Raw genomic sequence first — 57,671 nt, 5'->3', positions numbered from 1 at the left:
TGGGCCCGTCGAGTTCGCCGGTGATCTGGATGGGCGCCACCGTGGGCGCCTGGTTGAAGAACGTGCGCCGCGTCGCCCACAGGGCGCCTTCGAGGTGGTACTTGGCCGCCCCGTTGATGGGAAGCGACCTGATCCAGCCCTCCGATGAGCGCGTCCAATTCGAGATCGACGCGCCGACGACCTCACTCCAGGTATCGGGCCCGGTGTGCCGCGCAGGCACCGGCGGGCGCGGCGGCTCTGGCGTCACCTCGTCGTCGATGTGCGACGCCCTTGTGGCGGCGGCCGCAACGGCGTCGGGGTCGTCGGCGGATTCGGGCTCGTCGATGGGTACTTCGTCGATCGCGTCGGTGTCGGTGGCCGCCGGAGGCTCGGCGTCACCGGAAGCGTCGGTCTCCTCCGCCGCTTCTTCGTCGTCGAGGTCCTCGGCGTCAGTGGCGATCTCGTCGACGTCGTCGGGGTCTGTGTCGTCCTCGGCGTCCTGCACCTCGTCGTCCGCGTCTGCAGCCTCGGTGGCCGATCCTGCCGAGGTCCCCGAGTCTGCTGAGGCGGTGTCGTCCGCGCCTGTGCTGTCGGCAGACCGCGCATCGTCACCGACCGCACTCGACGACTGCGCGCTCGGTTCCGCGGTCTCCGCGCCGGCCACACCGGTCGGGCCGAGCAACGCGAAACCCATCAATCCCGCTCCGACCCCGGCCGACGCCGCGCCCAGCTGCAGCCACCGCCGCACCGGCAGACCCTCCGACCGCCGAGCCCGCCGCCGCGCGCTGTCCCCCACCGCCACAATTGACCCCTCCGTTAGTTGCTCGGGGAAACATATACCGGGCGTGTCGGGGCGGCGAGCACATTCGCTGGAAACGCTGCGCTTATCGGACAGCCCGTCAACCGCTGTTCACCTTCTGATTGCCGACTGATAGCCCGGCTCCCGTAACTTTCCGCGCGTTCCGGCCGCTCAGCCCGCGGCCGTCTTCAGGGAAGGACCATGCCTGCTATGGCGCTTGTGCCGTTGAACCTCATCGTCAGCCATGACGGAAAGTCGAAGCGTCAGCATCTGACGTGCCTCTACAAGTGCGGTGACGCCTGCTCCAAGCCGGTGCCCAACAAGAGCGACAACGCGTACTTCGGGGACATCGTCAAGCAGGTGTCGCGGCGGTCGGTACTGCAGGCGACCGGCGTGACCGTGCTGGCCGTCGGCGCCGGATCCGTGCTGGCCGCCTGCGGCAGCAATGACCAACCTGCGGCCACCCCCACCTCGTCGGAGGCCCCGGCCGGTGAGACCCCGGCCGGTATGCAGTTCGCCTCGGTGGCCCCCAACAGCGAGGACGCCGTCGTCATCCCCGAGGGGTACGAGCAGGCCGTGGTGATCAGCTGGGGCGACCCGGTCATCGAGGGCGCCCCGGCATTCGACGTCACCAAGCAGACCGGCGCCGCCCAACGCGGTCAGTTCGGCTTCAACAACGACTTCGCCGGCCTCCTGCCGATCCCCGGACAGCAGAACCGCTTCCTGCTGGTGACCAACTTCGAGTACGTCGACCCGATCTTCATGTTCCCCGGCTACAACGCCGACGCCCCCACCCGCGAGCAGTTCGACGTCGAGATCGCCGCCGTCGGCATGGGCGTGCTCGAGGTGGAGCGCACCCCGCAGGGCCTCAAGCCGGTCATGGGCCGCTACAACCGGCGCATCACCGCCGACTCCCCGATGACGCTGACCGGCCCCGCCGCGGGCAGCGACTTCGTCAAGACCGCCGCCGACCCGGACGGTCGCACCGTCGCGGGCACCTTCGCCAACTGCGCCGGCGGCGTGACGCCCTGGGGCACGGTGCTTTCCGGCGAGGAGAACTTCCAGGACTACTTCGGGGCCGCCGAGGGTGCGCCCGCACCGAACCCGGTCGACGCCGACCGACTCGACCGCTACGGCGTCTCCCTCGAGCCGACCGCGCTCAAATGGGAGACGTTCGACCCGCGCTTCGACCTGGTGGCCACGCCCAACGAACCCAACCGGTTCGGCTACGTCGTCGAGCTCAACCCGTGGGACCCGAACTCGACGCCGGTCAAGCACAGCGCGATGGGCCGGCTCAAGCACGAGGGCGCCAACATCTACATCACCGACGACGGCACCGTGGTCTCCTACACCGGCGACGACGAACGCTTCGACTACATGTACAAGTTCGTCTCGAGCAAGAAGATGCGCCCCGGTACCGATCCGGCGGCGATGGCGCACAACATGACCCTGCTCGACGAGGGGACGCTGTACGTCGCAAAGCTGTCCAGCGACATCCCGGCCAACGAGATCGACGGTTCGGGCGACCTGCCGCCTCAGGGCAGGTTCGCCGGGACCGGCACGTGGCTGCCGCTGCTGCGGTCCGGCCCGAGCGGGCAGGCCGAGTCGCTGGTCGACGGCATCACCCCCCAGGAGGTCGCGGTCTTCACCCGGATGGCCGCCGACAAGGCCGGCGCCACCAAGATGGACCGCCCCGAGGACTTCGAGGCCAACCCCAAGACCGGCAAGGTCTACGTCGCGCTGACCAACAACACCAAGCGCGGTGCGGACGGCGAGCCCGCCCCCGACGCGGCCAACCCCCGCAACGACAACAAGAGCGGTCAGGTCCTGGAGATCACCGACAACCACGCCGGCACGGACTTCACCTGGGAGCTGCTGCTGGTGTGCGGTGACCCCGCGGCCGCCGACACCTACTTCGCCGGCTTCGACAAGACCAAGGTCAGCCCGATCTCCTGCCCGGACAACCTCGCGTTCGACAGCCACGGCAACCTGTGGATCTCCACCGACGGCAACGCGCTGGATTCCAACGACGGGCTGTTCGCCGTCGCGCTCGACGGCCCGAACCGCGGTGAGACCAAGCAGTTCCTCACCGTGCCGCTCGGCGCCGAAACCTGCGGGCCCGTCATCACCGACGATCTGGTCACGGTCTGTGTGCAGCATCCGGGTGAGAACGACGACAACAGCATCGACAACCCGCTGTCGCGCTGGCCCGAGGGCGGTAACGGCACCGCGCGCCCGTCGGTGGTCGCGGTGTGGAAGACCGACGGCAACATCGGCGTCTAGTCCAGTTCTCCGCGAGCAGACGCAGACTCGCCCGCACAGGGCGGAATCGGGGCGAGTTTGCGTCTGCTCGCGAGGGGATAAACGCACCCATGACCTCTGGGACCCACCCCATCCGCATCGGCGTCCAACTGCAGCCCCAGCACTCGCCGGAGTACCGCCACATCCGTGACGCGGTGCGCCGCTGCGAGGACATGGGCGTCGACATCGCGTTCAACTGGGATCACTTCTTCCCGCTCTACGGCGACCCCGACGGCGCGCACTACGAATGCTGGACGATGCTCGCCGCGTGGGCCGAGCAGACCTCGCGCATCGAGATCGGCGCGCTGGTGACGTGCAACTCCTACCGCAACCCCGAACTGCTCGCCGACATGGCGCGCACCGTCGACCACATCAGCGACGGCCGGCTGATCCTGGGCATCGGGTCGGGCTGGAAGCAGAAGGACTACGACGAGTACGGCTACGACTTCGGCACCGCCGGAAGCCGACTCGACGACCTGGCCCAGGCGCTGCCCCGCATCAAAACCCGGCTCGCCAAGCTGAACCCGGCGCCCACCCGCGAGATCCCGATCCTGATCGGCGGGCAGGGTGAGCGCAAAACCCTGCGCATGGTCGCCGAGTACGCCGACATCTGGCACGGCTTCACCGACCGCAGCACCTACCCGGGCAAAGCCGAGGTGCTCGACCGGCACTGCGCGGACGTCGGCCGGGACCCGTCCGCGGTCGAGCGCTCGTCCGGCGTACCGGAGAGCGGTGAGAAGGCCATGCTGGCCGAAGCCGATGCGCTCGTCGACCTCGGCGTCAGCTTGCTCACCATCGGCGTCAACGGCCCGGACTACGACCTGTCCGCGGCCGAGGCGCTGTGCCGCTGGCGCGACAGCAGATAGCCACCCGTACCCCGGGCCCACATGAGACACTGGCGCATCGCTCACCGGCCCGGGGGACGGAGTCAGCGGATGCCGAAGCACTACGGCGTCAAGGAGAAAGACCAGGTCGTCGCGCACGTGATCGGCCTCGTGCTGACCGGCAAGCTGCGCACCGGGGACCGCATCGACCGCAACGAGATCGCCGCGGCGCTGGGCATCAGCCGCGTTCCGGTCCAGGAAGCCATGGTCGATCTCGAGTACATCGGCATCGTGTCCACCCGCTACCACCGGGGCGCCTTCGTCGAGCGGTTCGACGAGGCCGCGCTGCGCGAACACCACGAGCTGTACGGCACGCTGACCGGGATGGCCGCGGCCCGCGCCGCCGCGGCGCCCACCCCCGGTCTGCTGACCGACCTCGACGCCGCCGTCCACACCATGCGCGCCGCCCGCGACGTCAAAGGGTTCCGAGAGGCGTGCTGGACGTTCCGCAACGCCGTCAACGACGGGCACGCCGGGCCCCGGCTGCACGCCGCGATCCGCGCGTCGGAAACCGTGGTGGCCTCGGACTTCTGGTTGACCCAACCGCGGCTCAAAGCCCAGTTCGGACCCTCCTACCCGCAGGAACTCGCCGCCATCCGCGACGGCGACCCCGCGGCGGCCCGCGCCGCCTGCCTGGCCCGCTCCGAGCTGATGGCGACGCTCATGGTCGGTGAGCTGACCCGCCGCGGCGTGCTGGGCTCGCTGCGCTCCCCCTGACCCGAACGATTCACTCCGGTGGCGGCGGTGGTTAGGTTCGGAACCATGAATGTCGGACGCCTGGCCGCCCTGCTCGCGACGATCCTGATGGTCGCGGGCCTGGGGTGCGCCGCCCCGGCCGCCGCCCAGGTCGACCAGTGCGCCCCGCCGGGCGTGCAGAGCGCCAGCGCGCTGCCGACCAACCTCGGCGCCGCCGCGACCGGACCGGAGGCCGACCGCTACACCACCCCGACGGTGCGGCCGCTCGACAGCATCGACGTCAACACCCTGGGACTCGCGACCCCCGGGGTGCTGACCGTCGGCACGCTGTCGGACGCCCCGCCCAGCATCTGCATCGACTCCGCCGGCCAGTTCACCGGCTTCGACAACGAACTGCTGCGCGCGATCGCCGACAAGCTCGGGCTGCAGGTCAACTTCGTGGGCACGGAGTTCTCCGGGCTGCTCGCCCAGACCGCCGCGCGCCGCTTCGACGTCGGCTCCTCGTCGATCACCACCACCGACGCCCGCCGCCAGACCGTCGGGTTCACCAACGGCTACGACTTCGGGTACTTCTCGCTGGTCGTGCCCAGCGGGTCGCCGATCACCAGCTTCGACCAGCTCGCGCCCGGCCAGCGCATCGGCGTGGTTCAGGGCACCGTGCAGGAGGCCTACGTCGTCGACACCCTGCGGCTGCAGCCGGTGATCTTCCCCGACTACAACACCGTCTACGCCAGCCTCAAGACCCGCCAGATCGACGCCTGGGTCGCGCCGTCGGCGCAGGCCGAAGGCACCGTGCAGGCCGGCGACCCGGCGCAGATCATCGAGAACACGTTCAGCCTCGACAACTTCATCGCCTACGCCGTCGCCAAGGAGAACCAGCCGCTGATCGACGCGCTGAACTCCGGGCTGGACGCGGTGATCGCCGACGGCACCTGGGCCCGGCTGTACTCCGACTGGGTGCCGCGGGCGCTGCCCCCGGGCTGGAAGCCCGGCTCCAAAGCCGCGCCGATGCCCGAGCTGCCCGACTTCGACGCGATCGCCGCGCAGCGCGACGAACCCGCCGCGACCGCCGCCGCGCCGAAGTCGACGCTGTCGCAGCTCGCCGACTCGTTCCTGGACTGGGAGCTCTACAAGCAGGCGATTCCCGACCTGCTCAAGACCGGGCTGCCCAACACCCTGATCCTCACCGTCAGCGCCGCGGTGATCGGTCTGGTGCTCGGCATGGGCCTGGCCGTCGCCGGCATCTCCCGGTCGCGGCTGCTGCGCTGGCCCGCCCGGGTCTACACCGACATCTTCCGCGGCCTGCCCGAGGTGGTGATCATCCTGCTGATCGGGTTGGGGGTCGGACCCGTCGTGGGCGGCCTGACCGGCAACAACCCGTTCCCGCTGGGCATCGCGGCGCTGGGCCTGATGGCCGCGGCCTACGTCGGGGAGATCTTCCGCTCCGGCATCCAGAGCGTGGAGGCCGGTCAGCTGGAGGCGTCGCGGGCGCTGGGGTTCAGCTATTCCTCGTCGATGCGGCTGGTGGTGATCCCACAGGGGGTGCGGCGGGTGCTGCCCGCGCTGATGAACCAATTCATCTCGCTGTTGAAGGCCTCGTCGCTGGTGTACTTCCTGGGCCTGATCGCCGACCAGCGCGAGCTGTTCCAGGTGGGCCGCGATCTCAACGCGCAGACCGGCAACCTGTCCCCGCTGGTGGCGGCCGGGCTGTTCTACCTCGCGCTGACCATCCCGCTGACGCATCTGGTCAACTACGTCGACGCCCGGCTGCGCCGGGGCCGGCGCCCCACCGAAGAGGAACCACCCGTCACACCCGCCACGACGCAGGAGATGATCTGATGGCCGACCCGGTATCGCTGACCGGCCGCGACCTGCACCTGGCGTTCGGGCCCAACAAGGTGCTGCGCGGCGTCGACATCGACGTCCCCGCCGGAACCACCACCGCGGTGATCGGTCCGTCGGGCTCGGGCAAGTCGACGCTGCTGCGCACGCTCAACCGGCTCTACGAACCCGACCGCGGCGACATCCTGCTCGACGGCCGGTCGGTGCTCACCGACAACCCCGACACGCTGCGCCAGCGGATCGGCATGGTGTTCCAGCAGTTCAACCTGTTCCCGCACCGCAGCGTGCTCGACAACGTCACGCTGGCGCCGCGCAAACTCAAGCGGATGCCCGCCGAGCAGGCGCGCGAACTCGCGCTGGCGCAACTCGACAGGGTCGGGCTGCGCCACAAGGCCGAGGTCCGGCCCGGCACGCTGTCGGGCGGTCAACAGCAGCGCGTCGCGATCGCGCGGGCGCTGGCGATGGCGCCGCAGCTGATGTTCTTCGACGAGGCCACCTCGGCGCTGGACCCCGAACTGGTCAAGGGCATCCTCGCGCTGATGGCCGAGCTGGCCGGCGAGGGGATGACGATGGTGGTGGTCACCCACGAGATGGGGTTCGCCCGGTCCACCGCCGACTCGGTGGTGTTCATGGACCACGGTCAGGTCGTCGAGTCGGGTCCGCCGCAGCGGCTGTTCGACGCGGCCGAAACCGACCGTCTCCAGCGGTTCCTGTCCCAGGTGCTCTAGGAATTTAACGTCCATTCGCATATTGACAGGCTCCGACAGGTTAGACTGGCGAACTATGATGCAGACCGAGACACAGGTCGCTGAACTCGCGGGGGAGCTGCAGCGGGTTCTGTCGAAAGTGTTCTCCGTGCTGCGGCGGGGCGATGCCAACCGGGGCACCGAGGGTGGTGATCTGACGCTCGCCCAGCTGTCGATTCTGCTGACGCTGCTGGACAGCGGGCCGATGCGGATGACCGAGCTCGCCGCCCATGAACGGGTCCGCACACCCACCACCACCGTCGCGATCCGGCGGCTCGAGAAGCTCGGGCTGGTCAAGCGCTCGCGGGACCCCTCGGATCTGCGGGCCGTGCTGGTGGAGGTGACGCCGGAGGGGCTGGTGCAGCACCGGGAAGCGCTGGCCACCCGCCGCGCCCACCTGGGCGCGCTGCTGTCCAAGCTCACCGACGAGGAGCTCGACACGCTCGCCAAGGCGCTGGCGCCGCTCGAACGGCTCGCCGACCAGCACGAGGACTAGGCGTCAGCCGAGCCAGTCGAGCACCGCAGCCGCGGTCCACGACTGCTGCATGCTGCCCAGCGGTTCCCCGGTGAACGGCTCGTAGTATTCGGCGAAGGTGCCGTCGCTGGCCTGGCGCAGCCCCTCGTGGCGCAGCACCCGGGCGCGTTCGGCCCAGCCGCGGCGGGCGAAGCACCAGGCGAACAACCACGTCAGCACCGGCCACACCGGCCCCCGCCAGTACTCGCGCGCCCGGAAGTCCCGCGACACCGGCGACGTCGACGGGATGCAGGCGTACTTGAGGTCCGGGTGACCGCAGAACCGCGGACCCTCCAGCAGCCGCAGCAGCGCCCGCTCCCGGTCGTGGGAGAGGCCGCCGCACAGCAGCGGCGCGAACTGCGCCACCGTCTCGGTGGCCACCCACCGGTCCGCGCGAACGTCGAAATCCTTTGCCGCGCCGATGCGTTGGTCAGTGGTCTCGATGACGCCGGCCCGGAACCGCTCGGCCCAGCCGTACAGATCCCGCACGTCGGCGTGCGGGCGCTTGTAGTCCTCGCCGATCTCGGCGAGCACCTGACAGGCCACCGAGAAGACCGCCGAGACGAAGACGTCCTCCACCGCGAAGCTCATCACCTTCGGCAGCAGGTCGTCGTCGTAGCGGACCGACTTCATCTCCTCGAGCAGCCACAGGTACCGGTCGTACTCGTGGTCGGACGGGCGTTGGCTCGCGTCGGTGATGATCGCGTTGTCCTCGCGCTGGTACTCGGGCACCGCACCGGGAATCACGTTGGCGTAGGCGGCATCCCAGCGCGGTGAGTTGTCCATTCCGGACTCCCACCCGTGGTAGAGCGTGATCCGGCCGCGGCCCTGTTGATCGCGGCTCTCGGCGAGCCAGCGGTGCCAGCGCACCAGATCCGCCCAGCGGCGGTCCAGGAACGCCTCGGCCACCGCGCGCGTCGAGCGGCCCCGGGTGCGGGCGTGGTCGAGGATGCGCTGCACCGCGATCGCGTGCACCGGCGGCTGCGTGATGCCCGACGTGTGCCGGGTCCGGGGCGCCTGTTCGGCCAGCGCGGAACAGGCCCAGCGCGCCGGGCCGGGAAAGTATCCGTCGACCCCGTTGGCGAACACGATGTGCGGGATCATGCCGTTGCGCCACTGCGCCGACAGCAGCGTGTCGAGTTCCACGACCGCGCGTTCGACGCTCAGCGGCGCCAGCCCGATCGCCACGAACGCCGCGTCCCAGCTCCACATGTGCGGGTAGAGCAGCGGCGCCGCGGTGGTCATGGTGCCCAGATCGTTACCCCGCAGCAGATAGGCGGCGCGGGCCGCGAGCTGCGTGGGCGCGAAGCTGGGATCGACGGGCATCAGGTCCATCATGCGACCTCCGCGCGCCGCGCGCAGGTCGGTAGGGTGACGGGCATGCCGACCGCGATGATCACCGGGGCCAGCCGTGGGCTCGGCGCCGCCATCGCCACCGCCCTGGCGCCCACCCACACGGTGTTCCTCGCCGGCCGCCCGTCGGCCGCACTCGACGAGGTCGCGCAGCGGCTGGGCGCCACCACCTGGGAGATCGACTTCGACGACCCCGACGCGATCCCGGCCGCCGTCGAGCCGATCGTCGAACTCGACGTGCTCGTGCACAACGCCGGCGTCGCGTACCCCGGCCGGGTCGCCGAATCCAGCGTCGAGGAGTGGCGAGCGACCATGAACGTCAACGTGATCGGCGCCGTCGCCCTCACCCTGGCGCTGCTGCCCGCACTGCGCGCGGCCGGTGGTCAGGTGGTGTTCATCAACTCCGGCTCCGGCATCAAGGCCTCCCCCGGACTGGCGTCGTACTCGGCGAGCAAGTTCGCGCTGCGCGGCTTCGCCGACTCGCTGCGCAACGACGAGCCGGGCCTGCGGGTCACCTCTGTGCATCCCGGCCGGATCGCGACCGAGATGCAGCAGGACCTCGTCGCCTACGAGGGGCGCGACTACGACCCGGCGAACTTCCTGAGTGTCGAGACCGTCGCGAAGGTGACCGCCGACGCGGTCCACGCACCCGCGGACGCGCACGTGCACGAAGTCGTCGTCCGGCCGAGGTGACCGGTGGACGACTCCGCGCCTGAGATCCGCATCGGTGATCGTGAGCGGGCGGCCACCGACGCGCACCTGCGTCAGGCGCTCGACGACGGCGTGCTGACGCTCGCCGAGTACGACGAGCGGACCGCGTTGTGTTGGCAGGCGCGCACCCGGGCCGACCTCGACACGCTGACCCGCGACCTCCCGGCGCTGCGGCCCGCGGCCGATGTGGCGACCGTCCCGGACGAGGAGCGCAGACCGTGGAGCCGGCACCTCGGCGGCACGGTCGGCACGGTGCTGCTGATCGGCGGGCTGTACCTGGGCAGCCAGGTGCTGGGCGCCGACGACGGTGTCTCGGTGTTCGGCAATCGCACCGTCACGGTGTCCCCCGGTTCCGATCGCGTCGAGGTGGGCATGCTGTTCGGCTCGACCGAGGTGGTGGTGCCCGACGGCGTGCGGGTGCGCACCGAGGGCGCCGTGCTGTTCGGCTCGACGAACTGCGAGTCAGCCTGCCGGGCAAGCGGACCCGAGGTGGTGGTCGACGTCAACGGCGCGTTCGGCAGCGTCAACATCGTCACCGCCGCCGAGCGGTGACTTCGCCACTAGACGACCAGGTTGACCAGCTTGCCGGGCACCACGATGACCTTGCGCGGCGCCGTGCCGGCCAGAAACGCCTGCACCTTCTCGTCGGCCAGGGCGGCCGACTCGAGCGTGTCCTTGGCAGCGTCCGCCGCGACCGTGATGCGGCTGCGCACCTTGCCGTTGACCTGCACCGGGTACTCGACGGTGTCGGTCACCAGGTACTGCGGGTCGGCCACCGGGAACGGTCCGTGCGCCAGCGACGTCTCGTGTCCCAGCCGCCGCCATAGCTCCTCGGCCAGGTGCGGCGCCAGCGGTGCGAGCATCAGCACCAGCGGCTCGACCGCCGCGCGGGCGGTCACGCCCTCCTTGGTGAGGTGGTTGGTGTACTCGATCAGCTTGGCGGCCGCGGTATTGTTGCGCAGCGCCGCATAGTCTTCCGCCACGCCCGCGATGGTCCGGTGCAACACCCGCAGCGTCTCGGTCTCGAGCGCCTCGTGGTTGTTCAGCCGCACCGCGCCGGTCTGCTCGTCGACCACCAGCCGCCACACCCGCTGCAGGAACCGGTGCGCGCCGACGACGTCCTTGGTGGCCCAGGGCCGCGACGCCTCGAGCGGACCCATCGACATCTCGTACACCCGCAGCGTGTCGGCGCCGTAGTTGTCGCAGATCTCGTCGGGCGACACCGAGTTCTTCAGGCTCTTGCCGATCTTGCCGAACTCCTGGTTGACCTCCACCTCGCCGTCGGGCCCGGGCCAGTAGAACTTGCCCTCGCGCTCAACGACTTCCGCGGCGGGCACATAGCTCCCGCGCGCGTCGGTGTAGGCGAACGCCTGGATGTACCCCTGGTTGACCAGACGCCGGTACGGCTCACGGGAACTGACGTGGCCGAGGTCGTAGAGCACCTTGTGCCAGAACCGCGAGTACAGCAGGTGCAGCACCGCGTGCTCGACACCGCCGACGTAGAGGTCCACGCCACCCGGATCGTCCTGGCCGTGCTCGGCCGGGCGCGGACCCATCCAGTACGCCTCGTTCTCTTTGGCGCACAACGCCTCCTTGTTGTGCGGATCGGTGTAGCGCAGCTCATACCAGGAGCTACCCGCCCACTGCGGCATCACGTTGGTGTCGCGGGTGTAGGACTGCAGACCGTCGCCGAGATCCAGCTCGACGTGCACCCAGTCGGTCGCCTTGTTCAGCGGTGGGTTCGGCTCGCTGTCCGCGTCGTCCGGATCGAACAGGACCGGCGAATAGTCCGGCACGTCAGGCAATTCCACCGGCAGCGCCGACTCGGGCAGCGGGTGTGGCCTACCGTCGGCGTCGTACACGATCGGGAACGGCTCACCCCAGTAGCGCTGCCGGGCGAACAGCCAGTCACGCAGCTTGTACTCGACGCGGGCCCGGCCCCGGCCGTCGGTCACCAGCCGCTCGGTGATGGCCTCCTTCGCGGCGGCGACATCCAGGCCGTCGAGGAAACCGGAGTTCACCAGCGGGCCGTCCCCGGCGTAGGCCGCCTCCGCGACGTCGCCGCCGGCGATCACCTCCACGACCGGCAGCCCGAACTCACCGGCGAACTCCCAGTCGCGCTGATCGTGTCCGGGCACCGCCATGATCGCGCCGGTGCCGTAGCCGATCAGCACGTAGTCGGCGATGAACACCGGAATGCCCTGGCCGTTCACCGGGTTCGTCGCATGCGCGCCGAGGAAGACACCGGTCTTGGTCTTGTTCTCCTGGCGTTCGAGGTCCGACTTGGCGGCGATCGAGGCGCGGTACGCGGTGACCGCCTCGGCAGGGGTCGCCGCACCGAACGTCCACCGCGCATCGGTGCCCTCGGGCCACTGCGCCGCGGTCAACGCGTCGACCAGCGGATGCTCGGGCGCCAGCACCATGTAGGTGGCGCCGAACAGCGTGTCGGGCCGGGTGGTGAACACCTCGATGTCCCCGGCGGCCGTCCCGAACAACACGCTCGCGCCGGTGGAACGGCCGATCCAGTTGCGCTGCATGGACTTGACCTTGTCCGGCCAGTCCAGCACGTCGAGGTCCTCGAGCAGCCGGTCGGAGTAGGCCGTGATACGCATCATCCACTGCTGCAACCGTTTCCGGAACACCGGGAAGTTGCCGCGATCACTGCGCCCGTCGGCGGTGACCTCCTCGTTGGCCAGCACCGTGCCCAGACCCGGGCACCAGTTGACCACCGAGTCCGCGCGGTAGACCAGCCGGTGACCGTCGATGACATCGGCGCGTTCGCCGGCCGACAGCTGCGACCACTGCCTGCCGTCGTCGAGGGAGCGGGTGCCTGCCTCGAACTCGGCGACCAGTTCGCTGATCGGCCGGGCCCGATTGGCGTCCCGGTCGAACCAGGCGTTGTAGATCTGCAGGAAGATCCACTGCGTCCACTTGTAGAAGTCGACATCGGTGGTGGAGAAACTGCGCCGCGCGTCGTGTCCCAGCCCCAGCCGCCCGAGCTGGCGGCGGAAGTTGACGATGTTGGCCTCGGTCCTGGTGCGCGGATGCGTGCCGGTCTGGATCGCGTATTGCTCGGCGGGCAGACCGAAGGCGTCGAAACCCAACGCGTGCAGGACGTTCCGGCCCGTCATCCGGTAGTAGCGGGCGTAGACGTCGGTGGCGATGTACCCGAGCGGGTGCCCGACGTGCAGTCCCTCCCCCGACGGGTAGGGGAACATGTCCTGGACGAACATCTTGTCCGCGGGCACCGCGCCGTCCGCCGGCGCCAGCTCGCCGACCGGATTGGGCACGTTGAACGTGCCGTCGGCGGCCCAGGTCTGCTGCCAGGCGTGCTCGATCCGCCCGGCGAGTTCCGCGGTGTAGCGGTGCTGCGGGGCGTCGGCCTCGGCGGCCCGGTCGGGCTGCGTGGTCGGGGATTCGGTCACCTCACCAGGGTATAAGGAGGCCCTACGCACAGCTCGGGGCCCATGTCACCCCGCCGCCGGACACGTCTTGGTATCGGTTCCGTCGCGGGGACGTCAGAGGTTGGTCCCAAGTCGGTTCCGGCGCTGGTGGCTAACCGCCCGCCCCGGATACGTTCGGCGCGTGACTCGAGGGCGACCCGCCCCTCGAGCATTCGAGAAGGAAGGCGTCGATGATCGAGATCGCCCGCCGCCGGCGGGTTCTGGCACTGATGGTGGCCGCGGGGACGGCCGGTGTGATGGGCCTGTCGAGTGCGACCGCCGTTGCCCAGCCCGCGTTCCCGCAACCGCCGGTGCCGGTACCCAACCCGGTGACCCAGTCGGTGGCCGCCGTCCCGGAGTCGGCCGTCGTCCCGGGTAGCACCGGTGCGCTCACCCCCGGCGCGGTGGCCACCCCGGCCGCCGCCGCGGTGACCGCGCCACCCGCCCCCAGCATCCTGCCCGCGTCGTCGGGCACGCTGGCCGAGTTCTTCGCGGCGAAGAACGTGGCGATGCAACCGCAGGCGGCACGCGATTTCAAGGCGCTCAACATCACGCTCCCGATGCCGCCCGGCTGGGCCTACATCCCCGACCCGAACGTGCCCGAGGCGTTCGCGGTGATCGCCGACCGGGTCGGCGGCGACGGGCTCTACTCGTCCAACGCGCAGCTCAAGGTGTACAAACTGCTCGGCGACTTCAACCCTGACGAAGCCATCAGCCACGGCTTCATCGACAGTCAGATGCTGCCGGCGTGGCGGTCCACCGACGCGTCGCTGGCTCCCTACGACGGTATGCCGTCCTCGCTGATCGAAGGCACCTTCCGGGAGAACCAGCTGACGCTGAACACCTCCCGCCGGCACCTCATCGCCCAGTCCGGCGCCGACCGCTACCTGGTGTCGCTGGCGGTGACCACGACCGTCGACCAGGCCGTCGCGGCCGCCAACGCCACCGACGCGATCGTCACCGGCTTCAAGGTGAAGTCACCCACCGCGCAGGCGCCGGTGCCGCCACCGCCGCCCCCGGCTCCGCTGCCCGGGGTACCGCCGATGCCGAACCTCGCGCCGCTGCCGCAGCCACTCGGGCTGCCCTGATGACGACGTCCCCCGGGCGATGCCTGGCGCCCGGGGGGCGCCCCAGCTTTGGTCCACCGCGCGCGGCTCGTATCCTTGCATCCCATGGTTGTCGCTGCGGTGCTGTGCCTGTGTGCCGCCGTCGCGGTCGGCGTCGGCGGGTTGTGGCTGCTGACGCGGCCGCGCTCCGCTGATCCGCTGCGCCAGGTGTTGCGCGCGGTGGCCCCCACCCAGTTGGCGGCCGCGGTCATGCTGGCCGCCGGCGGGGTGGTCGCGCTGTCGGCGCCCCGGTCGACCGCGGTCCTCGCGGTGATCGCCTGCGCGGTCGGCGCCGTCGCCACCGTCGGCGCCGGATGCTGGCAGAGCGCGAAGGTGGTGGCTCAGGGTCAGGCCCGAACCGAGGCCGCCGAACCCGCGGCCGACGGCTGCGCGGGCAGCTGCGCCAGCTGCGTGCTGTCGTGCCGCTGACGTCAGTTGCGGCTGATGTCGATCGGGTGCGTCGCCAGCAGCGACAGCGGTAGGGGCTGACGGCGCAGCACCCGCGCCCACAGGTCGGTCCGCGATTCGACCATCACGTCGGATGGCAACGCCGACAACACGATCCAGTCGTCGCGCTCGATCTCGCCCTCGAGCTGACCGATCGTCCAGCCGGAGTAGCCGGCGTAGATCCGAACTCCTTCCAGCACGGGCGCGAGCTCGTCGGGATCGGCGTCGAGATCGACCATCACCATGCGGCCCTGCACATGGCGCAGGCCGGGCACCCCGGTGGCCTCGACACCGGTGCGCAGCGTGGCCAGGCACAGCGCCGCATCGCGTTTGACCGGACCGCCGATGAACATCGTCTTCGGTTTGGCGGCCAGCTTCGCCCACTGCGGCAGCACGTTGTACACAGCGGTGTCGCTGGGGCGGTTGAGGACCACGCCGAGCGTGCCGCCGTCGTTGTGCTCCACCACGTAGATGACGCTGCGCCGGAACGTCGGCTCCAGCAGGTCGGTGTTGGCGAGCAGCAGCGTTCCCGCGCGTACGCGCTGTGCTGCCGGGGCGATGAAGTCCTCCGGATCGTCTGACTGCGCCACGAGTCCATCATGGCACCGGGGTCCGGCCGATGTGGCGAACGGGCGGCGACCACCCCGATATTTGTACTGTGGACGGGGTGCCCGGCACCTCGCTCGCCTCGACGGCGACGCCGTTTCGACCCTCTCCCCGTGACAGGACGTGATCTTCCGTGGTTGACGCTCGCGCGCCACGCGCGGTGTGGCGGTCGACGCGCGCCCTTCCCGAGTTCCGGCGGCTGCTCGAATTGCGCGCCGTCAGCCAGTTCGGCGACGGGCTGTTCCAGGCGGGGCTGGCCGGCGCCATCCTGTTCAACCCCGAACGGGAAGTCGAGCCGTGGGCGATCGCCGGTTCGTTCGCGGTGCTGTTCCTGCCGTACTCGTTGCTCGGCCCGTTCGCCGGTGCCCTGCTCGACCGCTGGGACCGCCGACTCGTCTTGATCGCCGCCAACCTGGGCCGCCTGCTGCTGGTCCTCGGCGTCGCCGCGCTACTCGCCACCCGCACCGCCGACCTGCCGATCCTGTTCGGCGCGCTGATCGTCAACGGGTTCACCCGGTTCGTCTCGTCCGGCCTGTCCGCGGCGCTCCCCCACGTCGTCCCGCGCGAGCAGGTGGTGGCGATGAACTCGGTGGCCGCGGCGACCGGGGCGGTGGCGGCATTCGCCGGCGCGAACTTCATGCTGCTGCCCCGCTGGGCGTTCGGCGCCGACGACACCGGCGCCTCGGTGATCATCCTCCTCGCCGCGGTCCCGGTGGCGCTGGCGCTGTGGCTGTCGGTGCGCTTCGGCCGCCACGTGCTCGGCCCCGACGACAGCGTGCGGGCCATCCACGGATCGGTCGCCTATGCGGTCGCCACCGGGTGGGTGCACGGCGCCCGAACGGTGCTCGCCGTCCGGACCGTGGCCGCCACGCTGTCCGGGCTGGCCGCCCACCGGGTGGTGTTCGGCATCAACACGTTGATGGTGCTGGTGATGGTCCGCCACACCGAGACCGACACCGTGGCCGGCCTGGGTACCGCGGTGCTGTTCATCGCCTCCACCGGCTCGGGGTCGTTCCTGGCCACGGTCGCCACGCCGGCGCTGATCGCGCGCTGGGGCCGCTACCGCACCGCCAACGGCGCCCTCGCCGCCGCGGTGCTGATCCAGCTCGCCGGCGTGACCCTGCTGCTGCCAGTGATGGTGGTGTGCGGTTTCCTGCTCGGCGCGGCGGGGCAGATCGTGAAGCTGTGCGCCGACACCGCGATGCAGATCGACGTCGACGATGCGCTGCGCGGCCACGTCTTCACCGTGCAGGACGCGTTGTTCTGGATCGCGTTCGTCGGCGCCATCGCCGCGGCGGCGCTCGTCATCCCCGCCGGCGGCCATGCGCCCGGTCTGGCCGCCGCCGGGGTGGCCGTCTACCTCGTCGGATTGGCGCTGCACGCGTGGATCGGCAAGCAGGCGCGACCCGCGCCGCTAGGGTGACCGCTGTGGCAGCCGCCGACGCCCTCGTGGCCGACCTCCGCGCTGAAAGCGACGACCTGGACGCGCTGGTCGCCGACCTGCCCGCACCGCGGTGGTCGGCCGAGACACCCGCTGCGGGCTGGACGATCGCCCACCAGATCGCGCACCTACTGTGGACCGACCGCGTCGCGCTGCTGTCGGTGACCGACGAGGCGGGCTTCAACGAGGTGCTCGGCGCGGCCGCCACCGACCCGACCGGGTTCGTCGACAAAGGCGCCGCCGACGTGGCCACCATGGCGCCGGACGAGCTGCTGGCCGACTGGCGACGCACCCGCGGCCGGTTGCACGATGCGCTGCTGACAGTGACGGACGGCCGCAAGCTGCCCTGGTTCGGTCCGCCGATGAGCGCCGCGTCGATGGCCACCGCACGACTGATGGAGACGTGGGCGCACGGGCTCGACGTCGCCGACACGCTGGGGGTGCGCCGAGCGCCGACCGACCGGCTGCGCGCCATCGCCCACATCGGGGTCCGCACCCGCGACTTCGCGTTCGCCGTGCACGACCGGCCTGCGCCGACGGAACCGTTTCACGTGGAACTGACCGCACCCGACGGGTCGACGTGGACGTGGGGGCCGGCAGAGGCCGCGCAACGTGTGACCGGGTCGGCCGAACACTTCTGCTTCCTGGTGACCCAGCGCCGGGCCCTGGCCGACCTCGACGTCACCGCGGTGGGTCCGCAGGCCCAGGAGTGGCTGACCATCGCGCAGGCGTTCGCGGGGCCGCCCGGTCAGGGACGAGGCTGACGGCTAGTCGCGTTTGCCGTTCCCGTTCCCGTTGCCCTTGTTGCCGTTGCCGTTGCCCTTGTTGCCGTTGCCCCTGCCCTCGTCGCCCTTCTTCTCCTCGCCCCAGTCCTGCTGCGGGACCAGTTGCGCCGGCTGCTCCACCGGCGGCGGCGGCGGTGGCGGCGGGGGCGGGGGTGGTGGCGCCACCGGGGTACTGGTGCTGACCGGCTGCGGCGCGGGTGTGGTGGAGAACGGGTCCATCGCGAGTGCGAGCGCGGCGATCGCGAACGCCGCCAGGACCGCCGCCGCTCCGGCCACCTTGGGCCTGCGGCCGGAGAATCGCCGCGGTGGGGGCGGCGGCAGGTAGGTCATCGCGGGCGGCAGCGGGGCGGCGAGCACCCGGGTGGCCGGCCGCGGTGTGGGCGCGCTACCGGACAGCGCGCCCGGATCGCCGGACAGCGCCGCGCGCATCTGCCTCGCACTGGCGAACCGCACCCCGGGGTCGCGGGCCATGGCCCGGGCGACGACCTCGGCCAGGACCGGATCGACGTCGTTGCGGTACGCGGTGACCGGCGGCGGTGGCTGGTCCATGATCGCCCGCGCCAGCGCGGCCGGATTGTCCTGCGGGAAGGCGCGACGCGCGAGCAGCGCCTCATAGGCCATCAGACCGACAGCGTAGAGATCGTCGGCCACCGAGGCGGGCGCCCCGGCCACCCGCTCCGGGCTCATGTACGCCATCGTGCCGATGATCTGCCCGGTCGTCGTGTGCGCGGCGCCGCCGGTCTTGGCGATGCCGAAGTCGGCGACCTTGAGGCTGTCGCCGCTCGTCGAGAGCAGGATGTTGCCCGGTTTGATGTCGCGGTGCAGAACCCCGGCGGCGTGCGCGGCCTCCAGTGCGCCCAGGACGTCCCCGAGCATGGCGCGCACCTGCGCCGGGGCCATCGGACCCTCGGCGATGATGTCGCCGAGCGTGCGGCCCGGCAGGCGTTCCATCACGATGAACGGCGTGCCGTCGTGTTCGCCGTAATCGTGCACGGACACGATGTTGGGGTGCGACAGCGCCGCCGCCGACCGGGCCTCGTCCTCGAAGCGGCGCCGGACGTCCGGTTGCGCCTGCAGCGCCGGGTGCAGCAGTTTGATCGCGACCGCACGGTCCAGGCGCGTGTCCCACCCGTCGCGGACCTCGGCCATCCCGCCGCAGCCCAACAGGTCACGCACCTCGTAGCGGCCGGCGAGCACCTCGTGGCCGGTCATAGGCGTTGCGTAGCCCCGTTCCCGTCGGCGTAAACCCGACGGCGGCACCTCCTAGAGGTCGGCGGCGGCGTCGGCGCGGCCGTCGCCGTCGGCGTCGGTGAGCCGGACGTCCCACCGGCCGTCCCCGTCGGTGTCGACGTACGCGGCGTCACCGCCGAGCGCGCGGTCGGCGAGCCCGTCGCCGTCGGCGTCGACCAGCGTGTCGTCGACCTGACCGTCGGCGTCGAGGTCGACCAGCGGCCCGCCGGTCTGCTCGACACCGTCGAGCCCGAACCACCGCACCTGCCCGGCCCGGTCGACCGTGAGCAGCCACGTGCCCGATCCGTCATCGGTGAACCGCGCCTCGGCCCGGTCGTCGTCGTCCAGATCGCGGGCCGCCACATCGGCGATGCCGTCGCCGTCGGTGTCGGCCAGCGCGTCGTCGATCCGCCCGTCGGCGTCGAGGTCCAGCCCGACCGCGTCGAAGACCCCGTCACCGTCGGTGTCGACATCCGGTTCGGCGGTCCACATCGTCGCCGCACCCGTCGTATCCCCGAGGCAGTAGTCCACACCGGTTCAGACGCCGGGCTGCGTCCGTGCGTTCCACCACCTCAGCAGTTCCTCCTTCGCCTCGTCGTGCGAGAGCGGGCCGCGGTCGAGCCGCAGCTCCTTGAGGTGGCGCCAGGCCTGCCCCACCTCGGGGCCCGCCGGGATGCCGAGGATCGCCATGATCTCGTTGCCGTCGAGATCGGGGCGGACCCGTTGCAGATCCTCCTGCGCGGCCAGTTCGGCGATGCGGTGCTCGAGGTCGTCGTAGTTGGCCTGCAGCCGCGCGGCGCGGCGCTTGTTGCGGGTCGTGCAGTCGGCGCGGACGAGCTTGTGCAACCGGGTCAGCAGCGGACCGGCGTCGGTGACGTAGCGGCGCACCGCCGAATCGGTCCACCGGCCGTCCCCGTACCCGTGGAACCGTAGGTGCAGATAGACCAGCTGCGAGACGTCGTCGACCATCTGCTTGGAGTATTTGAGCGCCCGCATGCGTTTGCGGGTCATCTTCGCGCCGACCACCTCGTGGTGGTGGAAACTCACGCCGCCGTCGGGTTCATGGCGACGGGTGGCGGGCTTGCCGATGTCGTGCAGCAGCGCCGCCCACCGCAGCACCAGGTCCGGGCCCTCGTTCTCCAGGTCGATCGCCTGGCGCAGCACCGTGAGCGAGTGCTGGTAGACGTCCTTGTGCTGGTGGTGTTCGTCGATGGCCATCCGCATACCGCCGACCTCCGGCAGCACGACATCGCCCAGGCCGGTGTGCACCATCAGGTCGATCCCGGCCACCGGATCGGCGCCCAGCAGCAGCTTGTCCAGTTCCGCGGCGATCCGCTCGGCGGTGATGCGCGACAGCTGCGGCGCCATCTCGACCATCGCCTCGAGCACCCGCGGCGCCACGGTGAACCGCAGCTGACTCACGAAGCGCGCGGCCCGCAGCATCCGCAGCGGATCGTCGCCGAACGACACCTGCGGCGCCGACGGGGTGTCGAGCACGCCCGCACGCAGCGCGGCCAGGCCGCCCAGCGGGTCGTGGAATTCGCCCGGACCGTCCGCGCCGATTGCGACGGCCATGGCGTTCACCGTGAAGTCGCGGCGGACCAGGTCGTCTTCGAGCCGGTCACCGAACCGCACCTGCGGATTGCGTGACACCTGGTCGTAGCTGTCGGCCCGGAACGTGGTGATCTCCAGCCGGTGCCCCGCCTTGCCGACCCCGACCGTCCCGAACTCGATGCCGGTGTCCCACAGCGCATCCGCCCACGGCCGCAGGAACGCCTGCATCTGCTCGGGCCGCGCGTCGGTGGTGAAGTCGAGGTCGCTGCCGAGCCGCCCCAGCAGGGCGTCGCGCACGCTGCCGCCGACCAGGTACAGCTGATGGCCGGCGGCCGCGAACACCGCCCCGATTCCGCGCAGGACGTCGCCGTCGCGGTTGAGCGCCACCGCGGCGCGCGCGAGCAGCTCGGCGTCGGCCGCGGCGTCGTGGTGGGTGTCGGGCACGTTCGTCGAGCTTAGATGGTCACGGTACGGCCGCGACCGGCGAGTGTGGCGGGGACCGATACCAGCTGGCAGCTACTATCGCTTGGGTGTCGGAAGGCGAACAGCCCAAATCACGACGCCGCCGCGGGCGACGTCGTGGCCGACGCGCGGCCGGTCCACCGCAGGCCCTCACCGACGCGCAGGGCGACGCCACCGCACCCGCCGACCAGTCTCCGGCGCCCACCGCCAAACCCACCGACCAGGCGCGCAAGACCCGGCCCCGGCGGCCACCCGAACGCCTGCGCACCGTGCACGAGACCTCCGCGGGCGGTCTGGTCATCGACGGGATCGACGGGCCCAAGGACAGTCAGGTCGCGGCGCTGATCGGCCGCGTCGACCGGCGCGGCCGCATGCTGTGGTCGCTGCCCAAGGGCCACATCGAGATGGGTGAGACCGCCGAGCAGACCGCGATCCGCGAGGTCGCCGAGGAGACCGGCATCCAGGGCAGCGTGCTCGCCGCGCTCGGCAGCATCGACTACTGGTTCGTCACCGAGGGCCGCCGGGTGCACAAGACCGTGCACCACTACCTGATGCGCTTCTCGGGCGGGGAACTGTCCGACGAGGATGTCGAGGTCACCGAGGTGGCCTGGGTGCCGCTGCGCGAACTGCCCAAACGGCTGGCCTACGCCGACGAGCGCCGGCTCGCCGAGGTCGCCGACGAACTCATCGACCGGCTGCACGCCGACGGTCCCACCGCGCTGCCGCCGCTGCCGCACTCGGCGCCGCGGCGCCGTCCCCAGACCCATTCGCACACCCGCAACCGTCGTCGGGACGAGTCCAGCCAAACCCCACCCGGCCGGCGGACGAACGGATGCGGACAGGGCACGTGAGAACCGTGGCGGTGCCCCGCCTGCTGGCCGCACTCGTGCTGGTGCTGTTGACCATCGTCCCGACCGCGCTGCCGCAGGCCGCCGCGGCCGAGACCGGCGAGACCCAGTTCCTGGCGCTGCGCATCGACCGGGTGACCCCCGAGGTCGTCACCACCACCAGTGAACCCGTCGTCACCGTCGCCGGCGTCGTCCGCAACGTCGGCGACCGCACCGTGCGCGACGTCGTGGTGCGCCTGGAACACGCCGCCGCCGTCGACAGCTCCTCGGGTCTGCGCACCAACCTCACCGGCAACCTCGACCAGTACGACCCGGTCGCGAACTTCGTCACCGTCGCCCCCGAGCTGCCGCGCGGCCGCGACGTGCCGTTCACGCTGACCTATCCGATGCGCTCGGCCGACCAGCCGTCGATGAACATCCGGCAGCCCGGCGTGTACCCGGTGCTGGTCAACGTCAACGGCACCCCCGACTACGGGGCACCGGCCCGCCTCGACGACGCCCGGTTCCTGCTGCCGGTGCTGGGCGTCCCGCCCGAGGGCGCCGCCGACTCGGTGGCCGAGACGCTGACGTCCGTGGTGCCGCCGGACACCTCGCGACCGGTGCAGATGACGATGTTCTGGCCGCTGGCCGACCGGCCTCGCCTGGCCGCGGGCGTGCCCGGCGGCCCGGGTCCGGTGCGACTGATCGACGACGAGTTGGCGGTGGCCCTGGCTCCCGGCGGCCGGCTCGACACCCTGCTCGGCGCGGTCGACTTCGCGACCAGCCCGCCCGTCGACCCGGGCGGGGACGTCGGCCGGGCACTGTGTCTGGCGGTCGATCCGGACCTGCTGGTGACGGTGAACGCGATGACCGCCGGCTACGTCGTCACCGCCGGCCCCGACGCCGGGCCGATGACCCCGACCCGCCCTGGCGCCGGTCGGGATGCCGCGATCGCGTGGCTCAACCGGCTCAAGGGGCTCGCGCAGCGGATGTGCGTGGTGCCGACCACCTACGCCCAGGCCGACCTGGACGCGCTGCAGCGGGTGGGCGACTCCGGGCTGGCCGCGATCGCCACCCGCGGGGCCGGCGACATCGTCGACCGGGTCCTGGGCATCACCTCCACCCGCGGGGTCACGGTGCTCGGCGACGGCCCGCTGACCGGCCCGGCCGCCCAGTTGCTCACCGCGCAGGGCCGCACCGTGGTGATCGGCGCGGCGCCACTGGCCGCCGACGACACCAGCACCGGCCTGGGCTCGACACCCGACCTGGCGCCGGTCCGCTACTCCCCCGACCTGGTCGCGGTGCCGTTCGACCCGACCGTGGGGGCGGCACTGGCCGGCGCGGGCACCGATCCCGGGTCGCCGACCTATCTGGACCCGTCGCTGGACATCCCGCTGCACCACGACTCCGAGGTGGCGCGCCGCCAGGACGCACTCGGTGCGCTGCTGTGGCGCGGCCTGCGACCGGACCTCACCCCGCGCAGCCAGGTGCTCGTCCCGCCGCTGGCGTGGAACGTGCAGGACGACGACGCCCGCGCCGTGCTCACCGCGGTGGGCACCGCGATCCGGGCCGGGCTGGCCGTACCGCGGCCGGTCGCCGAGATCGTCACGCAGGCCGAGGCGGTGGCCCCGCGGCCCGATGCCGGCTGGCCGACCGGCACGACCGGCGATCCGCGCGGGCGCATCGACGACGACGTCACCTCGAGCATCGCCGCCACGACCGGCCGCCTGTGGGGTCTGACCGCCGCGCTCGGCGTCGACGAGCGCACCGGACTGACCGGCACCTCCTACACCGCGCCGCTGCGCGAGGACATGCTGCGCGCGCTGAGCCAGTCGGTGCCGCCCAACGCCCGAAACGGCCTGGCCAAACAACGCGTGGCGGTGGTGACCGACACGGTGCGGGACATGTTCGGCGCCGTCACGATCGTCAACCCCGGGGGCGCCTACACGCTGGCCACCGAGCGCAGCCCGCTGCCGCTGGCCCTGCGCAACGACCTGCCGGTGCCGATCCGGGTGCGGCTGGCCGTCGACGCGCCGCCCGGGATGACCGTCGACGACATGGGTGAGATCTCCCTGCCGCCGGGCTTCCTACCGCTGCGGGTGCCGATCGAGGTGCACTTCACCCAGCGCGTCGCGGTCGACGTCGCGCTGCGCACCGCCGACGGGTTGCCGCTGGGCGAACCGGTCCGCCTGTCGGTGCACTCCAACGCCTACGGCAAGGTGCTGTTCATCATCACCATGACCGGCGCCGTGGTGCTCGCGCTTCTGGTCGGCCGACGGCTGTGGCACCGCTTCCGCGGCCAGCCCGACCGTGCCGATCTGGACCGGCCCAAACGGGCCTACGCCGAGGCCCGGTACCACTCCGACCCGCTCGAGACCGCGCTGCGGCACGCCCCCGGTGACGAGCGCGCCGGCACCGGGGCGCGCCGCGACCACCCCGCCGGCGAGCGCAAGTGAATCCCACCGGGCGGGGACAGTTCGGTCCCCCACCGAATTCCGTACCGAATCCACCACCGGGTCCGCAGCCGCCGTATCCCCCGCCGTATCCGCCGCCCCGCCGCATTCCGCCCCGGCCCCCGTACGCCGCACCCGGACCGCCGCCGCGCCGCACCCCGCCCCCACCGCCGCGCCAGCGCATCCCGCGCGGCCCGGCCCCGCGCCGCCGCGCCGGGCGCCCGGAACTGTCCGATGCGGCCGTGGTATCGCGGTCCTGGGGGATGGCGCTGGCCACGCTGGTCAGCCGGATCACCGGGTTCCTGCGCATCGTGCTGCTCGCGGCGATTCTCGGCGCGGCGCTGTCGAGTTCGTTCACGGTCGCCAACCAGCTGCCCAACCTGGTGGCGGCGCTGGTGCTCGAGGCCACGTTCACCGCGATCTTCGTGCCGGTGCTCGCCCGCGCCGAACGCGACGACGCCGACGGCGGCACCGCGTTCGTCCGCCGGCTGGTGACGCTCGCGACCACGCTGCTGCTCGTCGCGACCGTGCTGTCGGTGGCGGCCGCACCGCTGCTGGTGCGTCTGATGCTCGGCGACGACCCTCAGGTCAACAACCCGCTCACCACCGCGTTCGCCTACCTGCTGTTACCGCAGGTGATCTTCTACGGCCTGACGTCGGTGTTCATGGCGATCCTCAACACCCGCAACGTGTTCGGCCCGCCCGCGTGGGCGCCCGTGGTGAACAACGTGGTCGCGATCGCGACGCTCGGGCTGTACGTGCTCGTGCCCGGCGAACTGTCGATCGATCCGGTCGAGATGGGCAATGCCAAGCTGCTGGTGCTGGGCATCGGCACCACGCTGGGCGTCGTCGCCCAGGCCATGGTGCTCCTGGTCGCGATCCGCCGCGAGCGGATCAGCCTGCGGCCGCTGTGGGGCATCGACGACCGGCTCAAGAAGTTCGGCGCGATGGCCGCCGCGATGGTGCTCTACGTCCTGGTCAGTCAGGTCGGCCTGGTGGTCACCAACCAGATCGCCAGCTCCGCGGCCGCGTCCGGCCCGGCGATCTACAACTACACGTGGCTGGTGTTGCAGCTGCCGTTCGGCATCATCGGCGTCACGGTGCTCACCGTCGTCATGCCGCGCCTGTCGCGCAACGCCGCCGCCGACGACATCCCGGCCGTACTCGGCGACCTGTCGCTGGCGACCCGGCTGACCATGGTGACGCTGATCCCGATCGTCGCCGTGATGACCGTCGGCGGCCCGGCCATCGGTAGTGCGCTGTTCGCCTACGGCAACTTCGGCGAGACCGACGCCGGCTACCTCGGCATCGCGATCACCCTGTCGGCGTTCACGCTGATCCCCTATGCGCTGGTGCTGCTGCAGCTGCGCGTGTTCTACGCCCGCGAACAGCCGTGGACGCCGATCATCATCATCATCGTCGTCACCACGGTGAAGGTGATCGCCTCGCTGGCCGCGCCCGCCCTGACCGACGACCCCGAGTTGGTGGCCGGGCTGCTCGGCACCGCGAACGGCATCGGGTTCGTGGCGGGCGCGGTGGTCGGGGCGATCCTGCTGCGCTCGAGCCTGCACCCGCCGGGTGGCCGGATGCTCGACATCGCGGTGTTGCGCACCATCCTGGTGACCACGGCCGCCTCCCTGGCCGCCGGTCTGCTGGCCCACGTGGCCGACCAACTGCTCGGCCTGGCGGCGCTGACCGAACGCCTGGGTGCGGGCGGCTCGCTGCTGCGGCTGACCGTGCTCGGGATCATCATGGCGCCGGTGATCGCCGGGGTGCTGCTGGCGGCGAAGGTTCCCGAGGCCGACGCCGCGGCTGCGTTCGTGCGCCGCCGGCTCGGCGGACGCCGGTCGGTGTCCGCGCCGTCAATATCCGGGCGTGACGCACCGCGTCCCGCCGGTGCCTTCCCGTACGCTGACCACAGAAGTGCACACCCGGTACGGCGGAGTCGGGGCCCGTCGGCCGGGGTGGAACAGCCCTGGGTGCACGGCGCCGGGGCGGGGACGGGGAAAGGACCAGCGGTGAGCGACGACTCCGCGGGCGATTCCGCTGCGCCACCCGACGGCGCGGCCACCACCAAGATCTCGCGGGACGCCCTGTCGCGTCCCGGCGAGACGCGGCCCGCCGCCGACGACTTCCAGCCCGACGTCGCGTCCGAGGATCTCGGCGGCGCCACCACCGAGATGCCCCGGTCCGGCCGCCCGCCCGCCGACTACGGCGGCGACCCGACCCGCGAGACACTGCCGTTCGCGCCGCCCAGCGAACCCCCGATCGAGGCGGCCACGTCCGACGAGGACGTCACCCTGATCCCCGGCGCCACCATCGCCGGCGGCCGCTACCGGCTGCTGGTGTTCCACGGCGGCCCCCCGACGCTGCAGTTCTGGCAGGCCCTCGACACCGCGCTGGACCGGCAGGTCGCGCTGACGTTCGTGGACCCCGAGGCGACGCTGCCCGACGAGCGGCTGCAGGAGATCCTGTCCCGCACGCTCAAGCTGAGCCGGCTCGACATGCCGGGCGTGGCACGGGTGCTCGACGTCGCGAACACCGGATCGGGCGGGCTCATCGTGTCGGAGTGGATCCGCGGCGGATCGCTGGCCGAGGTGGCCGAGACGTCGCCCTCCCCGATCGGCGGGGCCAGGGCGATGCAGTCGCTGGCCGCGGCCGCCGAGGCCGCCCACCGCTCCGGTGTCGCGCTGTCGATCGACCATCCGAGCCGTGTGCGGGTGAGCATCGAGGGCGATGTGGCGCTGGCCTTCCCGGCGACCATGCCCGACGCCACCCCCGAGGACGACATCCGCGGCATCGGCGCCGCGCTGTACGCGCTGCTGGTCAACCGGTGGCCGCTGCCGGAGACCGGCGTGCCCAGCGGCCTGGCGCCCGCCGATCGTGACCCCGCAGGCGAAGCCGTCGAACCGCGCTCCGTCGACCGCGACATCCCGTTCCAGATTTCGGCGGCCGCCGCCCACGCCGTCCAGCGCGACGGTGGGATCCGCAGCGCCCCAACGTTGCTCAACCTCCTCCAGCAGGCCACCGCGATCGCCGACCGCACCGACCTGATCTCACCGGTCGACCAGCCCGACGGATCGTCGTCGCGCCTGCGCGGGGGAGCCGACGACGATCCGGAAGCACAGGCCCGGCGCAAACGCGGTCTCGTGGTGGGCATCACCGTCGGCGCCGTGATCATCGTCGTCGCGCTGGTGGTGCTGGCCACGGTGCTCAGCCGTATCTTCGGTGACGTGGGCGGCGGATTCGACGGCGACGAGCTCGGCCTCAACGCACCGACCACGTCGGCCGAATCCGGCTCCGGGCCAGGCACTCCCGGTAATGTCATCCGCCCGGTGCGGGCCACCGTCTTCTCCCCCGCCGGCGGCGCCGACAACCCCGACCAGGCCGGTAACGCCATCGACGGCAACGCCTCGACCGTGTGGCCGACCGACATCTACTCCGACCCGACACCGTTCCCGAACTTCAAGAACGGGGTCGGGCTGATGCTGGAGCTGTCGCAGCCGACCACGTTGGACTCGGTCGACATCACGGTCAACAGCACCGGCACCACGGTGCAGATCCGCTCGGCGGACTCCCCGAGCCCCTCCTCACTCGAGGGCACCACCGAGTTGACCCCGTCGACCCCGCTGCAGCCCGGCAGCAACACCATCGACGTCACCGACGCCCAGCCCACGTCCAACGTGCTGGTGTGGATCGACACCCTCGGCACCGTCAACGGGGAGAGCCGCAGCGACATCTCCGAGATCACGCTCAAGGGCACCACGTGAGCGCTCGTCGCTAGCGCGTCACCGCCCGTCCGGTCAGCGGACAGTCGCCACAGCAGAAACTGTGGGTGGTGCGGTAGAACAGGCAGCAGCTGCGCCGCAGCGCCGCGCCGTCACCCCCGCGTACCACGTGTCCCGCCAACGGTTCTCGCGTCAGCATCGCCGACGCCACCGCGTCGAGCCGCGCGTCGGGGCGGCCGGCCGCGACGGTGCGAGCGGCGGTGTACAGCGCCGATGCGGCGTTACCCCACAGCAGCCCGTCGGCGACCGGTGCAACCGTGCGCAGCGCCGCGTGCAGTCCGGTCAGCTGACCGGAAAGCACGGCGCCGATGAGGCTTTCGGCCACGTCGCCGGCGGACAGGGTCGTGGCGTCCCGCCCGCGCGGCTCGTCGAGGGTCACCGACACCGACCCCGCGCCGGTGACCGTGTACCGCAGCCCGGCCAGGTCGAGGATCACACCGCCGCAGCGCCACACCCCCAGTGCCAACGACCAGTACCGGGCCGCGAGCCCGAACTGCAGCGTGGAGATCGCCACCCGGGCCTCCGACGAGCCGATCTGCCGGCCGACGGCATCGACGACGGCGCGCAGCCGGTCGGGCGCGCAGAACTGCTCCGCGGACAACGACACCCCCGCGGTGTCGCGCGGCGCGGTGAAGTACATCCCGAACCCGGCGGCCTCGGCCAGCGCCGACCGGACCCGGGCGCGTTCCACGGCGGCGGGCGGCGCCTCCATGCGCGATCTCCGTCCCGGGGTGTCCCGCCCCGTTCGACCGGCCCGCGGCGGCGCAATGTCCTGACTCCCGGATCGGCGCTCGCCCCGACCTTCCGGCCCGGCGGCCGTGGTCACGCGTGGGGTTCGCTCCCCGGTCACAGTGGCGGGACCGTGCCGGATTCACACCGGCTTCCTGCGACCCGTCGCGGCTGACGCGGTCGAGCGTAGCTGGGTTGTCCACAGCGCGGCGAATTCGTGCCGGCCACCCGCCGCGACACCGCTTAGTGTTCGGCTGTGGGGAGCTTCGAGGCCATCGGCCGGTCGGATGCACAGCTGCTGGCCGCGCACGTGGCCGGCGACCGGTACGCGTTCGAGGAGCTGTTCGTCCGCCACCACCGCCGGCTCACCCGGCTGGCGCAGATGACCAGCCGCAACCCCGAGGACGCCCGCGACGCCCTGCAGGACGCGATGCTCTCGGCGCACCGCAAGGCGGCGTCGTTCCGGAACGACTGCGCGGTCAGCAGCTGGCTGTACCGCATCGTGGTCAACGCCTGCCTCGACCGGATGCGCCGCAGCCGCACCCAGGCCACGAGCACACTGCTCGACGACGACCACCCGGTCGGCGATCCGACGGCACGGGTGGACACCGCGATCGTCGTGCAGCGGGCGCTGCTGAGCCTGCCGGTCGAACAGCGCGCCGCGGTGGTGGCGGTCGACATGCAGGGCTACTCGGTCGCCGAGACCGCCCGAATGCTCGGCGTGGCCGAGGGCACCGTGAAGTCCCGCTGCAGCCGCGCCCGGGCGAAACTGGCCGACGTGCTCGCCACGATCGACGCCGGCGAGGAGACCACCGCGCCGACCGCCGCCGGCACGCCGCGTGCGCTGCGGCACGGCACGCTCACCCGCGCCGGCGCCCCACGCCGGCGACACCGCGGCCCCGGCGCCCACGTGTCGGCGCGCCGGCACACACCGCGGACGTGACCTGGCGCTCGGTATCGGCCCGCCACGCGTGACCCTGCCGACGCCCGGGAACACCCAGACCTAGGCTGGTGTTGCTACCCGTGCCGAGTGAGACGGCAGAAAGGCTCATATGACCACCTCAGACAAGGTCCACGAACTCATCATCATCGGTTCCGGCCCGGCCGGTTACACGGCGGCCGTGTACGCGGCGCGCGCACAGCTCGAACCGCTGGTGTTCGAGGGCAGCCAGTTCGGCGGTGCGCTCATGACCACCACCGAGGTGGAGAACTACCCCGGCTTCCGCAACGGCATCACCGGCCCCGAGCTGATGGACGAGATGCGCGAACAGGCGCTGCGCTTCGGCGCCGACCTGCGCATGGAGGACGTCGATGCGGTGTCGCTCGACGGCCCCGTCAAGACGGTGACGGTGGGCGACGAGACGCACCGGGCCCGCGCGGTGATCCTCGCCATGGGGGCCGCCGCACGCCATCTCGGCGTTCCCGGCGAGGAGACGCTGCTCGGCATGGGGGTGAGCACCTGTGCGACGTGTGACGGCTTCTTCTTCCGTGACCAGGACATCGCGGTCATCGGTGGCGGCGACTCGGCCATGGAGGAGGCGACGTTCCTCACCCGCTTCGCCCGCAGCGTCACCGTCATCCACCGCCGCGAGGAGTTCCGCGCATCGCGGATCATGCTGGAACGCGGCCGGGCCAACGAGAAGATCACGTTCATGACCAACACCGCGGTCACCGAGGTCGAAGGCGATCCGAAGGTGACCGGGCTGCGCCTGCGCGACACCGTCACCGGTGAGGAATCCAAGCTCGCCGTGACCGGTGTGTTCGTCGCGATCGGCCACGTGCCGCGGTCGGATATCGTGCGCGGTCAGGTCGACCTCGACGAGGACGGGTACGTGCTCGTCGAGGGTCGCACCACCAGCACGTCGGTCGAGGGCGTCTTCGCGGCCGGCGACCTGGTGGACCGCACCTACCGCCAGGCCATCACCGCCGCGGGCAGCGGCTGTTCGGCGGCCATCGACGCCGAGCGCTGGCTCGCCGAAATCGGCGTCGCGCCAACGGATCAAGAGATCTCCGCCCCGATCTGAGCAGTCACTCCCCCGAGAGGAACACATCCCATGGCTGACAACAGCGCCACCGTCGCGGTCACCGACGACTCGTTCTCCACCGACGTGCTGTCGAGCAGCACCCCGGTGCTGGTGGACTTCTGGGCCACCTGGTGCGGGCCGTGCAAGATGGTCGCCCCGGTGCTCGAGGAGATCGCTTCGGAGAAGGCGGGTGCGCTCACCGTCGCGAAGCTCGACGTGGACGCGAACCCCACCACCGCGCGGGACTTCCAGGTGGTGTCGATCCCGACGATGATCCTGTTCAAGGGCGGGGAACCGGTCAAGCGCATCGTCGGTGCGAAGGGTAAGGCCGCACTGCTGCGCGAGCTCGCCGACCTGATCTGACGGCATCGGGACCGCATCGGACCGCGACGCGGTCCGGGGGTTGTCCGCCTGGCGTTTTCCGGAATGCCGTGAAGTTCTGAGACAATGCCTACCGGGCCGTGGGGCATAAGTCGGTGCGGCATGGGTACTGACAGTCGGAGCCGGGGGCCGGCCGAAGGGGCGAGAATGTCGAGTCTGCGTCACGGGGATCGCGGAGCAGCGGTCACCGAGATACGGGCAGCGCTCGGGGCGCTCGGCCTGCTGGAGAGTCCCGACGACGATCTGACCACCGGTAGGCACGTCGCGGTCGACGTGTTCGACGACGATCTGGACCAGGCGGTGCGCGCGTTTCAGCAGCACCGCGGCCTGCTGGTGGACGGCATCGTCGGCGAGGCCACCTATCGCGCGCTCAAGGAGGCGTCCTACCGCCTGGGCGCCCGCACCCTCATGCACCAGTTCGGCGCGCCGATGTACGGCGACGACGTGGCGACCCTGCAGGCCCGGTTGCAGGACCTCGGTTTCTACACCGGTCTGGTCGACGGGCACTTCGGCCTGCAGACCCATCACGGCCTGTCGTCGTACCAGCGCGAGTACGGCCTGTACCCGGACGGCATCTGCGGTCCGGAGACGTTGCGCTCGCTGTACTTCCTCGGCTCCCGGGTGACCGGCGGATCGCCGCATGCCATTCGCGAGGAGGAGCTGGTCCGCCGGTCCGGTCCCCGGCTCTCCGGTAAGCGGGTCATCATCGATCCGGGCCGCGGCGGCGGCGATCACGGGCTGATCATGCCGGGCCCGGACGGCCCGATCAGCGAGGCCGACATCCTGTGGGACCTCGCCAGCCGTCTCGAGGGCCGGATGACCGCGATCGGCATGGAGACGTTCCTGTCCCGGTCGGCAAGCCGTAGCCCGTCGGACGCCGAACGTGCCGCCACCGCCAACACCGTCGGCGCCGATCTGATGATCAGCCTGCGCTGCGCCACTGCGCCCACGCCCGCCGCCAACGGCGTCGCCTCGTTCCACTTCGGGAACTCGCACGGTTCGGTGTCGACCATCGGCCGCAACCTCGCCGACTTCATCCAGCGGGAAGTGGTGGCGCGCACCGGCTTACAGGACTGCCGCACCCACGGCCGCACCTGGTCGCTGCTGCGGCTGACCCGGATGCCCACCGTGCAGGTCGATGTCGGCTACGTGACCAACCCCGGCGACCGGGACCTGTTGGTGTCCAGTCAGAATCGGGACGCGATCGCCGAGGGCATCCTCGCCGCCGTCAAACGGCTGTACCTGCTCGGCAAGAACGACCGGCCCACCGGTACGTTCACCTTCGCCGAACTGCTCGCCCACGAGTTGTCCGTGGAGCAGGCCGGCCGGCTCTCGTCGGGCTAGTCCGCCACCCGATCACACACAGCGGGCACTGCCCGCCCCCACCGGCTGCTGAAGCTGGGCGGACTCCAGCAGGCGCTCGAGCGCGGCTTCCACGTCGGCCTTCCAGCCGAGGCCCTGTTCGAGTTCCAGGCGCAGCCGCGGGAAGTACCGATGCGGCGCCACGACGGTGAATCCGACCTGCTCGAGGAAGTCGGTGTCCACCATGCACTGGTGCACCGAACAGTCGCCGAGCACCTCGACCACCGCGGTCAGATCGTCGGGCACCGTTCGCGGGTCGAGAAGTTCGTCGGCAGCCTCGGTGCGGCCGAACGCCTCCAGAGCGCGCACCCCGCGTCGCACCAGGTCGCCGACCACGGAGGTGAGCAGATCGTGGGCGAGCCCGGCGGTGCCGTCGCCCTGCTCCACCCCCACCGTGGTCAGAAGCACGGCGTCCGCGCTGACCGGACCGGTGGGGAACAGCCCGGCTCGCGGCACGGCGCGGGGCGGGGCGTAGAACGCATATCCCAGGCACGGGTCCTCGGCCGGTTCGAGCGAGGGTTCCCCATCGGAGGTCTCCGCGCACTGCACGGCCACCTGTCCACATGAACCCCACTCGAGCATGACCATCGACAGCCACGCTTCCTTCTCGAATTCGGGGTCGGTGAGGTGGTCGTCCCGCCCGAGCGTGGACGGATCGACCTCCCAGAAGACGCAGCGCCGTGCGTGCTTGGGAAGCTGCTCGAATCCCTCGAGTCGCAAGGGCGTGATGCGTGCCGACACTAGGCTCCCCGGTTCTCGTACGCCGCCGACCGACGCAGCGCAGTCTCCAGCATAGGAGAGCGCGCCGCGTTGTGCCCGTGCCGGCCGGACGTGGCGGCCGCGGCGTCGCCCCAGGGCGAACGCCGTTGCCGCACAGGCGCTTTACCGGCTTCAGGCACGAGCGGAAGGCTGGCCGGCCGCGGTGGTGTCACAGTGACGGAATGCCCGCATGTCCTTGGTCAGGGCTTCGTCGAGTTCATCAGGTCCACAATGCGCTGCAGATCGTCGACGGAGCCGAACTCCACGACGATCTTGCCCTTGCGTTTGCCGAGGCTAACCGTGACGCGGGTGTCGAATGCCGTCGACAGCTGTTCAGCAACGTCCTGCAGGCCGGGCATGTGGATCGGCTTGCGGCGCGGAGCCGACGGCGTACCCGGTTCGGCCCGGTTGGCGAGCGTGACCGCCTCCTCGGTGGCACGCACCGACAGGCCCTCCGCGATGATCCGGGCGGCCAACTCCTCCTGGCGTTCCGGACCGCCTTCGAGCGCGAGCAGCGCCCGCGCGTGGCCGGCCGAGAGTACGCCCGCGGCCACCCGGCGCTGCACGGCGATCGGCAGCCGCAGCAATCGGATCATGTTCGTGATCAGCGGACGCGACCGTCCGATCCGCGACGCCAATTCATCGTGGGTGACCCCGAACTCGTCGAGCAGCTGTTGGTAGGCGGCCGCCTCCTCCAGCGGGTTGAGCTGGACGCGGTGGATGTTCTCGAGCAGCGCATCGCGGAGCATGCTGTCGTCGGCGGTCTCACGCACGATCGCCGGGATCGCGGTGAGCCCCGCCTCCTGGGCGGCGCGCCACCGCCGCTCCCCCATCACCAACTGGTAGCGGACACCGCTTCCGCCGGTCTCGTCCGCGCGCAACGCGCGGACGACGATCGGCTGCATGAGCCCGAACTCCTTGATGGAGTGGATCAGTTCGGACAGCGCCTCGTCGTCGAACACCTGACGCGGCTGCCGGGGGTTCGGTTCGATCTCACCCGGGGGGATCTCGCGGTACACCGCGCCGACCTCGTCGTCGGCCGGCGCCGGGGCCGGGCTGGGCGCGGACGCGCCACCGCCGAGCACGACGTCGGCGGCCGCCGCCCCCATCCGCGGTCCGTCGAGGGCGGGTTTACCGTCCTCGGCGGGGCCGGTGGGGATGAGTGAGGCGAGGCCGCGGCCGAGGCCGCTGCGCTTACGGGTGGGCTGCGTCATGTCCTTCTTTCCTCTACACGCACTCGGTCAGCGACGGGCGCCGTCGCGGGGGCCGTCCTGGTTGCCCTCCTGGGGCGATCCCCGCAGCGCCAGCTCACGGCTGGCGTCCAGGTAGCTCATCGCGCCGCGCGAGCCGGGGTCGTAATCCAGGATCGTCATGCCGTAGCCCGGCGCCTCGGAGACCTTCACGCTGCGTGGGATCACGGTGCGCAGCACCTTGTCTCCGAAGTGCGCGCGGACGTCGACCGCCACCTGATCGGCGAGCTTGGTCCGGCCGTCATACATCGTCAGCACCACCGTGGACACGGTGAGTTCCGGATTGAGGTGCGCCTTGACCATCTCGATGTTGCGCAGCAGCTGGCCCACACCTTCGAGGGCGTAGTACTCACACTGGATCGGGATGAGCACCTCCGGCGCGGCGACCAGAGCGTTGATGGTGAGCAGGCCCAGTGACGGCGGGCAATCGATGAAGACGTAGTCGAAGTCGTAGTGCTTCAGCTCGGCCAGCGCGGTGCGCAGCCGCCCTTCCCGGGCCACCATGCTGACGAGTTCGATCTCGGCACCCGCCAGATCGATCGTCGCGGGCACGCAATAGAGCCGCTCGCTGTGCGGGCTACGCTGCAGCGCCTCCTGCACCGGGATCTCCCCGATGAGCACCTCGTAGGACGAGGCGGTCCCCGGCCGATGCTCGATGCCGAGCGCGGTGCTCGCGTTGCCCTGGGGGTCGAGGTCGATCACGAGGACCTTCAGCCCCTGCAGCGCGAGCGCCGCCGCGATGTTCACCGCGGTGGTCGTCTTGCCGACGCCGCCCTTCTGATTGGCGATCGTGAACACGCGCTGCTTCGCCGGGCGAGGCAGCTGACCCTGCGTGGCCGAGTGCAGAAGCCGGACGGCCCGCTCGGCCTCCGCACCGATCGGGGTGTCGATCCCCGCGTCGTTCTGCCAGTCCGTTGTGGGCGCCGCCGGCGCCGGCGCCGCCGACGCGGGCCATGTTTCACGTGAAACGCTCGCCGCCGCGGAGCCACCGGCCGACGAGCCGCCGCCGGTGTCCGGTCCTCGACTCATGCTCATCTCCTGCCCGTTCGACCCGACTTCCCCGCGTTCCGCACCGGGGTCCCCCGCCGGGCGACGACGACCGTCACCGGCGGATCCAAATAGTCCGCGCCACACCTCATCACCCTGACATCGGCAGCGCCGGACCGGGCGAGCACACGCCGGTGTTCCTCGATCTCGGCTTCGGCGCGAGCGCCCTTCAGCGCGAGCATCCGTCCGTCGTGCCGCAACAGCGGCATACTCCAGCCCACCAGCTTGTCGAGCGAGGCGACGGCCCGCGACGTCACGGCGTCCAGCTCGCCCACCTCCCCCACCACCTCGCGCTCCTCGGCGCGTCCGCGGACCACCGCGACATCCAGTGACAGTTCTGCCACCACCTCGCGGAGGAACTCCGATCGCCGGAGCATCGGCTCGATCAGCGTGACGTGGACGTCCGGCCGGGCCAACGCCAACGGTATCCCAGGCAGCCCGGCACCGCTCCCGATGTCGGCGACCCGCTCCCCCGCGACCATCAATTCCCCGAGTGCGGCGCTGTTGAGGACATGGCGGTCCCACAGCCGCTCCGTCTCGCGCGGCCCGATGAGCCCGCGCTCGACGCCGGCGGTCGCGAGCAGATCGACATACTGCTGCGCGAGCGCAAGTCGGTCGCCGAAAACCGCGGCCGCCGCGGCGGGCGCCTCGTGTTTCACGTGAAACAACCCTCCACACTCACGCCCGCTCGGCCGCGGAAACTACACCCGTGTAACTCGCTCAGTCGATCAGCACGACGACACGGCGAGCGGGTTCCACACCCTCGCTCTCGCTGTGCACGCCCGACACGGCCGCGACCGCATCGTGGACGATCTTGCGCTCGAACGGCGTCATCGGCGCGAGTTCCTCGCGCTCGCCGCTCTCGAGCACCCGGCGGGCCACCTTGTCGCCCAGGGCCGCCAGTTCGTCGCGCCGCCGCCGGCGCCACCGCGCGATGTCGAGCATCAGCCGGCTGCGCTCGCCCGTCTTCTGGTGGACGGCCAACCGGGTCAGCTCCTGCAACGCGTCGAGCACCTCGCCCTTGCGGCCGACGAGCTTGTTGAGGTCGTTGCCGCCGTCGATGCTCACCACCGCGCGGTCGCCCTCGACGTCCAGGTCGATGTCGCCGTCGAAGTCGAGCAGGTCGAGCAGCTCCTCCAGGTAGTCACCGGCGATCTCGCCCTCGGCCACCAGACGGTCTTCCAGATCGTCCTCCAGGGGCGCGTCGGCCGCCTCGGACCGCTCGTCGATGTCCTCGCTGCGCTCGGTCGTCTCAGCGTCGGTCATATGTGTCTCTCCCTCTTCCGCCAGTCCCAGACTGGTCAACGCTTGCGCTTCTTGGGTTTGGCCCCGGGCCGTGGCGTTCTGCCGGCCGCCGGCCGTGCGCCGTTCGAGCCCGTTGACTGTCCCCCGCCGGTCTTGCCCGGCGATGCTCCGCCCGCCTTCGTCGCGCCGGCTCCGGCATCGGTCTCGGCTCCGCCCGGAGCCTCGTCGGCGGTCGCCGCCGTCTCCCCGTTGTCCGCCCCCGCGGCTGCCTTCCCCGCTCGCTTCGGCTTGGCACCCGGCGCCGGCGCATTGTGCGAGCGGCGCTCCTGAGCCTCGAGCTTCTTGGCTTCTTCTTCCTTCTCGATCTTGCCGAACACGTAGTGCTGCTGGCCGTAGGTCCAGATGTTGTTGGCGAGCCAGTACATGATCACGGCCAGCGGCAGGAACGGTCCGCCGACCACGACGCCGAGGGGAAAGACGTAGAGCGCGAGCTTGTTCATCATCGCGGTCTGCGGATTGGCCGCGGCCTCCACGCTCTGGCGCGCGACCGAAGCCCGGCTGTTGAAGTGGGTCGCGATCCCGGCCAGGATCATGATCGGCACACCGACCGCGATCACCGCCAGCCGGTTGAACTCGGTGAACGCATCCAGGCCGTGCTGCTGAATCATCGTGGCACCCAGCGGCGCGCCGAACAGGTTGGCGTCGAGGAAGTGCTGGACGTCGGTCGCGCTGAACAGGTAGTTGGGCAGGCTGCGGTTCTCCTCCACCGACAGCCCCAGCCGGCCGATGCCGGTCTGCGTCCGGTTGAAGGACATCAGCACGTGGTAGAGCCCGAGGAACACCGGGATCTGCGCGAGCATCGGCAGACAGCCGAGGATCGGGTTGAACCCGTGCTCGCGCTGCAGCTTCTGCATCTCCAGCGCCATTCGCTGGCGGTCCTTGCCGTACTTCTTCTGCAGCGCCTTGATCTGGGGCTGGAGCTCCTGCATCTGGCGCGTGGTGCGGATCTGCCGGACGAACGGCTTGTACAGGATCGCGCGCAGGGTGAAGACCAGGAACATCACCGACAGCGCCCAGGCGAAGAAGTTGGTGGGTCCCAGGAGGAACGCGAAGGCCTTGTACCAGACCCACATGATCGCCGACACCGGATAGTAGATGATGTCGAGGCTGAACCAGTTAAACACGCGAGTTGCTCCTGACAGGGTCGGCGGCGCAGGGTGCATCGCCTAGATCTATGGGCGGGTCTCCGGCCGGACCGTCGGGATCGTCCGTGACGTCCGGCCGCTCGGGTATCGGGTCCCATCCTCCCCGATGCCACGGCCCGCATTTCGCCAACCGGGCCACCGACAGCCACGCCCCACGGACCACGCCGTACTCGGTGAGCGCATCCACGGCGTACTGACTGCACGTCGGCATGAAGCGGCACGACGCCGGGCGCAGCGGGGACACCATGTGCCGGTACAGCTGGATGACGTAGATGAGCGCACGGGCCACCGCGCCGCCCATCCGGCGCATCGCGGTCACGCGCGAGCTCCGACGCGTGGCATCGCCCGACGCACCGCTTCGGACAGCTGGCGGTGCAGACGCGCCGAGGATGCCTCGCCGGCGCCGGGCAGGGCGCGGATCACCATGCGATGGCCGGGATCGAGGTCATCGAGGACCGGATAGGCGATATGCCGCAGGCGCCGCGACACCCGGTGGCGGACCACGGCGTTGCCGACGGCCTTCGAGACCACCAGGCCGATCCGCGGACCGGACGGGTCGGCGGCGATGTGGGCCAGGTGCACGACGAGGTCGGGCTGCGCCGCGCGCACCCCACGACTGACGGTGCTACTGAACTCCGTCGACCGGGTCATCCGGTACCGAGCCGGAAGCACGGCGCAAGAACCCGCGCCGGCTCACGCAGTGAGAGAGCGACGGCCCTTGCTACGGCGGCTGGACACGATGGCGCGACCGGCACGGGTCCGCATGCGCAGCCGGAACCCGTGAACGCGTGCGCGACGCCGGTTGTTCGGCTGGAACGTCCGCTTGCCCTTGGCCACGGCAATCTCTCCTCGTTACGTGTGGCAACCTCGTTCCACCCGCGCGTCGAACGTGGATGGACGCGGTCGCCGTTGTTAAGCTTTCGCATCTTGCTAGCCGGCGCGCACTCCGCGGTTGTCGGATCGCAGCCGTATCGCCTCGTACGGGCGACTGTTCGAGGGTACTGACGAGATTTGCGTGGGTCAAACCTCGCCGGTGACCGGCCCCGATGTTGACATCCGTCACATTCTTCACCGATCTCTCGCGGGTGCAAAGAAGAGGCCCGGGAATGTTGTGGAACGGTTGGCACTCCGAGAGAAAACTGTTAGCTTCTGGCAATGCCGTTTCGCACTGGGACGGCCACCGACAACGAAAAGAGGACGCCTCCGCGGCCGCGAGCCCACAGCCCACGCCGACTGTGCTGAGCCCCGTCCCGTAGCGTCCCCGCCGGTAGACAACTTAAGCGACGACACCTGTCTTCTCTCCACAGACTGTGGATAACTTTGTGGACAGATTGTCGTCGTTCCATTGGTCGTCTTCTGGGACTGGCCTCGAGGGGGTATGCGTCGTTGACAGCTGACCCCGATCCACCCTTCGTTTCGGTCTGGAACACCGTCGTCGCCGAGCTCAACGGCGACCCGGCCGGCCTCCGCAACGGCGATCCCGCCCTGCCGAGCCTGACCCCGCAGCAAAGGGCCTGGTTGAAGCTGGTCAAACCGCTGGTGATCACCGAGGGGTTTGCGCTGCTCTCGGTGCCGACCCCGTTCGTCCAGAACGAGATCGAACGCCACCTGCGCGAGCCCATCATCACCGCCCTCAGCCGCCACCTCGGCCAGCGGGTCGAACTCGGTGTGCGCATCGCCACCCCGGTCGACGACGAGGAAGAGCCCCCGCCACCGATCCCGGCCGATCACGACGAAGTCGACGAGGACACCGAGGCCCGGGTCAGCGCGGAGGAGAGTTGGCCGCGGTACTTCAGCCGGCCGCCGCAGCCCGTGGCCGCCGACGACCCGGACGCCGTCAGCCTCAACCGGCGCTACACCTTCGACACCTTCGTCATCGGCGCGTCCAACCGCTTCGCCCATGCGGCCACGCTGGCGATCGCCGAGGCGCCGGCCCGGGCCTACAATCCGCTGTTCATCTGGGGTGAGTCCGGGCTGGGGAAGACACACCTGCTGCACGCCGCGGGCAACTACGCCCAGCGGCTGTTCCCCGGCATGCGGGTGAAGTACGTCTCGACCGAGGAATTCACCAACGACTTCATCAACTCGCTGCGCGACGACCGCAAAGCGTCGTTCAAGCGCAGTTACCGCGACATCGACGTGCTGCTGGTCGATGACATCCAGTTCATCGAGGGCAAGGAAGGCATCCAGGAGGAGTTCTTCCACACGTTCAACACCCTGCACAACGCGAACAAGCAGATCGTCATCTCCTCCGACCGGCCGCCCAAACAGCTGGCCACGCTGGAGGACCGGCTGCGGACCCGGTTCGAGTGGGGGCTGATCACCGACGTCCAGCCGCCGGAACTCGAGACTCGCATCGCGATCCTGCGCAAGAAGGCGCAGATGGACCGTCTCGATGTCCCCGACGACGTCCTGGAGCTGATCGCCGGCAGCATCGAGCGCAATATCCGCGAGCTCGAGGGTGCGTTGATCCGGGTGACCGCGTTCGCCTCGCTGAACAAGACACCGATCGACAAATCGCTCGCCGAGATCGTGCTGCGTGATCTGATCTCCGATGCCGGCACCATGCAGATCTCGACGGCGGCGATCATGGCGGCCACCGCCGAGTACTTCGAGACCACGGTCGAGGAGTTGCGTGGCCCCGGCAAGACCCGCGCGCTCGCGCAGTCCCGCCAGATCGCCATGTACCTGTGCCGCGAGCTCACCGACCTGTCGCTGCCCAAGATCGGGCAGGCGTTCGGCCGCGACCACACCACGGTCATGTACGCGGAGAAGAAGATCCGCGGGGAGATGGCCGAGCGACGTGAGGTGTTCGATCACGTCAAGGAACTCACCACGCGCATCCGCCAGCGCTCCAAGCGCTGACTTTTCGCCGATTTCACCGCCCCGGGGTGCTCCCCCGGGGTTTTGTCACGTGTCAAAAAGCGTCGCGGGCCGAAAAACTCTGGTCTCGGCTGTCACACCGGTCACGCTCCCCCGTTGTGGATATCGCTGTGGATGATCTGGTGGCCGATGCGTGAACAACAGCCGTCTTGTTACACAACGCATCCGGCGTCCACAGAACGCACCCCGCCTGCGGCCGACGCTCCACAGCCGACTCACATCGCGACACGCCTGCCACGCTGGGCCGCAGCGTAATCATCCCCAGTCTCCACAGTCCCTAATACTGTTACTTCGATATCTCTCTAGTTCTTCTCTCAGAAGACAGGCGTTGGGGAATCAGCGCTCGGCACCGGCCGCGGTCGCGGTCGCACCGCGGATGTCGGCCCGATCGATTAGCTTTCAAGTTCGGATGGAAAGCTCTACGGTGGAGCATCGACAGCCGTTACGGTCGTCGAGACGCGTCTGGCCGAGGCGTCCCGAGACACCGGTAAACACGCTGGTAGAGCTCATTGTGGTGTTATTCGAAGGGACGCTATGGACGTGGCGACGACGACGGCGGGTCTGTCTGACCTGAAGTTCCGCCTGGTGCGTGAGGACTTCGCCGACGCGGTGGCCTGGGTGGCTCGCAACCTGCCGACCCGCCCGACCGTGCCCGTGCTGGCCGGGGTGCTGCTCACCGGCGACGACGACGGTCTGACCATCTCGGGATTCGACTACGAGGTCTCGGCCGAGGTGCGCGTCTCGGCCGAAATCGCCTCTCCGGGAAGCGTTCTGGTCTCCGGGCGGCTGTTGTCCGACATCACCAAGGCCTTGCCCGCCAAACCCGTCGACGTCAGCGTCGAAGGCACCCGCGTGTCGCTGACCTGCGGCAGCGCCAGGTTCTCGCTGCCGACCATGGCGGTCGAGGACTACCCGGCCCTGCCCGCGCTGCCCGACGAGACCGGGGTCATCGGCGCCGACCTGTTCGCCGAGGCCATCGGCCAGGTGGCGGTCGCCGCCGGCCGCGACGACACGCTGCCGATGCTGACCGGCATCCGCGTCGAGATCACCGGCGACAGCGTGGTTTTGGCGGCCACCGACCGGTTCCGGCTGGCCGTGCGGGAACTCACCTGGTCCACCCGCACCCCGGATGTCGAGGCCGCGGTGCTGGTGCCGGCCAAGACGCTGGCCGAGGCCGCGAAGGCCGGTACCGACGGCACCGAGGTCCAGCTCGCGCTGGGCGCCGGCGCCTCGGTCGGCAAAGAGGGTCTGCTCGGTATCCGCAGTCAGGGAAAGCGCAGCACCACCCGACTGCTGGACGCCGAGTTCCCGAAGTTCCGCCAGCTGCTGCCCGCCGAGCACACCGCGATGGCGACCATCGGGGTCGCCGAACTCACCGAGGCCATCAAGCGGGTGGCGCTGGTCGCCGACCGCGGCGCCCAGGTGCGCATGGAGTTCGCCGACGATGTGCTGCGGCTGTCCGCCGGCGCCGACGACGTGGGCCGCGCCGAGGAAGACCTGCAGGTGTCCTTCTCCGGGGACCCGCTCACCATCGCCTTCAACCCGACGTACCTCACCGACGGCCTCGGTTCGTTGCATTCCGAACGCGTGACGTTCGGCTTCACCACGCCCAGTAGACCCGCGGTGTTACGGCCGGCCAGCGACGATGACGCCGTGGCCGGCGCGACCGGGCCGTTCCCGGCCCTGCAGACCGACTACGTCTATCTGTTGATGCCGGTGCGGCTCCCGGGCTGACCGGTCCGAACCGCACGACGAAGAGGGGCGCACATGCAACTGGGTTTGATCGGCCTGGGCAAGATGGGTTTCAACATGCGTGAGCGGCTGCGGGAGGGCGGCCACGAGGTGGTCGGTTACGACCCGCGCCCGGAGGTCACCGACGTCCCGACCCTTGCCGCGCTGGCCGACGCCCTGCCGTCGCCGCGCGTCGTGTGGGTGATGGTGCCGTCGGGTCCGGTCACCCACGACACGATCGTCGCGCTGGCCGATGTGCTCGGTGCGGGCGATCTGGTCATCGATGGCGGGAATTCCCGCTACACCGAAGACATCCCGCACGCAAACCTGTTGCGCGAGAGGGGAATCGGTTTCATCGACGCCGGCGTGTCCGGTGGCGTCTGGGGCCTGCGCGAAGGCTACGGCCTGATGGTCGGCGGTGCCGACGCCGACATCGAGCGGGTCATGCCGATCTTCGACACGCTGCGCCCACCCGGTGACCGCGCGGACGGCTTCGTCCATGCCGGCCCGGTCGGTGCGGGGCATTTCGCCAAGATGGTGCACAACGGCGTGGAGTACGCATTGATGACCGCCTACGGCGAGGGCTACGAGATGCTGGCCGCCGAGGACCTGATCCGCGATCCGCAGGCGGTGTACCAGGCGTGGACCAACGGCACGGTGGTGCGGTCCTGGCTGCAACAGTTGCTCGCCAAGGCGTTGCGCGAAGACCCCGACCTCGCCCAGATCTCCGGTTACACAGAGGATTCCGGCGAGGGTAGATGGACCGTCGAGGAGGCGATCCGGCTGCGGGTGCCCGTCCCGGGCATCGCGGCGTCGCTGTTCGCCCGGTTCCTGTCACGTCAGGACGACTCCCCCACCATGAAGGCCGTGTCGGCGTTGCGCAACCAGTTCGGCGGCCACGCCGTGCAGCGCATCAGCAAGTCCGGGTAGGCGACCGCACACCCGAGGAGCGAGTGAGTTGTTCGTTCGGCATCTGTCGTTGACCGACTTCCGGTCATGGGCCCGCGCGGACCTCGAACTGGCGCCGGGCCGGACCGTCTTCGTCGGCCCCAATGGTTTCGGTAAGACGAATCTCGTTGAGGCCCTGTGGTATTCGGCGACGCTCGGCTCGCACCGGGTAGGGTCGGACGCACCGCTGGTGCGCGACGGCGCCGCCCGGTCGGTGGTGTCGACGATCGTGGTCAACGACGGTCGCGAACTCGCGGTCGACCTCGAGATCACCGCAGGCAAGGCGAACAAGGCGCGGCTCAACCGCTCGCCGGTGCGCAGCCCGCGGGAGGTGCTCGGTGTGCTGCGCGCCGTGCTGTTCGCGCCCGAGGATCTGGCGCTGGTCCGCGGCGACCCCGGGGAGCGCCGCCGTTACCTCGACGATCTGGCCACCACGCGGCGGCCCAGCATCGCCGGGGTGCGCGCCGACTACGACAAGGTGGTGCGTCAGCGCACGGCGCTGCTCAAGACCGCCTCGGCGGCGCGCTACCGCGGGGACCGCAGCGTGCTCGACACCCTCGACGTATGGGACGGACACCTGGCCGCCCACGGCGCCCGGCTGATGGCCGCCCGCAACGATCTGGTGGATCATCTGTCGCCGGAGGTCGAGAAGGCCTACCAGCTTCTCGCCCCGGCGTCGCGGCCGGCGGCGATCCGCTACCGGCCCAGCGTGGAGGCCACCGACGACGACAGCGTCGAGTACTACGAGGCGGCGCTGCTGGATGCGATGGCCCGCAGGCGCGACGCCGAACTCGAGCGCGGGGTGTGCCTGGTCGGCCCGCACCGCGACGATCTGGAGTTGCGGCTCGGCGATCAGGCCGCGAAAGGCTATGCCAGCCACGGGGAATCGTGGTCGATGGCGCTGGCGTTGCGGTTGGCGGCCTATGAGCTGCTGCGGGCCGACGGCAGCGATCCGGTGCTGCTGCTCGACGACGTGTTCGCCGAACTCGACACCGCGCGGCGGCGGGCGCTGGCCGGCGTCGCCGCCGCGGCCGAGCAGGTGCTGGTGACCGCGGCGGTCCCGGAGGACATCCCGGCGGACTGGGACGCGCGACGGGTGCAGATCCGGATGCGCGACGACGACGGCGGCCGGGTTTCGGTGGTGGAGCCGTGACGGCCGACGACGGCGCACCGGTCGACGAGGAACCGGACCTCGGCCCGCCCGAGCACCTCGCGGGGCTCAAGGGCATGGACCTGGTGCGGCGCGCGCTCGAGGAGGCCAGGGGTGCGGCGCGCAGCCAGGGTAAGGACGTCGGCCGCGGCCGCAGCTCCCCGGCTCGGCGGGTGGCCGGCCCGCCGCGGCGGCGCACCTGGTCGGGGCCGGGACCGGATTCCCGGGACCCGCAACCGCTGGGCGCGGCCACCCGGGATCTGGCCCGCAGCCGGGGCTGGTCGCCGCGGGTGGCCGAGGGCGCGGTGTTCGGCCAGTGGCAGGCCGTGGTCGGTGAGCAGATCGCCGAACACGCGACACCGACGGTGCTGCGCGACGGGGTGCTCACGGTGTCGGCCGAGTCGACGGCCTGGGCCACCCAGCTGCGGATGGTGCAGCCCCAGCTGATCGCGAAAATCGCCGCCGCGGTCGGCGACGGAGTGGTGACGTCGCTGAAGATCGTCGGCCCGACGGCGCCGTCGTGGCGGAAGGGGCGGTACCACATCGCGGGCCGCGGACCCCGCGACACGTACGGCTGAGAGCCGCCCAGCGCCCGCGATCCGACTGCTCAAGCGTCTGGACGCACCGAGGAGCGAGAAATTCCGTGCACGGCGCGGTCAGGTATGCAGAAACGCCGTCACAGAATCGGTCCTGACGGCAGTAACGGGTAGACTGGCGTAGTTCCCGTGGGGGGCGGTTGGCCCCTGCGCCGGCAATCCCCAGCCAAGACCAAGGAGACCCGTCCAACGTGGCTGCCCAGAAGAAGAGTGCACCCCAGGAGTACGGCGCCGATGCCATCAAGGTCCTCGAAGGCCTTGAAGCGGTCCGGAAACGTCCGGGCATGTACATCGGTTCCACCGGTGAGCGTGGTCTGCACCATCTGATCTGGGAGGTCGTCGACAACGCCGTCGACGAGGCGATGGCCGGTTTCGCCTCGAAGGTCGACGTGCGCATCCTCGAGGACGGCGGCGTCCAGGTCACCGACGACGGCCGCGGTATCCCCGTCGCGATGCACGCCACCGGCGTCCCGACCGTCGACGTCGTGATGACCGTGCTGCATGCCGGCGGCAAGTTCGAAGAGGGCGCCTACCAGGTGTCCGGTGGTCTGCACGGCGTCGGCGTGTCGGTGGTCAACGCGCTGTCGACCCGCCTGGAGGCCGACATCCGCCGCGACGGGTACGAGTGGTTCCAGACCTATGACCGGTCGGTGCCCGGCACCCTCAAACAGGGTGAGAAGACCAAGCAGACCGGGTCGACCATCCGGTTCTGGGCGGATCCGGACATCTTCGAGACCACCGACTACGACTTCGAGACCATCGCCCGCCGGCTGCAGGAGATGGCGTTCCTCAACAAGGGCCTGACCATCGAGCTCACCGACGAGCGGGTGACCGCAGAAGAGGTGGTCGACGAGGTCGTCAGCGACACCGCCGAGGCGCCGAAGTCCGCCGAGGAGAAGGCCGCCGAGAAGACCGGCACGCACAAGGTCAAGCACCGCACGTTCCACTACCCGCATGGCCTGGTCGACTACATCAAGCACATCAACCGCACGAAGACCGCGATCCACCAGAGCATCATCGATTTCGGTGGTAAGGGCGACAGCCACGAGGTCGAGATCGCGATGCAGTGGAACGCCGGCTACAGCGAGTCCGTGCACACCTTCGCCAACACCATCAACACCCATGAGGGCGGCACCCACGAAGAAGGGTTCCGCGCCGCGCTCACGTCCGTGGTGAACAAGTACGCCAAGGACAAGAAGCTGCTCAAGGACAAGGACCCGAACCTCACCGGTGACGACATCCGCGAGGGTCTCGCCGCGGTGATCTCGGTGAAGGTGCGCCAGCCGCAGTTCGAGGGGCAGACCAAGACCAAACTCGGCAACACCGAGGTCAAGTCGTTCGTCCAGCGCGTCTGCAACGAGCAGCTCACCCACTGGTTCGAGGCGAACCCCGCCGAGGCCAAAACGGTGGTGAACAAGGCGGTTTCGTCGGCGCAGGCCCGTATCGCGGCACGCAAGGCGCGGGAACTGGTGCGGCGCAAGAGCGCCACCGACATCGGCGGCCTGCCCGGCAAGCTGGCCGACTGCCGCTCCACCGATCCCCGCAAGTCGGAACTGTATGTGGTAGAGGGTGATTCGGCCGGCGGCTCGGCCAAGAGCGGCCGGGACTCGATGTTCCAGGCGATCCTGCCGCTGCGCGGCAAGATCATCAACGTCGAGAAGGCGCGCATCGACCGGGTGCTCAAGAACACCGAGGTGCAGGCCATCATCACCGCGCTGGGCACCGGCATCCACGACGAATTCGACCTGGCCAAGCTGCGCTATCACAAGATCGTGCTGATGGCCGACGCCGACGTCGACGGCCAGCACATCTCGACGCTGCTGCTGACGCTGCTGTTCCGGTTCATGAAGCCGCTCATCGAGAACGGCCACGTGTTCCTGGCGCAGCCGCCGCTCTACAAGCTGAAGTGGCAGCGCAGCGAGCCGGAGTTCGCCTACTCCGACCGCGAGCGCGACGGCCTGCTCGAGGCGGGTCGCAAGGCCGGCAAGAAGATCAACACCGACGACGGCATCCAGCGCTACAAGGGTCTCGGTGAAATGGACGCCAAGGAACTGTGGGAGACCACCATGGATCCGTCGGTGCGGGTGCTGCGCCAGGTCACGCTCGACGACGCGGCGGCCGCCGACGAGTTGTTCTCGATCCTCATGGGCGAGGACGTCGAGGCCCGCCGCAGCTTCATCACCCGCAACGCCAAAGACGTTCGCTTCCTTGATGTCTGATCGACTCCCGAAGTCCAACCGTCACGAGGGACTGATACATGACTGACACCACGCTGCCCCCGGAAGGGGAAGCCGGCGACCGGATCGAACCGGTCGACATCCAGCAGGAGATGCAGCGGAGCTACATCGACTACGCGATGAGCGTGATCGTCGGGCGCGCGCTGCCCGAGGTGCGCGACGGCCTCAAGCCCGTGCACCGCCGCGTGCTGTACGCGATGTTCGACTCCGGCTTCCGGCCCGACCGCAGCCACGCCAAGTCGGCCCGCTCGGTCGCCGAGACCATGGGTAACTACCACCCGCACGGTGACGCGTCGATCTACGACACCCTGGTCCGGATGGCCCAGCCGTGGTCGCTGCGCTACCCGCTGGTCGACGGCCAGGGCAACTTCGGCTCGCCGGGCAACGACCCGCCGGCGGCGATGCGGTACACCGAGGCACGGCTGACTCCGCTGGCGATGGAGATGCTGCGTGAAATCGACGAGGAGACAGTCGATTTCATCCCGAACTACGACGGCCGGGTGCAGGAGCCGACGGTTCTGCCGAGCCGGTTCCCCAACCTGCTGGCCAACGGTTCGGGCGGTATCGCGGTCGGGATGGCGACCAACATCCCGCCGCACAACCTGCGCGAGCTCGCCGACGCCGTGTACTGGTGCCTGGAGAACCACGACGCCGACGAGGAAGCCACGCTGGCCGCGGTCTGCGAACGCGTCAAGGGTCCGGACTTCCCCACCCACGGCCTGATCGTCGGGACCTCGGGTATCGAGGACACCTACAAGACCGGTCGCGGGTCGATCCGCATGCGCGGCGTCGTCGAGATCGAAGAGGACAACCGCGGCCGCACCGGCATCGTCATCACCGAGCTGCCGTACCAGGTCAACCACGACAACTTCATCACCTCGATCGCCGAGCAGGTGCGCGACGGCAAGCTCGCCGGCATCTCCAACATCGAGGACCAGTCCAGTGACCGGGTCGGCCTGCGCATCGTCGTCGAGCTCAAACGCGACGCCGTGGCCAAGGTGGTGCTGAACAACCTCTACAAGCACACCCAGCTGCAGACCAGCTTCGGGGCGAACATGCTGTCGATCGTCGACGGGGTGCCGCGCACGCTGCGCCTCGACCAGCTGATCCGCTACTACGTGGAGCATCAGCTCGACGTCATCGTCCGGCGCACCCGCTACCGGCTGCGCAAGGCCAACGAGCGGGCCCACATCCTGCGCGGTCTGGTCAAGGCGCTCGACGCGCTCGACGAGGTGATCGCGCTGATCCGGGCGTCGGCCAACGCCGACGTCGCGCGCAGCGGCCTGATGGAGCTGCTCGACGTCGACGAGATCCAGGCCCAGGCGATCCTGGACATGCAGCTGCGGCGCCTGGCCGCCCTGGAACGTCAGCGCATCGTCGACGACCTGGCCAAGATCGAGGCCGAGATCGCCGACCTCGAGGACATCCTGGCCAAGCCGGAGCGGCAGCGCGCGATCGTGCGCGACGAGCTCAAGGAGATCGTCGACAAGCACGGCGACGACCGCCGGACCCGCATCGTGCCGGCCGACGGCGAGGTCAGCGACGAGGACCTCATCGCCCGCGAGGACGTCGTCGTCACGATCACCGAGACCGGGTACGCCAAGCGCACCAAGACCGACCTGTACCGCAGCCAGAAGCGCGGCGGGAAGGGTGTGCAGGGCGCCGGGCTCAAGCAGGACGACATCGTCAACCACTTCTTCGTCTGCTCCACCCATGACTGGATCCTGTTCTTCACCACGCAGGGCCGGGTGTACCGGGCGAAGGCCTACGAGCTGCCGGAGGCGTCGCGCACCGCGCGCGGTCAGCACGTCGCGAACCTGCTGGCCTTCCAGCCCGAGGAGCGCATCGCCCAGGTCATCCAGATCAAGGGTTACGAGGACGCGCCCTACCTGGTGCTGGCCACCCGCAACGGGCTGGTGAAGAAGTCCCGGCTGACCGACTTCGACTCCAACCGCTCGGGCGGCATCGTCGCGGTCAACCTGCGCGACGGCGACGAACTGGTCGGTGCGGTGCTGTGTTCGTCCGAGGACGACCTGCTGCTGGTGTCGGCGAAGGGCCAGTCGATCCGCTTCTCGGCCACCGACGAGGCGCTGCGGCCGATGGGTAGAGCCACCTCCGGTGTGCAGGGCATGCGGTTCAACGCCGACGACGAGTTGCTGTCGCTGAACGTCATCCGGCCCGACACCTATCTGCTGGTCGCCACCAGCGGCGGGTACGCCAAGCGGACCTCGATCGAGGAGTACACCGCCCAGGGTCGCGGTGGAAAGGGCATCCTGACCATCCAGTACGACCGCCGACGTGGCAATCTGGTCGGAGCGTTGATCGTCGACGACGACACGGAGTTGTACGCCATCACCTCGGGCGGCGGAGTCATCCGGACGGGTGCCCGGCAGGTCCGCAAGGCCGGCCGGCAGACCAAGGGCGTCCGGTTGATGAATCTGGGTGAGGGCGACACACTGATCGCCATCGCGCGCAACGCCGAGGCGGGCGACAGCACCGACGAGGTCAACACCGACCCCGAATCGGTCTGACCAGTGAGGAGCTGTAGGTGAGTGCACCGAACGAGCCGGGGTACCCCCGCGGGGGCGACGGCGCCGGGAGCGGTAACGGCGCTGCCGCGCCGCGGGCCGGCCGGGAGAACGGCTCGCCCGCCGGCTCTGCGGGCCACGCTCACGAGGGTGGCGGCGATGTGCCGCCGTGGCAGCGTGGCCGCAGCACCCGCCCGCCCCAGAGCGGGGCGCCGCGGACCGACGCGCCCCGCCAGGAGGCCCCGCGCCAGGACGCTCCGCGCAGCGGCGGGTCCCCCGCCCACGCGCCGGGCGCCGAGGCCAGGGCGACCAACCGGTTCCCGGTGAGCGGATCGGCGCCCACCGAGGAGACCAAGGCGCCGTCGCCGGTGCGCACCACCGAACGCCCCGACGCCCCGCGGCCGGAGGCCTACGCCAGCGAACTACCCGACCTGTCGGGCCCGGTGCCGCGCCCGCCGCAGCAGCGCAAGCCGGCCGCCGACCGTCCCGACCGGGACGCCGGCGCCCGCCCGGGTGCAGGACGTGTGCAGGTCGCCGGCCGGGGCCACCAGTCCCGCGGACCTGTTCGTGCCAGCATGCAGATCCGCCGTATCGACCCCTGGAGCACGCTCAAGGTGTCGCTGGTGCTGTCGGTGGCGCTGTTCTTCGTGTGGATGATCGCCGTGGCGTTCCTCTACCTCACGCTCGGCGGGATGGGCGTGTGGGACAAGCTCAACAGCAACGTCGGGGACCTGCTGACCAGCACCAGCGGCGCCAGCGGCGGCGAACTGGTGTCCAGCGGCACGATCTTCGGCGGCGCCGCGCTGATCGGGCTGGTCAACATCGTGATCCTCAGCGCGATGGCGACCGCGGCCGCGTTCATCTACAACCTCACCACCGACCTGGTCGGCGGCGTGGAAGTGACGTTGGCCGACCGCGACTAGTCGAATTTGGGGCGAGGGCCGCGGTTACGGTAATCTCGTCGCTCGTCGCAGGTGCACTCACCGGTGACGACACGGGCCTATAGCTCAGGCGGTTAGAGCGCTTCGCTGATAACGAAGAGGTCGGAGGTTCGAGTCCTCCTAGGCCCACTGGACAGGCTGGTTCGGCACCGGCCCGGCCCACCGAAAGGCGGCACCATGCGATGGATCCTGGTGCTGGCCGGGGTGGCGGTGTCGGTGCACGTATGGCGTTCGCGGCACGGCCCCGAGGTGTGGCACGCGCTCGACGAACGGACCGCCTGACCGTCGAGGGGCCTTAGCTCAGTTGGTAGAGCGCTGCCTTTGCAAGGCAGATGTCAGGAGTTCGAATCTCCTAGGCTCCACTCACACTGTGACCGTTATCGAGAAGAGGTGCGGCGCATGGCTTTCGAGCTGTCCGACGAGGCGTTGGTTTCCAGAGCCGACGAGATCGCCGAGAAGGCGCATCAGGGACAGCTCGACAAGATCGGCCGGCCCTACATCGACCATCCTCGCCGCGTCGCGGCCCGGCTGGACACCGCGGACGCCAAGGCCGCCGCGTTGTTGCACGACGTCATCGAGGACTCCGAGCTCACCGCCGCCGATCTGCGCGCCGAGGGTATCCCCCGACGGGTGGTCGACGCCGTGGTGCTGCTGACCCGGTGTGCCGATGTGCCCGACGCCGTCTATTACCGCCGCATCCTCGGCGACGAGCTGGCGCACGTCGTCAAACTCGCCGACCTCGCCGACAACACCGACCCGCGCCGGTTGGCGCAGATCGGCGAACCGCTGCGCACGGCACTGCGCGAGAAGTACCGCAACGCCTACGCGGCGCTCGGAGCGCCCGAACTGGCCCCCGCGCTGTAGCGATCAGGGCCGTGGCGTCACCTCGACGCTCGGCGGCAGCGGCGAGGGCTCCGGCTGCGTGGAGCGCCGCACGATGGAGAACGTCACCGCGCCGACGGCCAGCACGCCGGCCCCGACCCCCAGCAGCACCAGCGCACGACGGCGCCGCTTCGGCTGCCGCGCCTCCTGCAGCGCCTGCGGCAGCCCCGTGACGACTTCCTGGGCGATCGCCAACTGGCCGGCCAGCGCGCCCTGGGCGGCGGCCAGTTCCTTGCGCAGCTGCCCGCTGCGGTAACGCCGACGCAGGCTCGCCGCGGTGGCCGCGGCGGACTGCGCGCCGACACCGACCGCACCACGGGTGACGTCGACGGGGCCCAGCGCGCTGTAGCGCAGGCCGCGCGCCAGCCGCTGCTGCGGGGTCATCCGGGCTTCGAGCGTGCGTGTCATGGGCGTACCTCCCTGGCGGCGTCTTCGGCGTCTACAGCCTGCCATCATTCCCGTCGCGCGCGGACGGCATCGGCCGGGGCCGACGGGTGCCGTCGGGCGCCGGACCGGTAAGTGGCAGACTGACGTTCCGTGACGAGCCCCATTCAGACCGCGACGGCGACCCTGCACACCAATCGTGGCGACATCAAGATCGCTCTGTTCGGAAACCACGCCCCCAAGACCGTCTCGAACTTCGTCGGCCTGGCCCAGGGCACCAAGGACTACAAGACCGAGAACGCCTCGGGCAGCACGTCCGGCCCGTTCTACGACGGTGCGGTGTTCCACCGCGTCATCTCCGGCTTCATGATCCAGGGCGGCGACCCGACCGGCACCGGCCGTGGCGGCCCGGGCTACCAGTTCGCCGACGAGTTCCACCCCGAGCTGCAGTTCGACAAGCCCTACCTGCTGGCGATGGCCAACGCGGGCCCGGGCACCAACGGCTCGCAGTTCTTCATCACCGTGGGACCGACCCCCCACCTCAACCGCAGGCACACCATCTTCGGTGAGGTCGTCGACCCCGAGTCGCAGCAGGTCGTCGACGCGATCGCCACCACCCCCACCGACCGCAACGACCGGCCGTCCGATCCCGTGGTGATCGAGTCGGTCACGATCTCCTAGAGAGCTCCACTGACCGTTTCCGGTCAGCGCTGACCGGCGTAGCCGGCTGCAGTGAGGGCGTCGAGCACGGCGAGGGGATCCGCCCCGAGATCCCACCGTGTGAGCACCTGCAGCCGGTCGTCGGTCGTTTCTATCTCCAGCAGCCGCACCGTGCGCGCCAGCCGGCGGAACTCCGTGATGCGGATCAGCTTGATGTCCGGCGGCGTGAGCCGCTGCGTGCGCCACCACCCGCGGATTGCCAGCCCGCTGTCGGTGATAGCCAGCTTGGGCCGCGTCCGCCACGACATCGTTGCAAACGTGAGCAGCCCCACAGCAGCGACCCCGGTCAGAATTCGGCCCGGCGGATCTGTGACGACAGTCACAGCAGCAATAGCCATCAGAACGCCGAAGAGGCCGCAACCTGCAATTCCGAGCGCGGGTGGGCTCCACTCAGTTTGCTGCACGGGTTCTCCACACCTGTTTACCGCTGCTAATGAGGTTATCCACATGTGCTATCCCCAATGGGGATGAACTACACCGTTGTGATTGACCTGCTCCGTGGTTGCTGTGCCGACCGCTCACCTGTCGAAGAATGAATTCAATCCGGTGGCGTCGCCGGTCAGCGCCAGCGCATCGTGAGCAACAAACCCGTGATCATGAAAGCAAACGCGATGGCGTAGTTCCACGGACCGAGGTCGGCCATCCACTGCAGCATGCCCGGCGCGTCGATCGGGTTGGTCGCCGCGAGCTGGAACACCAGCAGCCAGATCAGGCCGATCAGCATCAGCCCGATGAACAGCGCGACGAACCACACACTCGACGGCCCGGCCTTGACCTTCACCGGAGTCCGGCTCACCGCGCTGGCGGTGAAGTCGTTCTTCTTGCGGACCTTCGACTTGGGCATGGCTACCTTTGCGGGCTGTCGGTCGCGTCCGACAGCGGTGCGAAGACCGCCGCCGGAGTGCGACGATGGTGCGGATGCCCCCTGAGCCTAACGTAGGACCGTCAGCGCCCACGGAGCCGACGGCGCAGCCCGGCCCCGCTGCGCCGCCGCGCGCCGCGGGTGCGCGCCGGTCCGGCTGGCGGTTCGGGGTGCCGGTGGTGTGCCTGGCCGCCGGTCTGCTGCTGGCCGCCACCCACGGGGTGTCCGGCGGTGACGAGATCCGCCGCAGCGACGCCCCGCGGCTGGTCGACCTGGTGCGGGAGGCCCAGCAGTCGACCGACCGCCTCAGCGCCGAACGAGATGCGCTGGCCGCGCAGATCGACGGTCATCACGGCGGCTCCCCCGGCGCCGATGCGGCGCTCGCGGCGATCACCGCCCGCTCGGATGCACTGGCGGCCGACGCGGGGATGAACCCCATGAAGGGTCCCGGCCTGGTGGTCACGCTCAACGATGCGCAGCGCGACGCGGACGGTAACTTCCCCCTCGACGCCTCCCCCGACGATCTCGTCGTGCATCAGCAGGACATCCAGGCCGTGCTCAACGCGCTGTGGAGCGCCGGCGCCGAGGGCATGCAGATGCAGGACCAGCGGATCATCGCCACTTCGGCGCCGCGCTGCGTCGGCAATACCCTGCTGCTCAACGGCCGCACCTACAGCCCGCCCTACGTCATCACCGCGGTCGGCGACGCGTCCGCCATGCAGGCCGCGCTGTCGGCGGCGCCGCTGGTGACGCTCTACAAGCAGTACGTGGTGCGGTTCGGGCTGGGCTACACCGAGGAGCCCAAGGCCGAGGTGACCCTGGTCGGGCACACCGAGCCGGTCCGGACAAAGTACGCCGAACCGGTCGGGCCGATCGGCTACTGAGCAACCCCGCCGGACCCAGTAACCTGGGCTGATGCAGATCCTGGTCGTCGACAACTACGACAGCTTCGTGTTCAACCTGGTGCAGTACCTCGGCCAGCTGGACGTCGAGGCGCAGGTGTGGCGCAACGACGACCCGCGGCTGAGCGGCGAAACGGCCATCGCCTCGGTCGTCGACCAGTTCGACGGTGTGCTGCTCAGCCCCGGCCCCGGCACCCCGGAGCGGGCGGGCGCCTCCATCCCGCTGGTCCGCGCGTGCGCGGCGGCCGCCACTCCCCTGCTCGGCGTGTGCCTGGGCCACCAGGCGATCGGGGTGGCGTTCGGCGCGACCGTCGACCGGGCACCGGAGCTGCTGCACGGCAAGACCAGCGTGGTCCAGCACGCCGACGCCGGCGTGCTGCGCGGGCTGCCGGACCCCTTCACCGCCACCCGCTACCACTCGCTGACGATCCTGCCCGACACGGTGCCCGACGAACTCGAGGTGACCGCCCGCACCCCCGGTGGGGTGATCATGGGCGTGCAGCACACCGAACTACCCGTCCACGGCGTGCAATTCCATCCGGAGTCGATCCTCACCGAGGGCGGGCACCGGATGCTGGCCAACTGGCTCGGCTACTGCGGCGCCGCCCCGGCCGAGGCGCTGGTCCGTCGCCTCGAGGACGAGGTGGCCACGGCCGTCTCCGCGGCTACGACGCGAAGTTCAGCGTGATCCGGCTGTCGAAGTTCACCCCGGAGCCCGGCGACGGGGTCTGACGCACGACCGCGTTGGGGCGTTGCCCGCTGTTGGGCACGTCGGCGCCCTTGTCGAGCACGCCGGTCCAGCCCAGCGCCCGCAGCCGCGGCTCGGCGTCGGTCCAGAACTGACCCGTGAGGTCCGGCATCACGAACTGGTTGCCGCGCGACACCTGCAGCTGGATCAGCGTGTCCACCGGCACGCTCTGCCCGGCCGTGGGCGTCGTGCCGAGCACCTGGCCGGCCGGTTCGGTGCTGTCCACCTCGGCGGGCACCGAATTGCCGAACCCGGACGCGGTGAGGATCTGCTGGGCCGACTCGACGGTCTGACCGACCACCTCGGGCACCGCCCGGGTCTGCGGCCCGGACCCGACGATGATCGTGATCTCGTTGGTGATCGCGGAGGTCTGGTTGGCCGGCGGATTGGTCGCCATGACCCGGTCCTTGAGTTCCGGGGTCGACGGTGAGGTCTGCTGGCGGAACCGGCCGAACCCGGCGTCGGTGAGCTGCTGCACCGCCTCGGCGTAGGTCAGCGACTTCACGTCGGGAACTTCCCGCTGTTCGGGGCCGGTGGAGACGTTGATCGTGATCTCGTCGCCCGCGTCGGCCTCGGTGTTGGCCTCGGGCGTCGTGCCGATCACGTGGTCGGGCGGCACCTCGGAGTTCGGCTCCTGCGCCGTGCGCACGGCGAACCCGGCGTTCTGCAGCTGCGCGATCGCCTCCGCGGAGACCTCGCCGCGCACGTCGGGCACCTGCACGGCGCGGGTGTCGCCACCGGACATGTTGATCGCCACCGTCACCACGACGGTGAGGATCGCCAGCACCGCGACCGCGGCCAGCCAGCGGCCCACCGACCCGCCCCGGCTGCGTTGCGCCAGGCGCGGTTCGGGGCGCGGCATGTGCCCGATGGGGTCGGTGCGGTCGTGGCCCGGCGCGCTCGACATGAAGGACGTGCGTTCGGCGTCGGTGAGGACCTTGGGCGCCTCGGGCGGTTCGCCGCTGTGCACCCGCACCAGGTCGCTGCGCAGTTCGGCGGCCGTCTGATACCGGTTGTCCGGGTTCTTGGCCAGCGCCTTGAGCACCACGGCGTCGAGTTCGGGGGTGATGTCGGGGTTGCGCCGCGACGGTGGCACCGGATCCTCGCGGACGTGCTGATAGGCCACCGCGACGGGGGAGTCGCCGACGAACGGCGGCTCGCCGGTGAGGATCTCGTAGAGCACGCAGCCCAGCGAGTACACGTCCGAGCGGGCGTCGACCTTCTCCCCCCGGGCCTGTTCGGGCGACAGGTACTGCGCGGTGCCGATGACCGCCGCCGTCTGGGTGACGCTGTTGGAGTCGGCCAGCGCGCGGGCGATGCCGAAATCCATCACCTTCACCGCGCCGGTCTTGCTGATCATGATGTTCGCGGGTTTGACGTCGCGGTGGATGATGCCGTGCTGGTGGCTGAAGTTCAGCGCCTGGCACGCGTCGGCGATGACCTCCAGCGCCCGCCGCGACGGCATCGGGCCCTCGGAGTGCACGATGTCGCGCAGCGTCACGCCGTCGACGTACTCCATGACGATGTAGGGCAGCGGGCCGGTCGGGGTCTCGGCCTCGCCGGTGTCGTACACCGCGACGATCGCGGGGTGGTTCAGCGCCGCAGCGTTCTGGGCCTCGCGCCGGAAACGCAGGTAGAAGCTCGGGTCGCGGGCCAGGTCGGCGCGCAGCACCTTGATCGCGACGTCGCGGTGCAGGCGCGTGTCGCGGGCGAGGTGGACCTCGGACATCCCGCCGAAACCGAGGATCTCCCCGAGTTCGTAGCGGTCGGACAAGTGCTGTGGGGTGGTCATGTCTGTGTGGGAAGCCATGTCTGTGCTGGGGCCGGAGGCAGCGCGCCGATGGGGGCGGGCGCGGCGGTCGCGCCGGGGTGGGTTACCCCGGAGTTGTCTCCACCATGACCGATGGTCCCGGAATCGGTCCAATCGGGCAGCTCGTCGGGCATGGCGGCCGGCGACTCGTACGGCGTGGTCTCGGTGATGGTGTTGGTCACCGTCGGCGGTGGCGGTGCGTTGTCCCTGCGGTCCTGGGCGTTGAGGACGATCAGGATCGCGATGACGATGGCGAGCGCGCCGAGCACGCCGGCCGCCCACAGCAGCGCCCGCTGCCCCGACGAGAACGTGCGCCGGGGCGGCGGCGGGCGGTGCACGGCGCCGGTGGTGCGGGCGCGCGCCGCGGTGGCCGGGGAGAT

The 57,671-nt window shown here is 70.4% G+C and carries 52 protein-coding genes, 2 tRNA genes, 1 pseudogene and 1 riboswitch (1 of these 56 running past the window's edge); of the genes and pseudogenes, 33 read left to right on the top strand and 22 right to left on the bottom strand.

Annotated elements, in window-relative coordinates; all coding sequences use genetic code 11:
* Positions 1–727 carry the 5' end (the start) of an Ig-like domain-containing protein gene (locus E4P42_RS19505; protein WP_245234124.1) on the bottom strand. Its footprint begins 1,100 nt before the window's first position, so the window shows 727 of its 1,827 coding nt (coding positions 1–727); its start codon is at positions 725–727; its stop codon lies beyond the left edge, outside the window.
* Positions 728–988: 261 nt separating this feature from the next.
* Between E4P42_RS19505 and E4P42_RS19500 the strand changes: the two genes are divergently transcribed.
* The 6 genes from E4P42_RS19500 (at position 989) to E4P42_RS19475 (ending at position 7,743) form a co-directional block, all read left to right on the top strand.
* Positions 989–3,061, top strand: a complete 2,073-nt coding sequence (locus tag E4P42_RS19500; RefSeq protein ID WP_135127721.1) for a PhoX family phosphatase — start codon at positions 989–991, stop codon at positions 3,059–3,061.
* An 89-nt stretch (positions 3,062–3,150) separates the two neighbouring features.
* Positions 3,151–3,945: an LLM class F420-dependent oxidoreductase gene (locus tag E4P42_RS19495; protein WP_135127720.1), complete on the top strand. Its 795-nt coding sequence runs from the start codon at positions 3,151–3,153 to the stop codon at positions 3,943–3,945.
* Between the two features lie 69 nt (positions 3,946–4,014).
* The gene (locus tag E4P42_RS19490) at positions 4,015–4,680 is read left to right on the top strand and encodes a GntR family transcriptional regulator (protein ID WP_135127719.1); all 666 of its coding nucleotides are present in this window, start codon (positions 4,015–4,017) and stop codon (positions 4,678–4,680) included.
* A gap of 45 nt (positions 4,681–4,725) precedes the next feature.
* Complete coding sequence (locus E4P42_RS19485; RefSeq protein WP_135127718.1) at positions 4,726–6,498, top strand: ABC transporter substrate-binding protein/permease; 1,773 nt, start codon at positions 4,726–4,728, stop codon at positions 6,496–6,498.
* The gene (locus E4P42_RS19480; RefSeq protein ID WP_167759550.1) at positions 6,498–7,229 is read left to right on the top strand and encodes an amino acid ABC transporter ATP-binding protein; all 732 of its coding nucleotides are present in this window, start codon (positions 6,498–6,500) and stop codon (positions 7,227–7,229) included. The genes E4P42_RS19485 and E4P42_RS19480 overlap by 1 nt, the downstream gene beginning before the upstream one ends.
* Before the next feature lie 55 nt (positions 7,230–7,284).
* On the top strand, positions 7,285–7,743 hold the full coding sequence (locus E4P42_RS19475; RefSeq protein WP_135127717.1) for a MarR family winged helix-turn-helix transcriptional regulator: 459 nt from the start codon (positions 7,285–7,287) through the stop codon (positions 7,741–7,743).
* A gap of 3 nt (positions 7,744–7,746) precedes the next feature.
* Here the strand turns inward: E4P42_RS19475 and E4P42_RS19470 are convergent, their stop codons facing one another.
* Complete coding sequence (locus E4P42_RS19470) at positions 7,747–9,087, bottom strand: amylo-alpha-1,6-glucosidase (protein ID WP_135127716.1); 1,341 nt, start codon at positions 9,085–9,087, stop codon at positions 7,747–7,749.
* A gap of 54 nt (positions 9,088–9,141) precedes the next feature.
* Between E4P42_RS19470 and E4P42_RS19465 the strand changes: the two genes are divergently transcribed.
* On the top strand, positions 9,142–9,807 hold the full coding sequence (locus E4P42_RS19465; protein WP_135127715.1) for an SDR family oxidoreductase: 666 nt from the start codon (positions 9,142–9,144) through the stop codon (positions 9,805–9,807).
* Positions 9,808–9,810: 3 nt separating this feature from the next.
* A complete protein-coding gene (locus tag E4P42_RS19460) occupies positions 9,811–10,377 on the top strand; it encodes a DUF1707 domain-containing protein (protein WP_135127714.1) in 567 nt (188 codons plus the stop codon).
* Positions 10,378–10,385: 8 nt separating this feature from the next.
* Here the strand turns inward: E4P42_RS19460 and leuS are convergent, their stop codons facing one another.
* Positions 10,386–13,250 carry a leucine--tRNA ligase gene (leuS, locus tag E4P42_RS19455; protein ID WP_135127713.1) on the bottom strand — a complete coding sequence of 955 codons (2,865 nt, stop codon included), beginning with the start codon at positions 13,248–13,250 and terminating at the stop codon, positions 10,386–10,388.
* Between the two features lie 209 nt (positions 13,251–13,459).
* Here leuS and E4P42_RS19450 point away from each other — a divergent pair, with 209 nt between their 5' ends.
* Positions 13,460–14,356, top strand: coding sequence for an LpqN/LpqT family lipoprotein (locus E4P42_RS19450; RefSeq protein ID WP_135127712.1), 897 nt, complete (start codon positions 13,460–13,462; stop codon positions 14,354–14,356).
* Positions 14,357–14,440: 84 nt separating this feature from the next.
* On the top strand, positions 14,441–14,803 hold the full coding sequence (locus E4P42_RS19445) for a hypothetical protein (protein WP_135127711.1): 363 nt from the start codon (positions 14,441–14,443) through the stop codon (positions 14,801–14,803).
* A 2-nt stretch (positions 14,804–14,805) separates the two neighbouring features.
* Here the strand turns inward: E4P42_RS19445 and E4P42_RS19440 are convergent, their stop codons facing one another.
* Positions 14,806–15,411 (bottom strand): YqgE/AlgH family protein, encoded by a 606-nt coding sequence (locus tag E4P42_RS19440; protein WP_135127710.1) that lies wholly within the window; start codon positions 15,409–15,411, stop codon positions 14,806–14,808.
* A 149-nt stretch (positions 15,412–15,560) separates the two neighbouring features.
* On the opposite strand from E4P42_RS19440, the gene E4P42_RS19435 reads away from it, so the two are divergent.
* Both E4P42_RS19435 and E4P42_RS19430 read left to right on the top strand, forming a co-directional pair.
* Positions 15,561–16,850 carry an MFS transporter gene (locus tag E4P42_RS19435; RefSeq protein WP_135127709.1) on the top strand — a complete coding sequence of 430 codons (1,290 nt, stop codon included), beginning with the start codon at positions 15,561–15,563 and terminating at the stop codon, positions 16,848–16,850.
* Positions 16,851–16,855: 5 nt separating this feature from the next.
* The gene (locus E4P42_RS19430) at positions 16,856–17,632 is read left to right on the top strand and encodes a TIGR03084 family metal-binding protein (RefSeq protein WP_135127708.1); all 777 of its coding nucleotides are present in this window, start codon (positions 16,856–16,858) and stop codon (positions 17,630–17,632) included.
* Between the two features lie 3 nt (positions 17,633–17,635).
* Here E4P42_RS19430 and E4P42_RS19425 read toward each other — a convergent pair whose 3' ends face one another.
* Genes E4P42_RS19425 through E4P42_RS19415 form a run of 3 tightly spaced genes read right to left on the bottom strand, consistent with a single transcriptional unit; the run spans position 17,636 to position 20,881 of the window.
* Positions 17,636–18,865 (bottom strand): serine/threonine-protein kinase, encoded by a 1,230-nt coding sequence (locus E4P42_RS19425; RefSeq protein WP_135127707.1) that lies wholly within the window; start codon positions 18,863–18,865, stop codon positions 17,636–17,638.
* A 51-nt stretch (positions 18,866–18,916) separates the two neighbouring features.
* Entirely contained in the window at positions 18,917–19,414 is a 498-nt protein-coding gene (locus tag E4P42_RS19420; RefSeq protein WP_135127706.1) for a pullulanase, read from the bottom strand.
* 6 nt (positions 19,415–19,420) lie between these two features.
* Positions 19,421–20,881 (bottom strand): CCA tRNA nucleotidyltransferase, encoded by a 1,461-nt coding sequence (locus E4P42_RS19415; protein ID WP_135127705.1) that lies wholly within the window; start codon positions 20,879–20,881, stop codon positions 19,421–19,423.
* An 86-nt stretch (positions 20,882–20,967) separates the two neighbouring features.
* On the opposite strand from E4P42_RS19415, the gene E4P42_RS19410 reads away from it, so the two are divergent.
* From E4P42_RS19410 to murJ, 3 genes are all read left to right on the top strand, one after another.
* Positions 20,968–21,750 (top strand): NUDIX hydrolase, encoded by a 783-nt coding sequence (locus E4P42_RS19410; protein ID WP_167759549.1) that lies wholly within the window; start codon positions 20,968–20,970, stop codon positions 21,748–21,750.
* Positions 21,732–24,182 (top strand): hypothetical protein, encoded by a 2,451-nt coding sequence (locus E4P42_RS19405; protein WP_135127703.1) that lies wholly within the window; start codon positions 21,732–21,734, stop codon positions 24,180–24,182. Before E4P42_RS19410 ends, E4P42_RS19405 begins: the two co-directional genes overlap by 19 nt.
* Before the next feature lie 104 nt (positions 24,183–24,286).
* Positions 24,287–27,949 (top strand): murein biosynthesis integral membrane protein MurJ, encoded by a 3,663-nt coding sequence (gene murJ / locus E4P42_RS19400; RefSeq protein ID WP_135127732.1) that lies wholly within the window; start codon positions 24,287–24,289, stop codon positions 27,947–27,949.
* A gap of 10 nt (positions 27,950–27,959) precedes the next feature.
* On the opposite strand, the gene E4P42_RS19395 is transcribed toward murJ, so the two are convergent.
* Positions 27,960–28,679 (bottom strand): hypothetical protein, encoded by a 720-nt coding sequence (locus E4P42_RS19395; protein ID WP_135127702.1) that lies wholly within the window; start codon positions 28,677–28,679, stop codon positions 27,960–27,962.
* A 53-nt stretch (positions 28,680–28,732) separates the two neighbouring features.
* A riboswitch (cobalamin riboswitch) is annotated at positions 28,733–28,854 on the bottom strand.
* 98 nt (positions 28,855–28,952) lie between these two features.
* On the opposite strand from E4P42_RS19395, the gene sigM reads away from it, so the two are divergent.
* The 4 genes from sigM to E4P42_RS19375 all read left to right on the top strand — a co-directional run bounded on the left by sigM (position 28,953) and on the right by E4P42_RS19375 (position 32,445).
* Positions 28,953–29,639, top strand: a complete 687-nt coding sequence (sigM, locus tag E4P42_RS19390) for an RNA polymerase sigma factor SigM (RefSeq protein WP_135127701.1) — start codon at positions 28,953–28,955, stop codon at positions 29,637–29,639.
* Positions 29,640–29,748: 109 nt separating this feature from the next.
* Positions 29,749–30,720, top strand: a complete 972-nt coding sequence (trxB, locus tag E4P42_RS19385; RefSeq protein ID WP_135127700.1) for a thioredoxin-disulfide reductase — start codon at positions 29,749–29,751, stop codon at positions 30,718–30,720.
* Positions 30,721–30,750: 30 nt separating this feature from the next.
* Positions 30,751–31,083 (top strand): thioredoxin, encoded by a 333-nt coding sequence (trxA, locus tag E4P42_RS19380; RefSeq protein ID WP_135127699.1) that lies wholly within the window; start codon positions 30,751–30,753, stop codon positions 31,081–31,083.
* A gap of 165 nt (positions 31,084–31,248) precedes the next feature.
* Positions 31,249–32,445: an N-acetylmuramoyl-L-alanine amidase gene (locus tag E4P42_RS19375; protein ID WP_135127698.1), complete on the top strand. Its 1,197-nt coding sequence runs from the start codon at positions 31,249–31,251 to the stop codon at positions 32,443–32,445.
* 12 nt (positions 32,446–32,457) lie between these two features.
* On the opposite strand, the gene E4P42_RS19370 is transcribed toward E4P42_RS19375, so the two are convergent.
* From E4P42_RS19370 to rpmH, 9 genes are all read right to left on the bottom strand, one after another.
* Positions 32,458–33,204, bottom strand: coding sequence for an acetyltransferase (locus E4P42_RS19370; protein WP_135127697.1), 747 nt, complete (start codon positions 33,202–33,204; stop codon positions 32,458–32,460).
* Positions 33,205–33,422: 218 nt separating this feature from the next.
* Positions 33,423–34,436: a ParB/RepB/Spo0J family partition protein gene (locus E4P42_RS19365; protein ID WP_135127696.1), complete on the bottom strand. Its 1,014-nt coding sequence runs from the start codon at positions 34,434–34,436 to the stop codon at positions 33,423–33,425.
* A 27-nt stretch (positions 34,437–34,463) separates the two neighbouring features.
* Entirely contained in the window at positions 34,464–35,501 is a 1,038-nt protein-coding gene (locus E4P42_RS19360) for a ParA family protein (RefSeq protein WP_135127695.1), read from the bottom strand.
* Between the two features lie 2 nt (positions 35,502–35,503).
* A complete protein-coding gene (gene rsmG / locus E4P42_RS19355) occupies positions 35,504–36,178 on the bottom strand; it encodes a 16S rRNA (guanine(527)-N(7))-methyltransferase RsmG (RefSeq protein ID WP_245234122.1) in 675 nt (224 codons plus the stop codon).
* A gap of 61 nt (positions 36,179–36,239) precedes the next feature.
* Positions 36,240–36,785, bottom strand: coding sequence for a R3H domain-containing nucleic acid-binding protein (locus E4P42_RS19350; RefSeq protein ID WP_135127693.1), 546 nt, complete (start codon positions 36,783–36,785; stop codon positions 36,240–36,242).
* A 35-nt stretch (positions 36,786–36,820) separates the two neighbouring features.
* On the bottom strand, positions 36,821–37,987 hold the full coding sequence (yidC, locus tag E4P42_RS19345; protein WP_167759547.1) for a membrane protein insertase YidC: 1,167 nt from the start codon (positions 37,985–37,987) through the stop codon (positions 36,821–36,823).
* The gene (gene yidD / locus E4P42_RS19340) at positions 37,941–38,279 is read right to left on the bottom strand and encodes a membrane protein insertion efficiency factor YidD (RefSeq protein ID WP_209305822.1); all 339 of its coding nucleotides are present in this window, start codon (positions 38,277–38,279) and stop codon (positions 37,941–37,943) included. Before yidD ends, yidC begins: the two co-directional genes overlap by 47 nt.
* Before the next feature lie 5 nt (positions 38,280–38,284).
* On the bottom strand, positions 38,285–38,641 hold the full coding sequence (gene rnpA / locus E4P42_RS19335) for a ribonuclease P protein component (RefSeq protein WP_135127690.1): 357 nt from the start codon (positions 38,639–38,641) through the stop codon (positions 38,285–38,287).
* Positions 38,642–38,662: 21 nt separating this feature from the next.
* Positions 38,663–38,806, bottom strand: a complete 144-nt coding sequence (gene rpmH, locus E4P42_RS19330) for a 50S ribosomal protein L34 (protein ID WP_070355130.1) — start codon at positions 38,804–38,806, stop codon at positions 38,663–38,665.
* 549 nt (positions 38,807–39,355) lie between these two features.
* On the opposite strand from rpmH, the gene dnaA reads away from it, so the two are divergent.
* The 11 genes from dnaA to E4P42_RS19275 all read left to right on the top strand — a co-directional run bounded on the left by dnaA (position 39,356) and on the right by E4P42_RS19275 (position 51,847).
* Positions 39,356–40,834 (top strand): chromosomal replication initiator protein DnaA, encoded by a 1,479-nt coding sequence (gene dnaA / locus E4P42_RS19325; protein ID WP_135127689.1) that lies wholly within the window; start codon positions 39,356–39,358, stop codon positions 40,832–40,834.
* Positions 40,835–41,386: 552 nt separating this feature from the next.
* A complete protein-coding gene (dnaN, locus tag E4P42_RS19320) occupies positions 41,387–42,586 on the top strand; it encodes a DNA polymerase III subunit beta (protein ID WP_135127688.1) in 1,200 nt (399 codons plus the stop codon).
* Between the two features lie 33 nt (positions 42,587–42,619).
* Complete coding sequence (gene gnd / locus E4P42_RS19315) at positions 42,620–43,513, top strand: phosphogluconate dehydrogenase (NAD(+)-dependent, decarboxylating) (RefSeq protein WP_135127687.1); 894 nt, start codon at positions 42,620–42,622, stop codon at positions 43,511–43,513.
* A 28-nt stretch (positions 43,514–43,541) separates the two neighbouring features.
* A complete protein-coding gene (recF, locus tag E4P42_RS19310) occupies positions 43,542–44,684 on the top strand; it encodes a DNA replication/repair protein RecF (RefSeq protein ID WP_135127686.1) in 1,143 nt (380 codons plus the stop codon).
* Entirely contained in the window at positions 44,681–45,259 is a 579-nt protein-coding gene (locus tag E4P42_RS19305) for a DUF721 family protein (protein ID WP_135127685.1), read from the top strand. Before recF ends, E4P42_RS19305 begins: the two co-directional genes overlap by 4 nt.
* 209 nt (positions 45,260–45,468) lie before the next feature.
* Entirely contained in the window at positions 45,469–47,496 is a 2,028-nt protein-coding gene (gene gyrB, locus E4P42_RS19300) for a DNA topoisomerase (ATP-hydrolyzing) subunit B (RefSeq protein ID WP_135127684.1), read from the top strand.
* A gap of 38 nt (positions 47,497–47,534) precedes the next feature.
* Positions 47,535–50,045 (top strand): DNA gyrase subunit A, encoded by a 2,511-nt coding sequence (gyrA, locus tag E4P42_RS19295; protein ID WP_135127683.1) that lies wholly within the window; start codon positions 47,535–47,537, stop codon positions 50,043–50,045.
* Positions 50,046–50,062: 17 nt separating this feature from the next.
* Complete coding sequence (locus tag E4P42_RS19290; protein WP_135127682.1) at positions 50,063–50,965, top strand: DUF3566 domain-containing protein; 903 nt, start codon at positions 50,063–50,065, stop codon at positions 50,963–50,965.
* A 73-nt stretch (positions 50,966–51,038) separates the two neighbouring features.
* Positions 51,039–51,112 (top strand) — tRNA-Ile (locus tag E4P42_RS19285).
* Between the two features lie 160 nt (positions 51,113–51,272).
* A tRNA-Ala gene (locus tag E4P42_RS19280) sits at positions 51,273–51,345 on the top strand.
* Positions 51,346–51,382: 37 nt separating this feature from the next.
* A complete protein-coding gene (locus E4P42_RS19275; RefSeq protein WP_135127681.1) occupies positions 51,383–51,847 on the top strand; it encodes an HD domain-containing protein in 465 nt (154 codons plus the stop codon).
* Positions 51,848–51,850: 3 nt separating this feature from the next.
* Here E4P42_RS19275 and cwsA read toward each other — a convergent pair whose 3' ends face one another.
* Positions 51,851–52,273, bottom strand: coding sequence for a cell wall synthesis protein CwsA (gene cwsA / locus E4P42_RS19270; RefSeq protein WP_135127680.1), 423 nt, complete (start codon positions 52,271–52,273; stop codon positions 51,851–51,853).
* A 129-nt stretch (positions 52,274–52,402) separates the two neighbouring features.
* Here cwsA and E4P42_RS19265 point away from each other — a divergent pair, with 129 nt between their 5' ends.
* Positions 52,403–52,930 (top strand): peptidylprolyl isomerase, encoded by a 528-nt coding sequence (locus E4P42_RS19265; protein WP_135127679.1) that lies wholly within the window; start codon positions 52,403–52,405, stop codon positions 52,928–52,930.
* 23 nt (positions 52,931–52,953) lie between these two features.
* Here E4P42_RS19265 and E4P42_RS19260 read toward each other — a convergent pair whose 3' ends face one another.
* Together E4P42_RS19260 and crgA are read right to left on the bottom strand one after the other, a co-directional pair.
* The gene (locus tag E4P42_RS19260; RefSeq protein WP_135127678.1) at positions 52,954–53,373 is read right to left on the bottom strand and encodes a PH domain-containing protein; all 420 of its coding nucleotides are present in this window, start codon (positions 53,371–53,373) and stop codon (positions 52,954–52,956) included.
* A gap of 155 nt (positions 53,374–53,528) precedes the next feature.
* Positions 53,529–53,813 carry a cell division protein CrgA gene (gene crgA / locus E4P42_RS19255; RefSeq protein ID WP_135127677.1) on the bottom strand — a complete coding sequence of 95 codons (285 nt, stop codon included), beginning with the start codon at positions 53,811–53,813 and terminating at the stop codon, positions 53,529–53,531.
* Positions 53,814–53,878: 65 nt separating this feature from the next.
* Here crgA and E4P42_RS19250 point away from each other — a divergent pair, with 65 nt between their 5' ends.
* A complete protein-coding gene (locus E4P42_RS19250; protein ID WP_135127676.1) occupies positions 53,879–54,715 on the top strand; it encodes a DUF881 domain-containing protein in 837 nt (278 codons plus the stop codon).
* A gap of 31 nt (positions 54,716–54,746) precedes the next feature.
* Entirely contained in the window at positions 54,747–55,421 is a 675-nt protein-coding gene (locus E4P42_RS19245; RefSeq protein ID WP_135127675.1) for an aminodeoxychorismate/anthranilate synthase component II, read from the top strand.
* On the opposite strand, the gene pknB is transcribed toward E4P42_RS19245, so the two are convergent.
* Both pknB and E4P42_RS19235 read right to left on the bottom strand, forming a co-directional pair.
* Positions 55,399–57,273: a Stk1 family PASTA domain-containing Ser/Thr kinase gene (gene pknB / locus E4P42_RS19240; RefSeq protein WP_135127674.1), complete on the bottom strand. Its 1,875-nt coding sequence runs from the start codon at positions 57,271–57,273 to the stop codon at positions 55,399–55,401. The genes E4P42_RS19245 and pknB overlap by 23 nt on opposite strands.
* A pseudogene (locus E4P42_RS19235) lies at positions 57,270–57,671 on the bottom strand (serine/threonine protein kinase); the annotation flags it as partial. The pseudogene E4P42_RS19235 and the gene pknB, both read right to left, overlap by 4 nt.

The organism is Mycobacterium sp. PS03-16, from assembly GCF_004570325.1.
GTDB lineage: Bacteria > Actinomycetota > Actinomycetes > Mycobacteriales > Mycobacteriaceae > Mycobacterium.
The sequence above is the reverse complement of the archived record's forward strand: the minus strand, read 5'-3'. Positions and strand labels throughout refer to the sequence as shown.

What these genes read in the sequence shown, in the direction of transcription:
- E4P42_RS19500 (WP_135127721.1), top strand. Translation starts at nt 989, where the DNA reads ATGGCGCTTGTGCCGTTGAACCTCATCGTCAGCCATGACGGAAAGTCG.
- E4P42_RS19495 (WP_135127720.1), top strand. Translation starts at nt 3,151, where the DNA reads ATGACCTCTGGGACCCACCCCATCCGCATCGGCGTCCAACTGCAGCCC.
- E4P42_RS19490 (WP_135127719.1), top strand. Translation starts at nt 4,015, where the DNA reads ATGCCGAAGCACTACGGCGTCAAGGAGAAAGACCAGGTCGTCGCGCAC.
- E4P42_RS19485 (WP_135127718.1), top strand. Translation starts at nt 4,726, where the DNA reads ATGAATGTCGGACGCCTGGCCGCCCTGCTCGCGACGATCCTGATGGTC.
- E4P42_RS19480 (WP_167759550.1), top strand. Translation starts at nt 6,498, where the DNA reads ATGGCCGACCCGGTATCGCTGACCGGCCGCGACCTGCACCTGGCGTTC.
- E4P42_RS19475 (WP_135127717.1), top strand. Translation starts at nt 7,285, where the DNA reads ATGATGCAGACCGAGACACAGGTCGCTGAACTCGCGGGGGAGCTGCAG.
- E4P42_RS19470 (WP_135127716.1), bottom strand. Translation starts at nt 9,087, where the DNA reads ATGCCCGTCGATCCCAGCTTCGCGCCCACGCAGCTCGCGGCCCGCGCC.
- E4P42_RS19465 (WP_135127715.1), top strand. Translation starts at nt 9,142, where the DNA reads ATGCCGACCGCGATGATCACCGGGGCCAGCCGTGGGCTCGGCGCCGCC.
- E4P42_RS19450 (WP_135127712.1), top strand. Translation starts at nt 13,460, where the DNA reads ATGATCGAGATCGCCCGCCGCCGGCGGGTTCTGGCACTGATGGTGGCC.
- E4P42_RS19445 (WP_135127711.1), top strand. Translation starts at nt 14,441, where the DNA reads ATGGTTGTCGCTGCGGTGCTGTGCCTGTGTGCCGCCGTCGCGGTCGGC.
- E4P42_RS19425 (WP_135127707.1), bottom strand. Translation starts at nt 18,865, where the DNA reads ATGACCGGCCACGAGGTGCTCGCCGGCCGCTACGAGGTGCGTGACCTG.
- E4P42_RS19405 (WP_135127703.1), top strand. Translation starts at nt 21,732, where the DNA reads ATGCGGACAGGGCACGTGAGAACCGTGGCGGTGCCCCGCCTGCTGGCC.
- E4P42_RS19395 (WP_135127702.1), bottom strand. Translation starts at nt 28,679, where the DNA reads ATGGAGGCGCCGCCCGCCGCCGTGGAACGCGCCCGGGTCCGGTCGGCG.
- trxB (WP_135127700.1), top strand. Translation starts at nt 29,749, where the DNA reads ATGACCACCTCAGACAAGGTCCACGAACTCATCATCATCGGTTCCGGC.
- trxA (WP_135127699.1), top strand. Translation starts at nt 30,751, where the DNA reads ATGGCTGACAACAGCGCCACCGTCGCGGTCACCGACGACTCGTTCTCC.
- E4P42_RS19375 (WP_135127698.1), top strand. Translation starts at nt 31,249, where the DNA reads ATGTCGAGTCTGCGTCACGGGGATCGCGGAGCAGCGGTCACCGAGATA.
- E4P42_RS19365 (WP_135127696.1), bottom strand. Translation starts at nt 34,436, where the DNA reads ATGACGCAGCCCACCCGTAAGCGCAGCGGCCTCGGCCGCGGCCTCGCC.
- E4P42_RS19360 (WP_135127695.1), bottom strand. Translation starts at nt 35,501, where the DNA reads ATGAGTCGAGGACCGGACACCGGCGGCGGCTCGTCGGCCGGTGGCTCC.
- E4P42_RS19350 (WP_135127693.1), bottom strand. Translation starts at nt 36,785, where the DNA reads ATGACCGACGCTGAGACGACCGAGCGCAGCGAGGACATCGACGAGCGG.
- yidC (WP_167759547.1), bottom strand. Translation starts at nt 37,987, where the DNA reads ATGCACCCTGCGCCGCCGACCCTGTCAGGAGCAACTCGCGTGTTTAAC.
- yidD (WP_209305822.1), bottom strand. Translation starts at nt 38,279, where the DNA reads ATGCGCCGGATGGGCGGCGCGGTGGCCCGTGCGCTCATCTACGTCATC.
- dnaN (WP_135127688.1), top strand. Translation starts at nt 41,387, where the DNA reads ATGGACGTGGCGACGACGACGGCGGGTCTGTCTGACCTGAAGTTCCGC.
- gnd (WP_135127687.1), top strand. Translation starts at nt 42,620, where the DNA reads ATGCAACTGGGTTTGATCGGCCTGGGCAAGATGGGTTTCAACATGCGT.
- gyrA (WP_135127683.1), top strand. Translation starts at nt 47,535, where the DNA reads ATGACTGACACCACGCTGCCCCCGGAAGGGGAAGCCGGCGACCGGATC.
- E4P42_RS19275 (WP_135127681.1), top strand. Translation starts at nt 51,383, where the DNA reads ATGGCTTTCGAGCTGTCCGACGAGGCGTTGGTTTCCAGAGCCGACGAG.
- cwsA (WP_135127680.1), bottom strand. Translation starts at nt 52,273, where the DNA reads ATGACACGCACGCTCGAAGCCCGGATGACCCCGCAGCAGCGGCTGGCG.
- crgA (WP_135127677.1), bottom strand. Translation starts at nt 53,813, where the DNA reads ATGCCCAAGTCGAAGGTCCGCAAGAAGAACGACTTCACCGCCAGCGCG.
- E4P42_RS19250 (WP_135127676.1), top strand. Translation starts at nt 53,879, where the DNA reads ATGGTGCGGATGCCCCCTGAGCCTAACGTAGGACCGTCAGCGCCCACG.
- E4P42_RS19245 (WP_135127675.1), top strand. Translation starts at nt 54,747, where the DNA reads ATGCAGATCCTGGTCGTCGACAACTACGACAGCTTCGTGTTCAACCTG.
- pknB (WP_135127674.1), bottom strand. Translation starts at nt 57,273, where the DNA reads ATGACCACCCCACAGCACTTGTCCGACCGCTACGAACTCGGGGAGATC.